General features: G+C 55.0%; 10 protein-coding genes, 3 pseudogenes and 1 riboswitch. Of the genes and pseudogenes, 11 read left to right on the forward strand and 2 right to left on the reverse strand.

The window, feature by feature from the left end:
* A pseudogene (locus ABD76_RS10640) lies at positions 1–329 on the forward strand (transposase); the annotation flags it as partial.
* Between the two features lie 374 nt (positions 330–703).
* Here ABD76_RS10640 and ABD76_RS29475 read toward each other — a convergent pair.
* Together ABD76_RS29475 and ABD76_RS29480 are read right to left on the reverse strand one after the other, a co-directional pair.
* Positions 704–3,004, reverse strand: coding sequence for an immunoglobulin-like domain-containing protein (locus ABD76_RS29475; protein WP_338125100.1), 2,301 nt, complete (start codon positions 3,002–3,004; stop codon positions 704–706).
* A pseudogene (locus tag ABD76_RS29480) lies at positions 3,002–4,339 on the reverse strand (glycoside hydrolase family 18 protein); the annotation flags it as partial. The pseudogene ABD76_RS29480 and the gene ABD76_RS29475, both read right to left, overlap by 3 nt.
* A gap of 108 nt (positions 4,340–4,447) precedes the next feature.
* Positions 4,448–4,532, reverse strand: a riboswitch (cyclic di-GMP riboswitch).
* 550 nt (positions 4,533–5,082) lie between these two features.
* Between ABD76_RS29480 and ABD76_RS10650 the strand changes: the two are divergent.
* The 10 genes and pseudogenes from ABD76_RS10650 to ABD76_RS10690 form a co-directional block, all read left to right on the forward strand.
* Entirely contained in the window at positions 5,083–5,688 is a 606-nt protein-coding gene (locus ABD76_RS10650) for an SDR family oxidoreductase (RefSeq protein ID WP_197256720.1), read from the forward strand.
* Between the two features lie 413 nt (positions 5,689–6,101).
* Positions 6,102–6,443: pseudogene (locus ABD76_RS30955) on the forward strand (AMP-binding protein); the annotation flags it as partial.
* Positions 6,444–7,091: 648 nt separating this feature from the next.
* Positions 7,092–12,626 (forward strand): thioester reductase domain-containing protein, encoded by a 5,535-nt coding sequence (locus ABD76_RS10655; RefSeq protein WP_242069509.1) that lies wholly within the window; start codon positions 7,092–7,094, stop codon positions 12,624–12,626.
* Complete coding sequence (locus ABD76_RS10660) at positions 12,616–15,237, forward strand: non-ribosomal peptide synthetase (protein WP_197256724.1); 2,622 nt, start codon at positions 12,616–12,618, stop codon at positions 15,235–15,237. The genes ABD76_RS10655 and ABD76_RS10660 overlap by 11 nt, the downstream gene beginning before the upstream one ends.
* Complete coding sequence (locus ABD76_RS10665) at positions 15,237–20,750, forward strand: type I polyketide synthase (RefSeq protein WP_197256726.1); 5,514 nt, start codon at positions 15,237–15,239, stop codon at positions 20,748–20,750. The genes ABD76_RS10660 and ABD76_RS10665 overlap by 1 nt, the downstream gene beginning before the upstream one ends.
* 2 nt (positions 20,751–20,752) lie before the next feature.
* The gene (locus tag ABD76_RS10670; protein WP_197256728.1) at positions 20,753–26,620 is read left to right on the forward strand and encodes an SDR family NAD(P)-dependent oxidoreductase; all 5,868 of its coding nucleotides are present in this window, start codon (positions 20,753–20,755) and stop codon (positions 26,618–26,620) included.
* Between the two features lie 31 nt (positions 26,621–26,651).
* On the forward strand, positions 26,652–30,536 hold the full coding sequence (locus ABD76_RS10675; RefSeq protein ID WP_197256730.1) for a condensation domain-containing protein: 3,885 nt from the start codon (positions 26,652–26,654) through the stop codon (positions 30,534–30,536).
* A 33-nt stretch (positions 30,537–30,569) separates the two neighbouring features.
* The gene (ccrA, locus tag ABD76_RS10680) at positions 30,570–31,823 is read left to right on the forward strand and encodes a crotonyl-CoA carboxylase/reductase (RefSeq protein WP_197256732.1); all 1,254 of its coding nucleotides are present in this window, start codon (positions 30,570–30,572) and stop codon (positions 31,821–31,823) included.
* On the forward strand, positions 31,820–32,593 hold the full coding sequence (locus ABD76_RS10685; RefSeq protein WP_197256734.1) for a thioesterase II family protein: 774 nt from the start codon (positions 31,820–31,822) through the stop codon (positions 32,591–32,593). The genes ccrA and ABD76_RS10685 overlap by 4 nt, the downstream gene beginning before the upstream one ends.
* A 61-nt stretch (positions 32,594–32,654) precedes the next feature.
* A partial coding sequence (locus tag ABD76_RS10690; protein ID WP_197256736.1) for a non-ribosomal peptide synthetase occupies positions 32,655–42,249 on the forward strand: 9,595 nt, incomplete at its 3' end.

The following is a 42,249-nucleotide window of genomic DNA, read 5'->3' on the forward strand; positions in this document are numbered from 1 at the left end:
TACTGGAAGATGTGCCTACTTGGAAACGTCAAACGAACGATCCGGAACGACAACGCAAGCGGTTGGCGAAAATCCAGGAAGTACACAGCCGAAACAGAGCTAAACGGATTCAGCTAACGGGTTCTTACCGTCATCTGCAAAAGTTACGAACCCGCTGTGAGCATGTGTTTGCTGAAAGCAAAGTTGCGCATGGCATGGATCGTGCACGGAGCCGCGGACTCGACTGCATGCAAGAACAGGCGCTACTGACGGCGATCGTTCAAAATCTGAAAAGACTATGCCGGTTTGGGAAAAAGCGATCTCGAACTGGTATGTCGGCATGCCAAAAAACGAAATCCGTGATGACAGAGGCGTTGTCACGCCTACTCATTTCGCGCTGGCTGAGTTGTTTTACTCGTTTTGCATGTCCATCAGACGGCTACAACTGCACTAATTCACCGGACTTTTAGTGGAGCAGGTGATTAACGCAGCTTCTGCCTCTTAGGTGAAGCAGATGAAAAAGCCAGCGGCCAACTATTTGGCGTTCAATCCATCCAGCGTGCTGAGGATTATCAATCAGTGTGCGCAGCGCAGCAAATCGGCTTGATGCAGCGGATGATGATATTCTCGAGGCGGGTCAGCCACGTTTAATTTTCGGTTCGTGGCAAGCGGAAGGGACCGACCCATGCAGGTCAGTCCCGATACATACAGCTTCGACTTGCTATTATTCTACAAGCTTCCAGGAATCATCGCTTCCCGGAATGCTCCGTGTCCACCACTTGGCTTGGTAGAGCTTGCCTTCATAGCGAACCAAGTCGCCTTCTACATACACATTGCCCGGCACGTAGTCCACACTGCCGTCTTCATTTGGAATCACTTCTTTTTTCCATGCTAGGGAGGTATCCGGAGCTTCGCCTTGTACCCACCATTTCGCTGTATATTTCTCTCCTTTGTAGATGACCGAATCGCCTTCATAGTAGATCTTCGTCGGATCATACGTATCCGCAAGTCCATCGATCACGGTAATCTGGCGCTCTGCAGAGGCTTGCAGGCCTTCACTGTCTTCTACGGTGTATACCAACTCATATGTTCCCGGAGCAGAGGAATCAACCGTTCCTTCGATCGCGATGCGATCGGTCAGGTCGCCATCTTCTTCATCCGCAGCGGTAACCCCTTCTCTCGGATCGAAGTGCTCGCCAACGAAAATCGTTTTATCCGTTGCGCCATGAATCACGGGTTTTGAAGTTACCGGCGGAATGCTTCCATTTCCGAATGCTTTGAAAATATCGGTAAACTGATATTGAGCCGTTACGCCACTTTTATTTTCCAACATCGCATCCCGGTTCATCGACCAGAAGGAGGTCATCGCCAGCCCTTTCTCGATCGCATGATCGACAATCCACTGAGACCACTCCGTCGTAAAGATCGGATGAGCCGCGCCTTCGAAACCGATGGATGGCGTCGTTCCAATGATTCCATAAGCCTCTTCATCGGTTAGATCCTTGTTGGCATACTGCTTGTAGTATTGCTTCACTTGATTCTTCGTCGAATCAACGGCTCTAAGCGAAGCGGAACCGTAGTTCTCGCCAGGCAGGAGCGTTCCGCTGCCATAACACATCGTCATGATGTTCACGACTTTGACATCCACGCCGGCAGACAGGTAAGCCTCCAATACATCCAATTGAACGGAAGTCAGACCGCTTGGCAGTACTGGGAGCGTTAATACGATATCGACTCCGGTTGCGTCTTGCAGCTTTTTAATCGCCTTCGCATTGGCGATATTCAGGGCTTTGTTCTGCGCGCCGCCCTCAATGTCGAGGTCTAATCGGGTCAGTCCATAGCCTTGAACAAGCTCCATATACGTATTGAACAACGTATCTGTGTCTTCAGTTACTTCCCAGAATGTAACGCCGTTCAAACCGCCAAGGGAGATCGCGACATCTCCTCCCATTTCGCGCAGCTCCCGGATAGACTGCTTGATTCCTTGATATTGGGCATTGTCTGCATTCTTTTCATTCAGTACGGAGTATCCTCCCCAGCCCCATTGCACTTTACCGTCAACGATTTGCTTCGAAGTGGATTGAATAAAGCCAAGATTGAAGAATTTCACGCCCGTATCCTCGGAAATTCGGGCAAGGTTAGGGGCGCCGTTGTTGGAATAGCCCGGCTTGGTAACCCATGCAACCATATCGACGAATGGAGAATTGACTTGCTTCGGCCACTCGATTCCTTGGCCAACCCCAAAGTCTTGCTCCGGAGCTGCCGCTTCGACCACTGTAATGGTACGTTGTTTCTCAGCCGTTAATCCTTGCGAATCCGTAACGGAATACGTCAGTTGGTACTTTTCTGCCACATTCGTGTTAACTTCTCCCGTCACGGTAATACGCGACGTTACATCTCCGTCTTCCGCGTCCGTAGCGGTCACGCCGGCCAGCTTATCGAAGACGTCGCCGACTTGAATCGTCAGGTCCGTTACGCCATGCAATACAGGCGGTTGATTCTTGCTTGGAGCTTCATTGCCCAGAATGAGTTGTCTGTTCATTTCCGGGCTGTTATTCGACACCCGCTGAACAAGCTCCATGCTTGTCATCTCGGCATCTCCCTTAAGTTTGAACGTATAGGAAGCGCCCGGCTCTATTGTTTTTGCATCATAGACCGATTTCAGGTCGACGACCGTGTAACCATTTTCATAGGTTACGGAGCCAGCCAGATAATCGCCGGAAGTCAACGGTCCATCTGTCTTGATATACAGCTTCGGCAGCTTAATCGTTTTTGCGCCTCGTTCCACGGCTCTCAACACTTGATTCGATTCCGTCAAGGCTTCGTTATTGACAATCGTGATTTCATACCCCTTGTTATTGCCCCAAGGCTCTGTATACGGTTTCACATCCGCCTTAACGTCCAGCTCGGCATAGTGGATTTCATGTGTTTTCAACGGCTGGCTTCCGAAGAGACCTTCTTTCGTCGCCTTTGTTAATTTGTCACGCTTGGCAGGGTCCGCAGTAGGGGCATCATTGGAAGCCATCCATGCAATGACGCCGCCTAGGCCGCGCTCAAGGACATATTTCGTCTTCTCTTGAATGGATCTTTCATTGTCATAGGTGTAGAATACGCCGCTTGTCTCATCATATAGATAAGGAGCTTTTGCGGCATCATCCCAATATTCTTTGAGATTCGGGTAAGTGGCCTTCAATTTGTCGAGATTGCGATAAGACCAAATCCCTGTTCGGCGGCCGCCGTCCCCAAGGACGAGTGGGGATTCGCCAACCGCGCCGCGGGATGGAGTGTTATCCGCATCCTTGGCAGATAGTGCGGCTTCACCGAATAGTCCCGGATAATTCGGATCGGATCCTTGCGACACTTTATCCCAGCCGCGAGTATAGTAAGCCGCTCAGATGACAATCTTGCTCGGCTCGGCACCTTGCTGAATCAAATAGTTCACGCTCTCGTCAATGGACAGATTGTTGCCGGTAAGCGGGTCATTGGGGTTCGGATACAAACCGGTGTGATGGCCGCTTACCTCATCCCATGCGCCGCGCATGTCATAAGTCATGATGTTGGCAAAATCTACAATGTTAAATAACTTAGGCACATCAATGCCGATATCAATTTTTGCTTTGGGAGCGGGCAGGGCAACAGACAGCTCGTACGTTTTGCCAAGCTCGGCTCCTTGTTGGTTCAAGGCGTTTTTGAAGTCTTGAAGGAGCAAAATATAATTATTTTTATCCTCCGGGGTGGCGTATTTCGTGCCTTCATCGTTTTTATTATCGACAAGATCAGGTTGTCGCACTTCAGCCGGGAACTCCCAGTCCACATCGACGAAGTCCATGTTCGTGTACTTAATGAATTTCATCACATTCTGAACCAATTTCGCGCGTTTCGAAGCATCGGCCGCCACAACGGAGAAGTCGCCTGATTTCGACCATCCGCCAAGAGAGATGCCGATTTTCAGATTCGGGTTTTCGGCGCGCAATTGCTGCAGGGCGATGAGGACGCCTGCATTGGCTGCGTCCCATTGTACGCCATCCTGACCGACAGGCGCGCCTACAGCCGCATCCTTGTCCGTAAAGACGAGGTTGTCTTGGGCATCAAAATCTAGGAAGGCATAGTTCAAGTGGGTTAGTTGATCGGCGGGTATATCCTTGGGATAAAAGTTCCCTTGTCCTCCCCAGATCGACCAATCGCCATAGTACATGACATTCCGGATTTCCTGTGCTGAGCCCTGTTTGACATCAGGTTCCTTTGCTGCGGGAACAGTCGTTCCTGCATAAGCCGGCGCCAGGGAAGAGACGAACATCATGATGGTCATTACCGTCATGGCGAACAATCTTCGGGCACTCTGCTTTCTCCTAGTCTTCATCCGTTATTCACTTCCTATCAATAGATTATATTAATAGGCAGCTAGGGAGGACTTGCGATGGAATCATGCAAAATAACGCATACGACGAATAGAGTGTGGTTTCTATTGGTCGGCAACTGGCTGGCATAGAATTTCTTCCTTAGCCCCTTTAGCTTTGCGTCACTAGATTTCCCTAGCTTTGCCTAGTAATACCTGGACAAAATGCATACGCTTTTATTTTTAATTGCGCTATTTATCCTGTATCTTGTATAACGATGCATGTTTGCACCGTTTAATATACAGTAATTTTACGTTTATTTAATGGGTCACGAGGCTTATTTGTGAAAATATATACATAGTTCGATTTTATTATTCATTTGAAACATATCATGTTAAAAGTCCGGTTCGATTAGGGGGTGTTATTTAATTCCATATCGTTTAATGCGGTGCAACATCCCAGTCGCTGTGCCATTCCTTTGACGATCCTTGCTATTCAATTTTACATATTTAAACATATTCAAGATATCCGGAAAGGTTGTGGGAATAGGTCTTAGGGAGGGGGTGGATATAGAGCTCGATTTGGATTAACTAGCCATAGTTCGCATAATTATAACCAAATATAACTATCCTTATATTCAGTCCGGACCAACAACTGTGGCGGAAATCATGCGTTGCCTCCACATCCGAATTTGTAGTACGATGACATCGAACCCATGTATTGGAAATGATGCAGCTTATATTTACAGACGATAGGAGTGTTCTGCATGCTGACGCCACTAAAGGATAAGACGGTCGTCGTGACCGGAGCCAGCAAAGGAATCGGCAAAGGAATTGCGAGAACCTTCGCCGCACAAGGGGCGAAAGTCGCGGTCGTCGCACGCAGCTTGACGAAAGCGGAGGAAACCGCGGCGGAAATCCGGGATAACGGAGGCATTGCTCATGCCTTCCAAGGAAATGTCGCCGCCTGCCTGCCCTTTCTGAAGAAAGCGGAATACGGCCGGATCATTGTAACCTCTTCGATTACGGGGCCGGCCACCGGCTATGCCGGATGGTCGCACTACGGCGCAAGTAAAGCCGCTCAGCTGGGATTCATGCGCAGCGCGGCGCTCGAGCTCGCGCGTTACCACATTACAATTAACGCCGTCATGCCCGGCAACATCATGACGGAAGGCTTGGAAGGCCTTGGTGACCATTATCTGCAGGCGATGACGGCGTCCATTCCGCTCAAGCGGCTCGGAAGCGTCGAAGATATCGCTTACGCCGCTCTCTTTTTGGCTTCGAAGGAAGCAGGTTATATTACGGGCCAAACCATCATCGTGGATGGCGGCCAGATTATTCCAGAGAGTCTGGAAGCGATGGGGCAAACCTGATTCGATTACTATAGGAAACATTTCATCATGAACCTCTGCTGGCCGAGCTCAATGTACTCATCATATTATATGTATAAATGGACATCCGTTTTAGAAGAACGGTTATGTCCACTTTTTTGTGAAGGTGAAGATGATATGGGAATATCTAGTACCTCATCATTAACATGACATATTTTTTGTACCGAAGCAAAACTTTGTCTTTACCACAAAAATAAACTTGTATATAATCGAGGATAGACAAGTTTACTTCTTCTGGAATTTTATTTGCCCAAGGTAAACATTTTGTATTTATACGAAAAGTGTTGTTGTCTATCATATGGAGATTATCAACATCGTTATTCAAATAAAGTAAGGGGGCCAAAATGAATCGCACATCAAATCATTCCCTAACGATTAGCCACGGCTTCCTTGACATGCAGCAAGCGTTTGTTGTGCATGGCAGCCGGATGATTACGTATCAAGAGGCGTGGAATCGCATACGAACGCTAGGGAAGACCTTACGGGAGCATGGCTGCATGGACGGAGATATCGTTGTCGTCCAAGAACGCGATCCCGTTCATTATATGTTGGCATGTCTAGCAGTTATGTCCATCAACTGCACAGTACTTGCGCTTCATCCACAAGATAGCTTCATAAGACATCGCTACATTTTGCAACGCAAGCAAATTCGGCATCTCCTGACAGATAATAGCTTGTTTTTCATATCGGATTCGGGAGAACGCTTTCCGGTTCTGCACCACTTACAAGCAGCGCCCAGCGTTGGTGAAGGGATACGAGCTGATATAACGGTTGCGGTCGATTCTATCTTATTCAGCCAATCCATTGAGAACAGCTATCCTGTGGAAAAAAGAGTGGATGGAGCATTTTTCTCGGAATGGATGCACTTTTTGGACAATCGCCTGCAAGTTTCATTGAAGCGCGTATTGTTGCTGGATACGGACTATACAGGCATATGCACCTTCCTTTGGCTGCCTGTGTTTGCAAGTGGAGGAACTCTCGTTCTATACGACGGACATGAACCATTGAATCGGGAACCAGTCACCCTTAGATCCTGCTTGCACACCTGGCAAATCGAAACGCTCCTATCTCCGCTTTCTCTGATGTTTCAATACCATTCAATCCTATTTTCAGCTTTGTCGAACGATGATGCCCCGCCGCTGCGTACAGTCGTAACATATGGCGAAACAGCGCGCGATACAACTGCTTTTAAAGGTGGGCTTACCGCACATGAGATACGATGGCATAACTTTTATGGCTTCCCTTATCTGCCCCTGATCACGACGATATCTCCAATAGAATCCGAACAGGGCAGGCTGATGCACGAGGGGAAATCGCTTCCAAACGCCCGTGTGTATTGCTTGAATGACATGCTGCAGCCTCAGCCAATCGGAGTGCCAGGAAGAATGTTCATCAGCCAAGCTGCGTCTGATGACCGGGCTCAGGATGACAGGGAAGAACGGTATCCGGATTTGCTCTCTCCTGAGAAGACGATGCGGGGTACTCGCATACAGTCAAAGGTTCTTCCGAATGGAAGAATCGCCGTTGCAAGAGAGAGCGAAGCGGGCTTCTATCGGGAGGGCACTTATTACTCCTTGCTCGAACTGGAACGAGAGCTCCTGGAACATGAGCATATTGCCGACGCAGTCGTAGCAAGGGACGGGGAAGGATGTATTATTTATTGGGTCCCCAATCAAGAAGATGCCGGCACAGACGAACTGTCACGATATATCGAGGAGAGGCTGCCCCTATGGAGTATGCATGTATCGCTTGAATATATCGAAGTTCGCCGCATTCCGCGAAATGTTCAGGGAGAGACGGACTATATCCGTCTTGAGGAAATGATGCTGCTCAGTCAGGCTGAATTGCAGCGGATGACGGCGGCATTGCGGGCGCTTCCGATCGAGGATTGCGCAATTGTTCGCTCTTATGAAGAAGGAAGTCAAGCTGACATTGCGGTCAGAACCATTCAAGCGGCCGGACGGCTTCCCGCGTATGAGGCCGCGCAGGCCGGCGAACCCAAGAAGGCGATTACGAAGGGAATGCCGCTCGCAAGCACAGGTGATCATCCCAACAGTCTGCATGAAGTCCTGTGCCGCGCAGCTGCATCCGCTAATTCCTTGCTCTACATTGACCGTCAAGGCAAAGAGCATCGCCAGAGCTATGCCGAGCTGCTTGCAGAAGCCAAGCGCGTGGCGAAGGGGCTGCAGGATATGGGCTGTCCGGCAGGAGAGCCGATCTTGCTGCAATTTGACGATAACCGGCAAATGCTGGAGACCTTCTGGGCATGCGTGCTAGGAGGCTATGTTCCGGTTCCGGTCGCCGTTTGCCCGGTATACAAAAGCAAAAACAGCCACACCGATCGTCTCATACAAATCTGGGATTTTCTCGGAAAACCTGTCATTGCGACATGCTCACAGCTGTACGAGGAAGTTGGCCGGCTCCGGCAAATCTATGCTTCTGATTCCATGCGAGTCCTGTCATCCGAGGATATCAAACGCGATGCGGCCGCGCTGCAGATCGTGCCCGGACAATCCGGCGACATCGCCCTTATGATGTTCACGTCCGGAAGTACCGGCACACCCAAAGGCGTGCAGCTGACGCATCATAATCTGCTCGCACGCTCGCTCGCCGTGAAGCAGCATCTCGGGCTGACTGCGGAAGAAGTGTCGTTAAACTGGATGCCGCTCAGCCATGTCGGCGGGCTCGTGATGTTTCACCTTCTGGATACCTTGCTTGCGAGTTCGCAAATACATATTCAAACGGACGCCGTCCTAGCCGAGCCGCTGCGTTGGCTCGACTGGATCGAACAGTACCGGGTCTCTGTCACCTGGGCGCCTAACTTTGCCTACAGTCTGCTCAATGAACAGCTGCTATCCGTTCGCGCACCCCGGTGGGATCTCCGGCACGTAAAATATTTTATTAATGGAGGAGAGCCGATTGTTCGCCTGAAAGCGGCCAAATTCATGGAGCTGCTTGAACCGTGCGGCCTGGCTCAGGGAGCGATGATTCCGGCGTTCGGCATGACGGAATTGTCGTCAGGCATTACCTTTTCCCGGCATTTCAGCGACTATCCGGACAGCTATAGCTTCGTATCGGTAGGAGAGCCTGTACCTGGAGTAGAGGTTCGCATCGCGGATGAAGCCAATCATGTACTGCTGGAAGACGAGATTGGAGAAGTCCAAATTAAGGGAGCGACCGTCACTCCGGGCTATTTTGCTGTCGACAATCAGCGGGCTTTGGGCTTCACTTCGGACGGATGGTTTCAAACCGGCGATTTGGGATTTATCTCGGATGGACAGTTAACGATTACTGGCCGGCAAAAGGATGTCATTTTTATTCATGGCATGAACTATTATGCGCAGGACATCGAAGCCGCAATGGAAAGCGTCCCCGGGGTAAATGTTTCCTTTAGCGCTGCTTGCGCCGTGCGGACATCGGATCATGATTCGGATCAGCTCGCTCTGTTTTTCAATCCGAGAGGCATTGACGTCGCTTCTGAGCAGGAAGCAGCGGACCAAGCGGTTCGTACAGCGCTTAAGGAGCTGATTGCCGCCATTCGCGGCGCCGTCGTGGAACACTGCGGGATCAATCCGAGCTATATCGTGCCGCTGCTTGAAGAGGATTTCCCCAAAACGGAAATCGGAAAAATCAAGCGTGCCCAAATGAAGGAAGCGTTCGAAGCAGGCCGTTATGCAAATGTGCTGGAAACATGGAACGTGCCGGGAGCCTGGATGCATCACCACAGCGTCAAGGGATGGTTCTACCAAAAGAAATGGCAGCGCGCGAAGCTTGGCAACAGCCAGCTCCTGCTCGATGCCAAAGCGGTAATCCTGATGGCGGACCATTCCCATTCGCTGGAAGGCTTCACAGAACGGATATGCGCGCTGGGAGCGAGGGTGATCCAAGTAACCGACGGCTCCGCTTATATGTACTCGGGAGAGAATCATTTTACGCTGTCGTTCGACAACCCGCATCATTTTGATCGGCTCTGGAACGCATTACAGGCGCAGCAGTTGGATATTCACGCCATCGTTCATTTTCTGCATGGGGGAGCGCTCGGGCAGAACGAGCCTCCTGCTGAAACGGTGGGGCGAATGACCAAGCGGTGGCTGGCCGCGGCTCAAGGCTTGCTTCGGAACTTGCAGCAGACAGTACGTTATATGTCGGTTACTCAAGGTTCCTATATCGTCGGCGAGACCGATTTTTTCCGGGCGGAGCAAGCCATTGTACCGGGGCTGATGAAAAGCTTGGCCTTGGAAGCGCCGCAATTGAAATGCCGGCAGTTGGACTTGCAAGCGGTCGATGCTGAAGAAGCTTATGCTGTGCTTGCGCGGGAGCTGCTGTCCCCGAATGCGCAGCAAGAGGTGGCCTACCGGGACGGAGAACGATATATCCCGCTGCTTCATCCTGTAGCGAAGCCAAGTGAGGGCAGCACGCCAGATGCCTTCGTCAGGGGAGGACTATATGTCGTAACCGGCGGGCTTGGCGCGATCGGCTCAACCGTTTGCCGCTGGCTGGCGGAGCATGTGGATGCCAAGCTGCTGATTCTGGGCCAGCAGGAATTGCATGATTACGATCGCCATTCTGCACGCGTAAAGGCATGGGAAGAATTATGCCAGCTCAGCCCGCACGTCAAATATCGAGCCGGCAGCCTAACCGACCGACATTTTGTGCTTTCGGCAATCCGCGAGGCGCAAGCGGAATTTCAAGCTCCGCTGCATGCGATATATCATCTGTCCGGCGCGCTGTCGCTGCCTCGCCAGTCAGGAAGCTCCCATTGGGACGAACTGAGCGAACATACGGTAGCGAACGAACGCTTCGAATCCTATGAATATGTATTCGCAAGCAAAGTGTTCGGAACGATGGTGCTGGATGAGGTTCGGGATACGATTGAACCGGACGCCCAGATCGTCGTATTTTCATCCGTTAACGGTCATTTCGGCGGCGGTTCGTTAAGCGCGTACGCAGCAGCCCACAGCTTCCTCGAGGCTTACTGTCTGCAAGCATGGAGGCGCAATCCTCGCACGTACTGCTTGGCTTGGAGCATGTGGGACGAACTGGGCCTGAGCGCCCGCATTCCGCAGGTAATCCGGCAGCTGTCACGAGGGAACGGCTTTGAAGCCTTATCTGCCGAAGAGGGCCTATTATCGCTTCAGCATGCGCTGCAGCAGGGACTCCATCACTGCATGATCGGCATCCGTCCAACCGTACGGAACAGCGTTCAATTTGCCGATTCCGGCCAATCCATGCTGGATTGCTGGATCGCAGCTCCCGATCGGAACGGGCATTCAGTTGGGCACATACGTGAAGCGATCGAACGCTTTTTCAAAGACCTTGGCAGATTCTCGCTCGCAAACCGGGTCAGGTTGTTCCTGATTGATTCGATTCCTCGGGATCAAGAGCACCAGGTTCTCGTCCAAGATTTGAAAGGAAACAGTAATGCACGCCTAATCGCCCAAGAGACGGCATCCCGGAAGATCACGGAAACGGAGCGAATACTCCTTGACTTGTGGCAGAGTGAATTGAACCGGAGCGATTTAACGATTCATGATAATTTCTTCGAGTTCGGAGGCAACTCCATCCGCATGACCAAGCTCATGTTCGCGATTCGGGAGCGTTTGAAGCTGGAACTGCCTTTCCATGCCCTGCTGGAGGCACCGACGGTCACAGGATTGGCCGCCAAGATCAAGCTGATGGAGGAAGCGGATGAGATAGCCGCCAAGCAAGTGAATTGGAACAATGAGCTGCGATTGCCGGAAGAACTCCGGCAGCGCATTAGGCAAGCCCAATCCCCGGACGGGCAGACCCGTTTCCGGCATATATTCTTGACAGGCGCTACCGGATTTTTGGGCGCGTACCTGCTGGGGACGCTTCTTCGCGAATCAACGGCCTGCATTTATTGCCTGGTACGCGCACAGTCGCAGCAGGAAGCAGCAACCCGGCTCGTCGACAGTTTACGGCAGTATGGAATGGAAGATCTGATGGATGAACAGCGCGTCATTCCGGTCGCAGGCGATTTGACGCTGCCGTCTTTCGGACTCAAGGATGAAGTGTACGACGAATTATCCGGGAACATCGACGTTGTCTATCATAACGGAGCGCTCGTCAATTTTTCATACCCGTACGAGATGCTCAAGGGGCCCAATGTCACGGGCACGCTTGAGATTGTGCGCTTCGCGACGGCGCATCATCTGAAGCCGGTTCATTATATTTCAACGCTTTCCGTGTTCCTGGACTATACGGGAGAGGTCGTTCATGAGAAGACCGTCCTGCGGCCGGACACACTGCCGCAAATCGGCTATAACCAGAGCAAATGGGTCGCCGATCATCTCATGCAGTCGGCGCAACGCGAGGGTCTGCCGGGAGGCATATACCGGATTGGCACCGCTGCGGGAGATTCCGCGACGGGGGCGTGCCAGGAGCTCGATTTTGTATGGCTGCTCATTCGGCTCTGCATCGAGCTCGGAGCAAGACCGGACATCGATGAGCCGCTCAACTTCATTCCCGTCGATCAGATGGCGCGGTATATCTTGGCACTCTCGCTTCATGACGACCCATATTCGCAACAGGTGTACCATTTGCATCCGAAGCAGCCGATGCTGCTGTCGGAGCTGTTCGACTGGTTGAACCGGTATGGCTACGAAGCAGCGGCAATCCCTTATGAGGAGTGGTATCAGAGAATGGAAAGTTATGTGCTGGATGCAGGCGGAGCGCTGCGCGGATTATATTCCATCTTCCCTGAAACGTTGGACGAACAGAGATCCCTTCTCCAATTCTGCATTTATCGCTCGGAATACACATTGGACAGATTAGCCCAACTGAATCATCCCGTGACGCCGTTAGCGGAAGAGATGTTCCGGGCTACGATCGACTATTTATGTGAAGTACAATTTTTGCCAACCGTTCGGGAAAGGATTGTGAGAAATCATGAGCAGTGAACTGCGTCTCTTCGACCGTGCAGCCTATGAAGCCAGAGCATTCTGGAAGCAGCACCTCCATGAATTGCCGAAGCAGCACGGATTTCCGGCAGACAGGTCTCGGAGGGAGCATGATCACAGCCGGTCGTCATATGCCGCCGGAATAGAGGAAGAGCTGCTGGCTTCCCTGAACAGCAAGACCAATCAGTCGGACTTGTTAATATACTGCTTCGTCTTGACTGCTTTGCATTTTTGTCTCAGGGCCTATTCGGAGACGAATAAGACCGTTATTTACAGCCCGGCCATTTCCGTTCCCGGCACACTCATGCCAACATGCTGCGAATGGATTGGAGAGGCTTCCGTGAAGGAGATACTGCTGTCCATGCGGGAGCAGGCGGGCCGCATGTACGAATTCCAGGATGAGTTCGAAGCGCAAGCGGAATCAGGAACGCCTGATGCCGGACAGCCGCCCGGGGTCGCGCTTCGCATGGACACTCTGCATCAACCGCTAGCCGGGAAGCAGAATCATGTGGTCGTTACGCTAGCGCATGAAGGCGCGACGCTGTCCTTTCAGTGGGACTATCCCGCTTCCGGCTATACGGAGCAAGCGATAGCCCGCTATCATCTACAGCTTCAATTCGTGCTGCGCCAAATGCTGCAGGATGTCCATGCTCCCGTACGATCGATGCAGCTTATTCATCCGGATGAGCTTGCCGCCATCCTGCGCATGAGCTGCGGGGAACCGGCTCACATACCGAAGCCGTCGTTAATCGAATTATTCGAGCAGCAGGCTGCCGCACATCCCGGCAAATGGGCCATTATCTCCCGGGAGGAACGGATCAGCTATGGACAATTGCTCGACAAAGTGAATCAGATGACCCGGTTGCTGCTTCATCGGGGAGTACAGCCGGGTCAGCGGGTCGTCATTATGGCTAGCCGGAACATTCCGACGATGATAAGCATTCTGGCTGCCTATAAAGCACGCGCGACCTATGTCCCGGTCGAGCCCCGTTATCCGCCGGAACGGCAGAACTACATGATCCAAGACAGCTGCGCTTCGCATATTATCGTTACGGATCCGGAACAGGCGGCAGAATTAAGTTGCGGCGGCGCCTCCATCATCCGCTGTCGCGAAGAGGAATGGATGATGTTCGATTCCGGCTCCTTCCGGACGGAAAGAGCGGCGTCCGCGCCCGTATACATGATTTACACGTCGGGAACGACGGGCACACCGAAGGGAGTCGCCATAACCGATGAAGATCTGAGCAACCTGTGTCACTGGTACCGGCACGCCTTCGACATCGATCATACGTCGAACATACAGTTGATCAACCCGTTAGGATTCGATGCTTCCGTGAAGAACATCTTTGTGCCCCTCATGTGCGGCGCTTCTATCATATTAGGCCCGGATAACTTATTCGACACGGACAGTATATTGGAGCAAATTGCTGAGGAAAGCATCACGCACGTGAACTGCGTTCCCCAGCTCTTTTATGCGGTGCTGCAAACCGATGAAGCGAAGGGCTACCGGCGCTTGCAGGGGGTACGGCACGTCGTTCTCGGCGGAGAGCGGATTCATGCGGCGCCGCTTCAGCCTTGGCTTCAATCCGGAGCATGCTTCAGCAGCATTACGAATGTCTATGGGCCGACAGAGTGCACGATCATTTCCACCGCCTATACAATCAGGCCGGAAGACATCGCGGAGCGCAACGACATCCCGATCGGCAGGCCGATTTTCAATAAGTACGTTTATGTGCTGGATTCAAGCATGAAGGTATGCCCGGCCGGAGTCCCGGGGGAATTGTATTTATCGGGGTTAGGAACAGCCGACGGCTATTTCCGCAAGGAAGCGGAGTCATCGCGAAGCTTTATAGACCATCCATTCGGACAGGGGAGAAAGCTGTATCGCACAGGGGATATCGCGAAATGGACGCATGACGGACAGTTAATGTACTTGGGACGCAAGGATGAACAGGTGAAGATTCAAGGCTTCCGGGTCGAATTGAGCGAGATCGAGGCGGTCCTGAACACGCATCCGGCCATCCAGTTGGCCATTGCGCACATCTATACGGATAAGCATCAGCACAGCCGTCTCGCCTGCTACTACCAGGCTGCAGATAACATGGAGGTTTCGGGCTCCGAATTGCGGGCGTTGGCGCAGCGCTTGCTGCCGGAATATATGGTTCCTGCAGTTTACATCCATTGTGAAGCTTTCCCGTTGAATGTGAACGGCAAGGTGGATCGCGCACAGCTGCCTCCGCCGGAGCCGGCCCGATTTGCAGAAGAGTCAATATCCTTATCGGAAAAGCCGCAGACCTCCGTTCAGGAGACGATCGCGAGCATATGGAGGAACCTTCTGGAAATCAAGGACATCGGCATACGGGAAAACTTTTTTGACCGGGGCGGATACTCGCTCCTCCTATACAAAGTCAGTCAGGCTCTGGAAAGGGAGCTGAACATCGCGATCCCGGTTGTCGATCTGTTATCTTATCCAACGATTCAATCGCTCTCGCAATATATCCAAGACAAGCAGACACCGCAGACCGTGACGGAAGAAATCCATACGGACGCCGAACGCGCAAGCAAGCGGGAGAGGATGCTCCAGCAGCGAAAACAGAGAAGGAAGGAATAATGACTATGGGCCAATCGTCCTCACTACGTGAATTCGACATTGCCATTATTGGCATGGCAGGCAGATTTCCCCGGGCGGATAACGCGGATAAGCTGTGGGATGCGCTCAAAGGCGGGAAAGATTGCATTACGAGAGGCGCCCAGATCGTGCAAAGCGATACCTATGTCAACGCTTTCGGCGTCATCAAGGACATCGATCGGTTCGATGCGGACTTCTTCGGCATTCCTGCCACAGAAGCGATCAACATGGCCCCGCAGCAGCGAATTTTAATGGAGACCTTTCATGAGGCGATGGAGAATTCCGGCTATGTGCCCGAGACGTATGACGGGTTAATCGGCTTGTTCTGCGGCACGGACGACTTCACCTATCTTTGGCAGCATTACGACAGAATCAAGTCGGCGCCCGAAGAATACGCAAAGTTAAAGATGTTCAATGAAGGCTCGTTAACCGGGAGGCTGTCCTATAAATTCAATCTGCGCGGCCCAAGTGTCGTGTCGCGGACAGCCTGCTCCACTTCATTGACCACAGTGCATCTTGCCTGTCAAAGTCTGCTCCATTACGAGTCGGACATCGCCGTGGCCGGCGGCGTCTCCATTACGCAATTTCAGGACGGATACTATCCACTGGAAGGCGCGCTGTCCGATGACGGCTTCACGAGAGCTTATGACGAGAACAGTTCTGGCTTTGTAAAAGGCAACGGGGCAGGACTCGTCGTGCTGAAACGGCTGGAAGAAGCGGTTCAAGACCGCGATCACATCTACGCCGTAATTAAAGGTTCGGCGATCAATAATGACGGCAGCCGGAAGGCAGGCTTCACGGCGCCCAGCGTGCAGGCTCAAGTCAGCCTTATACGGCGGGCAATCGAGATGGCCGGCGTTCATCCGGAGGATATTCAATATATTGAAGGGCATGGCACCGCCACTACGCTTGGCGACGCCGTTGAGTTGAAGGCCTTGAAGCAGGTGTTCCAAGGCAATGCGGCAGGGCAGCCCTATTGCGCGATTGGCTCGATAAAGTCCAATGTAGGCCACCTGAATATCGCGGCGGGAATCGCCGGATTGATCAAAACAACGCTCATGATCAAGCACGGCATGCTCGTGCCGTCACTCTATTGCAGCACGCCGAATGCCGAATTGAAAGACTCGCCTTTCTATGTCAATGGCAAGCTGCAAAAATGGGAGAGCGGCAAGCCGAGATTGGCTGGCGTCAGTTCCTTCGGAATCGGCGGGGCGAACGCCCATATCATCTTGGAAGAGGAGCCGGCCGGCCGAAGAGAAGCGAGCGGGGAAAAGCCCCAGATTCTCATCATAAGCGCCCGCACGGAGCAGGCGCTGCTTCACATGTCAGAACGTCTTGCGGAGCATATGGATAGACAGCCGGATCTTCAACTGCAGGATGCGGCCTACACACTGCAGATCGGACGCAAGCAGCTTGCATACCGGCGCTTTCTCGTCGGCGGATCGTGGAAGGAGATGCAGGCCGTCGGGGATAAGACCATCCGGAACCAAACCCATACGGTTACCGAACAGAATGCGCCGGATGTCATATTTATGTTTCCAGGCGGTGGAAGCCAGTACATACAGGCCGGCCAAGAGCTGTATCAGCACTGTTTCGTCTTCAGGGAAGAGTTGAACCTCTGCGCCGCACTGCTGGAACCGATGCTAGATGCCAATCTCATGGATCGGCTGTACGGAGGGAGCCGCGATGAGGAACCGATGCGGTTGGATATGGAAATGGCCGCTATTTTCAGCATCAGCTATGCGATGGCCCGGACATGGATCGCGCACGGCGTAACTCCCTCCGCTCTTATCGGGCACAGTCTGGGGGAATACGCGGCGGCTTGTATCTCCGGCATATTCAGTCTGAAGGATGCGCTGTTCCTCGTCGTGCAGCGGGCCCGCTTATTCGAGCGGCTGGACGAAGGAGCCATGCTCAGCGTCTCGCTGTCAGAGGAAAAGCTTCGTCCACTGCTTGCGCCTGGCGTATCGATTGCGGCTATCAACGCGCCGGAGCGCCTATTGGTGACCGGTTCCGTTCCCTGTATCGAGGAGTTCGCCGAGCGGCTGCAGGCCAGAGACATCGCGTATTCCCCCCTTGCAGCCAAGCGGGCCGGTCATTCCGAAGCCGTCGCTTCCATCATTGAACCTTTTCGGCGGGCGCTTGAGCAGGTTCATTTCGGCAGGATGGAGATTCCAATCATATCGACGCTCTATGGGCGGCGCATCACGGATAAGAGCATGCAACGAGCCGACTATTGGCTCCGGCAAATGAGAGAATGCGTTCGGTTCGGCGACGGGGTTCGCGAAGCGGCGGCACAGGAGCACGTCCTACTGCTGGAAGTCGGTCCCGGGAACCAACTGGCGCTGCTGGCGAACCGGCAGCTAAAACGGCGGCGCAGTGCATTCGCCCTCTCGTCGCTAGTCGAAAACCGTTCGTCCTATAGCCATTTTCTGCATGCGCTCGGTCAGCTGTGGCTTCGAGGCGCAGAAATCAAGTGGGAGGAATTGCACCGGGATTCAGAGCCTTATCGCGTTCCGCTGCCCACGTATCCGTTCGAGCGGCAAAGATATTGGAAGGAAGCAAAGCCGATGCCGAGCTCTTCCTTACACGGCGCTTCCGCGTATGAAGCAGTTCAAGCAGGAGCGCAGGCAAGCACCGAGCTATGGAAGCAGGCGTTGCCGCCGGAGGAAGCGCCGGCTCCGGATGCGGAGCTTACATGGCTCGTGATCATGCCGAAGGATGTCTCAGGCATGCCGCTCGCCAAGTCACTTGCAGGCCGGCTGGCAGAAGACGGTCAATTCGTCATTGAAGTTCGCGCTCATTCGCATTTCAGGCGAATAAGCTCAAGACAATACGAAGTCGATTTCACGGATGAGAAGGGATATCTTCCGCTATTGGAGGAACTGCATCAAGCCAATAACATGCCTGCCCGGATCGTCTATTTGGGCGCATATTTCCCGGAAGTCTCCCGCGATCCGTCGCCGGAGGATGCGGAGGAGCTGGTGCAGGGCCTGCTGCATTTGTGCAGCGGCATGGCGGCTTATACTGTAGATTCGAGCATGCCGTTATTTGTCGTCACGCACGAATTGCAGCCGATTATCGGCGTCGAGGAGGCTCAGGCGATTCCTGCCGCCGTGATCGGAGCATGCAGCGGCCTAGCCGAAGCCTACTCATGGCTCCGCTGCCTGTCGATTGATGTCTCGGAGCGCGGCGGGACAGAGCAATTAGCGGGCCAGATTGCGGCGGAATGGTATAACGGCCCGGAGGAAGGCATGATAGGTTGGCGCGGCAATAAGCGCTGGATCGCGTTCTCTGAACCGATAAGGGGAAGAGGGAAACCTTCGCAGGGACAGGAGTATCAGCTCTTGAAGCCATTCTCGGTAAGCAGATTGAGCAGGTTCGCGGAGGACGCCCTTCCGTCGGCCGAGCGAATCATTCGCGCCAAGGAAGCGGCTCATCCCGCGGCCTTGCTGCGAGATCAGACCGAGATCGTTCATCTATTCGATCACATTGGCGTATGCTGCGCCGCAGCTTATTTCAAAGATCATCTGCTTACGGACGGTAAGCTGACCTACGCCATGGAAGAGATCTTCGCGAAGCTGGGCGTGATCGACCGCTTTAGAAGCTTTGTCTCCTTCTTGATCAACTGTGTGGCCGAGGCGGGGCTGGCTGCCGTGGAGAAGGACGAGATGATCGTGTTCGCGGCTTCCATCCATGACGTTCCGCGGCTCGAATCGGTGATGGAGCAGCTTCCTGCCCATCTTGGCGAACTAAAGCCTTATATGGAGCTGCTGCTTGCATGCGCGAGCCAATATGATGCGGTATTTCGCGGAGACAGGATGGCGACCGAGGTGCTGTATCCGGAAGGCCAATTCGATCTGCTGTATGAGCTGAACCGCAGGCTGCCCGAGTACTCCAAGCGCAATCTCTATGTAGCGGCCGTGCCCGGTATTGTAGCCGATCTGGCTCGCGGAGCCGCCCGGAAGCTGCGCATTCTGGAAATTGGCGGAGGAACGGGACTGCTTACATGGCCGCTATTATCCGCCTTGAAGCAGCAAGGGATCGATGTCGAGTACCATTTTACGGATATCGGACAATCCTTTGTGGCCCGTGCAGAAGCGCAGGCGCAGCGGCTTGGATATTCGTTCGTGACCTGTTCCAAATTCGATATTTCCAAAGACCCTGAAGCGCAAGGCATCGAGCCGAACGGCTACGATATGGTCATCAGCCTCAATGTGGTACAAGCGACTGCCGATATGGAGGCTTCCCTGCGGCACCTGAATGAGACGCTTGCTCCGGGCGGCTTGTTATTCCTTGTTCAGACGATGTACTTTCATCCGCTGCAAAACTTCATCTTCGGCCTGTCGCCAGGATGGTGGAACTACCAGCAAGATCCTCTGCGCGAAGACAAGATGCTTCTTGCGCCGGCCGAGTGGGCGCAAGTGCTGGAACGAAGCGCGTATGATCGCATTGCGATGTTCCCGCCTGCAGGAAGAGAGCAAGAATCCGACGTTCATATCATTATGGCGCATCGGAGATACAGGGCTGACAGCAAGCCGAATGTTATGGCAATCCATTCGTTGGAAGAGGACTGGATCGCATGGACTCGTGAACGGACCGCGGAACCAAGCGACGAGCAGGCGGATGTGAACTCGTTGAAGGAAGCATGCTTCCAACGGCTTGAAGAGGCGATCACAGGCTTTGCAGGTGCGCAAGACACGACGTTTTCTGTGTTTATCCCGGTTCCTCCCATGCTGCTGGATGAGACGAGCAGCATGTGCGAGTCCATTGGCGGAGCAATGGGGCTGGTGGAGGGGGTCATCCAAGCATCCAAAAATTGGCCTAACGCCACATTTTTTCTTGGAATTTCGACATCGTTCGGCATCAGAAGCCGAATCATCACCTGCGTAATCCAGCGGGCCATAGACAACCATAGCGGAACAGGATGGGCACTGCTCGAGCTGCCAAATCCGTCCGGGCCATGTCTGACCGAAGAGACATGGCGCATCGCGCATCAGAACCTGGGGAGAGCCATCCGAATCACGGCGGCTGGCGATGCGCGTTCTGAAGGCGACAGCCCGCTGCCTGCGGAGAACGCGATCAAGCCGCCCGCCGCCGGGGCACGCAGCAAAGCAAAATCCGCCTGTATATCAAGCCTTGCGGCCGTTCCGTTCAGGAACGATACGGAGCGGTTGCTGTATTCCATATTTGAGGATGTGCTGGGAGAGATCGAGCTTGGCACGGAGGATTCTTATTTCGATATCGGCTTCGATTCCTTGTCCGGGTTGATGCTGAGCTCGAAGATCAGATCCCGGTTCCATGTCGGGCTTACCATCAAAGAAATGTACCGGCATTCCACGATCCGCGAGCTGGCGGATTACATAGACGGGCTGTCTCCCGCTCCGTCAGATCCGTCAAGTGCGGATCAATCGTCTGCAAACGCGGGGACACAGAGAGGAAGCAAGAATCTCAACGATTTATTGCTTGAAATAAACCTACATGCAGGAGGCTGACGATGCTGCCGATTCATAAGCTGGACACGTTATCATCCGATCAACGAACCATGCTCTTGAACGCGATCTCGGAGAGAGGACGCGAGTATAATATATTCCCGCTGTCATCGGAACAAAAGCGAATGTGGTTTCTGTACCGGACGGATACGGATAACCCTTGGTACAACGCGGGGATCGAGCTTGTCTTTCAGGGCCGGCCCGACGTGAGCCTCGCAGAGAGGACGCTAAATCTATTGCTTGAACGGCATGAGATTTTGCGCACCCTGTATTTCTCGCTTGAAGGCATTCCGTTTCAAGCCGTTCAGCAAGACCGGGCATTCCCACTGCCTGTCCGAACCATCGGCGCGGACGCAACGGAACAAGAACGCACAGAAACCATCGGCAAATGGAGACAAGAACAGCGAATGACGCCGTTTCGCTTGGACCAGGACATTCCGATGCGCGCCTTATGGGTTCACACGGCGGCGGAAGAAGCCATCCTGATGCTGACCTTCCATCATATTGCGATGGACGGCTGGTCATTCGGGCTTTTGTTCGAGGAATTCGTTGCCATTTATCGCGCGCTCATGAACCGGGTTCAGCCCGAGCTGCCTCATGTAACGGCGCAGTATGCGGATTATGCCTGCTGGCAGGAAGAAATGATAAAGCGCGATTCGTTCCAACGCCAGCTTGAATACTGGAAGCGAACGCTGCAGTTGGACCCGGAACGCACGGAGCTGAACTTGCCCCAGGATGAAGCCGCTGCGGAAGGCCGCGCCCGTGCCAACATGGTCAAGCTGCAAGTTGACGGCGCTGCGCTGCAGAGGCTCAAGCATGTCGCCCGGGAGTCGAGAACGTCTACCTTCGCCGCATTATTGTCCGTCTACTGCATCCTCATCCATCGGTATACGGATCAGCGGCATATCCGGGTCGGCACGCCTATTGTCAATCGCCAGCAGGAGAAATTTGAGCGCACATTCGGTTTTTTCGCCAATACGCTTGTGCTGTCCGCCTCGGTCGACGGACATGATACGTTCCGTTCGGTTCTGGAGACGGTCACGCGCAACATGATGGAAGCCTTCGCGCATCAGGACGTTCCCTTTGATCATGTGGTGGAGGCGGCAGGCGCTCATCGACATCTATCTGCCAATCCGCTGTTCGAGGTTATGTTCACGATGCACCATGAAGGACTGCTCAAGCATGCGATGGGACGGATCCATGAATTGCCGGAAGCAACGGTGCAGCTTCGCCCCTTGAGCCACGATCAGGTCGAGGATGTGCAATTCCATATTGTCTTTACGGCGGTTGAGACCCCGGATGCGCTGGAGATCGTGTGCACCTATCAAGCCGATCTGTATGCGAAGGAGCGAATTGAAGCCTTGCTGCATTGCTTTCATCTGCTGCTGCAGCAGGCGATGACATGCCCGGATGAGCCGCTGCGCCAGTTCAAGCTTGTAAATAGGGAAGAGGAGGCTCGCTATGAGGCGGCATGGGGGCACGGCGTGCTTCCGTATCGTCCGTCGCAACTACGTGAGCTGTGGATGCCGCTTCCGCTGAGGAATATGACGCTGAGGCGCCGCTGCGCGGACGGCTGCCTTGTCTCGATAGCAGACGGGAACGGGATCGTCTGCCCGCCTTATTTTGAAGGCAACGTGTACGTGTGCAGCAACGGACAAGAACCGGTGCAGTGGTACAAGACAGGGGATCGGGGATATTGGAACGCCAGCGGCGAGCTGCAGCTCACAAGCACAGCCTTTCCCAGCGTCTCGATTGGCACTTCATCCGCAAGCACTGCCGTGATCGCTAGGGAACTGCTGCAGCACACCTCTGCCACAGACTGCTATATATCCATCGTGCGCGCCGAGAGTCCGTATCTGTTGATCTTCTATGTCGCGGAGCAGGATATCCCGAGACACACAATCCTGTCCTATATTCCATCCGAGCTGTCGTTCACGGCCATCCGCCTCCACCATATTCCGCGTACTTCGGATGGAAGCATCGACGGCAGGCAGCTGGCGAGGGACTACGTCCAGGACGCGGCCGATGCGCTTCAGTTGAAGCAGCAGGTGCTGCTTCATGCCGACGTTGACCAGGCCGAGCTGCTGCCCGAGGTTATTCGGCCCATGCAAGGCAAGTATGCGCTTGACAGTCTGCGAACACAGGAGACGGACGCCCGCAACGATGCAAGCGCGGGCGAACAGCCGCATGCCGAAGTGCCGGAACATCCGTTACATCCGGAACAGACAGCGGCCAAGACCAAGGCCATTGCTTCGGGGGGCAGGCTGGGGGCAAGCAGCTACCGTCATATCGGGCAGCTGCTGCAAGCGGCAGCGCGGCAGCATCCACGCCACGGCGTCGGTATCGTTAACAACGAGGACACTTTTGTCAGTTATGCGGAGATCGAAGATTATGCCGCGCGCATCCATTCCCGGTTAGCTGAGGAGGGACTCGTTCCCGGGAATTTTGTCATTTTCCAGATAAAGCGGCTCGATTTGTTTATTTATGCATTTTGGGGCTGCATGATGGGCGGGTATATTCCGGTTCCGCTTGATGTGCCTGCTCAGGCAGGAGACGAAGAAGCGGCTGCCGTCAAGCTGTCCCGCGTATCGGAGCTGCTGGACTTCCCGATCGTAATCGCGGATGCGGCCGGCACGGCGGTTGTGCAAGACGTGCTTGGTCCATCGGCGAGCATCCGGGCCGCGGAACAATTGATTCTGCATCCCCATGACGGCATTCATTATTACCAGCCGCGGGAAACCGATGTTGCGCTCCTGATGTGCACATCCGGCAGCACGGGGATTCCGAAAGGGGTGCAGCTCTCCCATCGCAACATCATCAAGCAATCCCAGGCAGCCGCACAGGTGAACGGGTTGACGAGCGATGATATTAGCGTGAACTGGATGCCGCTCGTTCATGTCGGCGGCATCGTCATGTTCCACATACGCGATGTGTACTGCGGGATGAAGCAATACCATGCCTATACGGATTATATTTTGCAGCAGCCGCTGCGCTGGATCGATCTGCTGGATGCGACTAGGGCTACCGTGACCTGGGCGCCCAACTTCGCCTATGGGCTTGTGCTGGAGCATCGCGAGCAAGCGGGCAAGCAGCGGCGGGATCTGAGCCGCATGCGCGTCATGATGAACGGCGGAGAAGGCATTAATGCAAGAACTTGCGCTGCATTTATCGAGCTCTTTCAAGACCAAGGCTTATCGCCGCAGGCCATGCGACCGACTTGGGGGATGACGGAAACCTCCTCTGCCGTTACTTATTCCAGACGCTTTCAAGAAATCGTCCGTCATGGGATGACGAGTCCCGTCGAAGCAGGAGAGCCGGTGCCCGGCATAGAGCTGCGCATTACCGATGATCAAGGCCGCGTGGTCGCCGAAGGGGCAATCGGTCATCTGGAGGTGCGCGGCGAGACGGTCACGGCCGGATACTATCGTAATCCGGAGCAGAACCGGATCAGCTTCGATGCGGAGGGCTGGTTCCGCACCGGCGATCTGGCGGTGATTGCCGGCGGCCGGCTCTCGATTGCCGGCAGAAGCAAGGATGTCATTATCATTAACGGCATGAACTATAATTGCGTCGACATCGAGCAAGCGGTGGAAGCAACCGGCGGCGCGGCGGCAGGCTGTACAGCCATGTGCGCCTATACCGATTCCGACGATTCCGGGCGACAGAACGAGCGGATTGCTCTTTTCTATGTACCGAACGAATCTGCGGATAATCAGGACGGCCTTCTTCTCATTAAAACTGCGCTCCATCGCCAATGCGGCCAGCAAGCCGACGTGTACATTGCTTTAACGCGGGAAGAGATTCCGCGAACGGCGATCGGAAAAATTCAGAAAAACGTGCTGCTGGAAAGGTGGAAGCGAGGCGATTATGCGGAGCAGGGCGACAGCGCCGGCCAGATGCTCCCGGCGTGGTTCTATGCGCCCGAATGGAGACAGGCCGATGTGCATCTTACGCTTGCGGCCCATCAGCCAGAGAACTGCCTCCTGCTCATGCATGCCGCAGGGCTCGGACCGGCTCTCGCCGGGATGCTGGAGCAAGCGGGCCATCAATGCTATGCCGTAACGCTGGCGGCCGCCAACAAGAAGGATGGACGCCGCTATACGGTGGACGCCTGGTCCAGAGAGAATGTGGACTGGGTCATGGCGGATCTGGCAGCGCAATCTATACACCTTCACCGTCTCATTCATGTGCTCGGATATGACGCCGGAATCGGCGCCGCCAGCGACAGACGGGCAAGTACGGAGACCTGTCTGGAGTCGGCGGCCAGCCTGCTGCATTTTGTCCAGTCCTATCTGAATCATATGGAACGGCCAGCGTCCGCCAGATGTATTGTCGTTACCCGATCCGCGTTCAAGGTGGAACCGGAGGACTCCGCAGCGTGGAGCAGCGGGGCAGCGGCCGGGCTGCTTCAGTCCCTTGGGCTGGAGGAGTCGCAGTTCACCGTAACTCAGCTCGATCTCGATGGGCCGGACTCCATGTCCATGCTCGAACAGGGGGCTGTCGTCATACGGGAAATGGAAGCGCCATCCCCTGAACCGCAGGTCGCTTATCGCAACGGAAACAGATATTTGCCCGTCCTCATCCCCTTCGATATGAAGGAAACGATTGCGTCCTCACCGGCGGCGTTGAAGCGGGGCGCCGCCTATGTGATCACCGGCGGCTTGGGAGGCATTGGCCGGCTTGTATGCCGGCATTTGCTGGCCGCATACGGAGCCGAAGTGATTGTCATCGGCAGGACGGATCTAAGCGAAGCTACGGCAAAAGCGGTTGAACGGCGGCAAGCGCTGCAGCGTTTGCAGCGGCTCGGCCGCATCCGGTATATCTTGCTGGATATCGGACAACCGGGTGAATTGCAAAACATATTAGCCCAGATACACCGGGAGGGATCAATCAGCGGCATCTTCCACTTGGCGGCCGAAGGCAGCCTTCTCGACTATTGGCAGAATGCGTCGAATCGGCTTGTACAGAGCGAGACCCTGGATTATTTCCGTACGATGTTCGCGGCGAGAGTGCAAGGAGCTGAACAGATTTTTAGCTTCGCCCGGCAGCATCCCGGCATCAAGGTCATCTTATTCAACAGCGTCAACGGACTATTCGGCGGCAGCGCATTTGCGGCCTATTCCGCGGCCAATAGCTGTGCAAGAGCCCTGGCTGACAGCTATGCAGGGACCGTAGACGTTATCAGCCTGTATTGGAGCATGTGGGATGACATCGGCATGAGCAGCAGCAATCTGAGCGGAGCGAAAGAAGCCAGTAATCAGATGGGCTATATGCCTATTCTGCCGCGTGAGGGTATGCAAAGTCTTGAGCTTGCGCTAAGGCTGAACGCTCCTCACGTGGTCATCGGTATTGACGGCTGCAATGCCAATCTGAATGTCAGGCATCGATCTATCCAGGCCAATCCGCTGATCAAGTGGCATGTGCTGTACTCCGCCCGCAGCGGCAGGGAAATTCCGCCGGACGAGTTGCTATCGATGCAGAGGAAGGGAGCATCGCTCCTCTTCATGGAGAGTTGGCCTGCGGATTGGAAGAACGCGCAGAACATAACGGATATTTTGCCGCAAGCGACCATATCAAGAAGTCCTCAAGACAGCTTGCCCAAGAATGAGACGGAACGGGAATTATGCGCAATATGGACAGAACTGCTTGGACATCAGAACTTCGATGTGGAGCGCAAATTTTTCGAGGCCGGCGGCAACTCCATCCGGAGCTTGCAGTTATTGAGCCGGATCAATGAGACATTCGGGCTGGAGGTCTCGATTGCGGACATTTTCCAATACAGCTCCATTCGGGAAATGAGCGCTTATATCCGCTCCTTGAAGCAAGGGGAAATGCCGGATGATGAGGATTCGATAATCGGGATGACCTTTTGAAAGTGCATTGTGAAAAAGGAGGGGCAGGAGTATGGCCTACACGGACATCGCCATTATCGGTCTAAGCTTGAAGCTGCCATTGGCGGAATCCTTGGAGGAATTGGATACGCTCCTCGGCAGCGGGACGGACGCGGTGCGAAATTTGCCGGATAGCAGACGCCGGCTGAGCGGCTTAGAGTCCTCGAAGGTGTATATGCAGCTCGGATATTTGGATGAAATCGAATATTTCGATCATGCTTTTTTCAACATCTCGCTGCATGAAGCGATACATATGGACCCGCAGCAGCGAATTGCGCTTCAGCTAGCTTGCGAGTGTATTGAGAATGCGGGATATTCGCTGTCCCAACTGCGGGGCAGCCGTACCTCGGTCATAATGAGCCTCGCAGACAACAAGTACCGTTCCTTGCTGCCGGGCAGCTCCGGGGTTGCCTTCGTCGGCACGCTCGGGGCAGCGGCGGCAGGCAAAATTTCATACTACCTCGATTTGCGGGGTCCCGCGGTCGTCGTCGATACGAGTTGTTCGTCCTCGTTGACCGCCATCCACCAAGCCTGCGTCAATCTCGGCGCCCATGAAGCCGATATGGCGCTAGCCGGGGGCGTCAGCATTATGCTTGATGTCCCGGCAGTCGAAGAGATGGCTGCCGATCCGCTCGGCATTGCCTCGCCACGCGGAAGAAGCCGGGCCTTCGACGCGGAGGCGGATGGAGCAGGGGCCGGAGAAGGGGGCGGATTCGTCCTGCTCAAGCGGCTCGAAGATGCGGTGCGCGATCATGATCCGATCTATGCCGTCATTAAAGGAAGCGCTCTGAATCACGATGGAGGACGTTCCAACTCGTTGGCGGCTCCCAGCCCGCAAGCCCAGACCGAGGTGATTACGGATGCGTGGCAAAAAAGCGGCATTCCGCCGGAAACCATTACTTATATCGAAGCGCACGGAACGGGAACGAAGATCGGGGATCCGATCGAGGCGCAAGGGCTCGATCATGCCTTCAAGGCTTATACGAATCGAGCCCGCTTCTGCGCGCTGGGCACGATCAAAACCAACATGGGGCATCTTGGCAGCAGCGCCGGAATCGCCGGACTCCTCAAAGCCGTGCTGAGCATCCGGCAGCGAAAGCTGTATCCGTTACTGCACTATCGCAAGGCGAATCCGCTCATTTCCTTCGAGAACAGCGCCGTCTATCCGAATCGCGAATTGCAGCAATGGAATGAGTCACCGAGACGGGCAGGAGTCAGCTCTTTTGGACTTAGCGGGACGAACGTCCATGTCGTCATCGAAGAGCCGGGGGAGTTGGCCGAGCCAACCGGTCCCGATCCGGTGGAAGAGACGGAATATATTATCAAGCTCAGTGCCATGACGGAGTCTTCCTTCAGACATACCGCCGCCAAAATATTGGAGGCCGTAAGAAGCCGGCCTTCCCTGGCCATTCGGGACGTCGCCTGCACCTTAAATGCCGGCCGCGATAACTACTTGTACCGGACTGCGTTCGTCGCGGCATCTGTGGACCAACTCAAGTCACAGCTGGAGGCAAGCTTACACTGGAAGCTGACACCGGGCCGCTCCCATCAGGTTGTCCTGCTGTGTTCTGGCGACATCGATATTCCCGATGCGGCCGTAGAACGGCTGCGCGACCGCTATCCCGCGTTCGACGCACAATGGAACGACTGCTGCAAGGCGAGCCCGCTTGATCACGCGGCTTCCCGGACGGTCGCGTTCCAATACAGCTTGTTCCGCTGTTGGACAGCGCTGGGCGTACAGCCCAAGCAAGTCGTGGGAACGGGATGGGGGAATTGGGCGGTAGAGATCATTACCGGCAAGACAAGTCTGGCCGAAGGACTGGAGCAAGCGAAGCTCGCGGCGATGCAGCCCCCGTTCAACGAACAGGGCTTCGCCAAGGCCATCCGCACGATGATCGGGAACGATAACGTCGTCTTTGTGGAGTTGGGGGTGAACGGGAAGCTGTCCCGCATAATCGCGGAGCAGTATCCCTACTGCAAGGTGCTCGGATCGTGGGACGAGCGGATCTCGATGTTAGGCGTACTGCGCGCCTTGTACGAGCATCATGTTGACATGGATTGGGCCGCGCACGCCCGTTGTTATCCGGGTCGAAGAATCCATCTCCCGGGATACGGCTTCGATCGCATCAAGTGCTGGCCTGAGATCAGCAGGCCGGACCCGGAGAGGAACCCGAATAAGCCGCTGAATCCGATAGAACGCCATCAGGAGCAGACAACCAAGCATTGGTTCAACGGCACGGCTGCCGAGTCCTTGCTCGCCTCCGTCTGGAGCGAAGTGTTAGAGAGCAGGTCATTTGGACGCGACGACGACTTTTTCGATCTGGGCGGCAACTCGTTGATGGGGATGCAAATCATTCTGCGAGTCAAGGACAAGGCGGGGGTCGAGCTGGACTTCGATCATTTGTATGAATACCCGACCTTGCGGCAATTGGCGGCGTTCATCGACCGTCTTGGACGCGAGTCGGATGCTTCTGCGGCAGAAGAGACAACCGAGCCGCGGCATGTTCCCGATCTTGGACCGGTGCAGCGGGACGAGCTTATGCCTTTATCCCATGAACAAATGAGAATGATGACGATCTACCAGCATGATCCGGATTCCGCTTCCTATAATATGCCGGCAGCGATTGAATTGAAGGGGGAACTGGATGCAAGGGCGCTGGAAGAGGCGCTCTGCCGCATCGTCATGAGACATGAAATCTTGCGAACGATCTACTGTAATCACGAAGGCGGCGTGTATCAACAGGTGATGCCCGCCGATCGATTCACATTCGAGATACAAGAGGTTGGCGGGCTGCGCCCGGATCTGCTGGAACGGGAAATCGGCCAGTATGCAAGCGAACCGTTCAAGTTATTCGAAGACCTGTCGTTTCGGGCGAAGCTGCTGCGATGCGAACCGGACGTAAGCATTCTGCTCCTCAATATTCATCATATCGCCGCTGACGGCTGGTCGATCCACATTTTGATCAAGGAGCTGATAATCATTTACTGTGCGCTGCTTCTTGGCGAGGAGCCGGCCTTGGAGGACTTGCCCTGCAGCTACGCCGACTACGCCTATTGGCAAGCACAAACGGCGGCTCTGGAGCCGGTGCATGAGCGGCTGGATTTTTGGATTCGCCACTTACAGGATGCTCCGCAGCGATTATTGTTCCCTACGGATTATCCAAGACCTGACGTGTTGACGAATCGCGGAGACATCTATCTATTCACCGTCGGCAAGGAGCTGACTTCGCGAGCCAAAGCATGGTGCCGGGAGCAGGATGCCACTCTGTTCATGTTTCTGTTCTCGATCTATAACCTGCTCGTCTTCCGCTATACGAACCAGAACGATATTTGCATCGGCGTGCCTGTGGCCAACCGCATTCATCGGCATACAGAGCCGTTGATCGGCTTTTTTGCCAATACGCTCGCTTTGCGCACACAGCTCCATGGACAGGATACTTTTCTTGACCTGCTGAAGCGGGTGAAGCACACGGTGACGGATGCGTTCAAGCATCAGGACGTGCCGTTCCATCACGTCGTCGAGGCTGTGGCTCCGGAGCGGAATGCCGCCTGTACGCCGTTGTTCCAGCATGCATTTGCGTTGCAGAATGCCGGGCGCAATGCTCTGATGCTGCCGAACTTGTCTGTCCGCTTTCTCGAGACCGCCAGCAAAGCAGCCAAGTTCGACATGACCTTGTCCTTCTATGAAGATGCCGGCGAGTTGATTGGCATGATCGAATACAACCGCGATCTGTTCCGGAAAGAGACGATCGAACGATATGCGGAGCATTATTGCCGCTTGATGTCCAGCGCCTGCGAAGCGCCTCACGCCAAGCTGATGACTTTATCGATGCTGTCCGAAGAAGAGCAGCGCATCGTGCTCGGCGCCGCTCTGTCCGATGAAGAGTACGAATTCTAGAACGCATCCCATCGTATCGAAAGGAGCACTGCCATGCGCGTAATAAACGATGAACGAACCGATACGCTATACCCCGTCGGGGACCTGCCGCCGATAGGAACGGTGCCTAAATATATGCATGCGTGGACGGTGCGGGAAGATCGCTTTGGCGAACCGCTCACCGCTTTCCGGGAAGAAATCGTGGAAGTCCCCAAGCCGCGCAGAGGGGAACTGATCGTCCTGAATATGGCTGCCGGGATCAATTACAACGGAATTTGGGTAGGTCTTGGGCAGCCGAAGAACGTCATTGAAGATCATGGCAAATGGGGAGAGCGCAAAGAGGATTTCTTTATTTGCGGCTCGGAAGCTGCCGGCATCGTCTATGAGGTGGGCGAAGGCGTGAAGGATTTCAAGGTGGGAGACGAGGTATATATCCTATGCGCGCAAGCGGACTATGAGAGCTGCCCGATCGTGCAAGCCGGCAAAGATCCGATGACCAGCCCCTCGTTCCGGGTATGGGGGTACGAGTCCAATTGGGGAAGCTTCGCCCAATTCAGCAGAGTGCAGCAGCAGCAGTGCTTCATCAAGCCGAAGGCGCTGAGCTGGGAAGAGGCGGCCTGCTCGCTTGGCACCGGCCTGACCGTGCTGCGCATGCTGACCAACTATCAGGAGCATGCCGTCAAGCCCGGAGACATCGTGCTTATCTGGGGAGGCTACGGCGGCCTGGGGAGCATGGCGATCCAAATCGTGAAGCATTACGGCGGGATCCCGATCGCGGTCATATCCGATGACGCCAGGGCGGAGCTGTGCATGCAGCTTGGCGCGAAGGGCTGTATCAACCGGCAAAAGTATAAGCATTTCGGCGCGCTCGAACAAGATTACAAAGACCCGCATGTGTACAAGGCATGGCTGAAGGACGCGCTTCGCATGCGCAGGGAGATATACAACATCGTTGGGAAAAAGGCCAATCCCGATATTGTCATCGAGCATCCGGGAGAATCGACCTTGCCGACGTCCATGTTTCTGTGCGCACGCGGCGGCATGGTCGTGACTTGCGGCGCAACGACCGGATATATCGGCAGCCTCGATCTTCGCTTCTTATGGCTTCATCAGAAACGGCTGCAAGGCAGTCATATCGGCAGACGGGAAGAAGTGCCCGTGCTGATGGATCTGATCGGGCAGGGAGCGCTGCGCCCCGTCATTTCCAAGATACTGGATTGGAAGCAGCTTGCGGAAGGGCATCAGCTTCTCTACGACAATAAGCATCCCGGCGGAAATATGGCTCTATTAATAGGTGCCCGAAGATGAGCGCGAAGACATCTCAATGGCTGCAGTATTGGACGCCTCTGCCGAATGCTTCGTTCCGTCTCTTTTGCTTGCATCATGCCGGAGGGAGCGCCTCGAGCTACGTTCCTTGGCGCCAGCATCTCCCCAAGACGATCGAGCTCTGCCCGATACAATTGCCGGGACGGGAGAACCGTTATGAGGAACAATTCGAGCTGTCCATTCCGCAGCTTGTCCGGCGGATAGCGGCTGGACTATCACCTTATTTGGATAGACCGTATGCCATATTCGGACACAGCATGGGGGGATTGCTCGGGTACGAGCTCGCGCATGAACTCCGCAGCACCTATTCATGCCCCCCAAGATGGTTATTCGTATCCGGCGTGCTGCCGCCGGAACGGTTCGGGAACCGGACGCGATTGTCCGAATTGCCCCAGGAAAAGCTGCTTCAGGCGCTGGAACGGAACTACGGGACTGACATTTCCTTATTCGAGAACAAGGAATACGCGAATTTTTATGTGCCGATCTTGCGCGCCGACTTCGGGCTAGTGGAAGCATACCGGCATGGTCCAAAGCAGCCGCTTCCTTGCCCGATCAAAGCTTATAGCGGCAGGCAGGATCCGCTCATATCGCTGCGCGACTTGGTCATGTGGGAGCGGCATACAAGCCATTTCTTTTCGTATCGCATCTATGAGGGCGGGCATTTCTTCCTTAACGATTGCATCGAATCGATGTGCGCAGACATCGATCAGTGCTTGCGATTGCAGCTGCAGCCAGCTGACTGGAAGCATTGAACCCGCTTCTTTCAGCATCCTTTACAGCATCACTAACAGCGTCACTTAAGGAGGGAACGACTTGTCGCATCTACCGGATCGATTGCTCGATCTTGAGAAAAAAATGAGAGAAGAGAAATCATGCAAACGGCTTGCCATCTTCGTCGAGAAAAGGAATGCTCCGCTTGCGCCCTTGCATTTGGCCGATGTGCTGCCTGAACGTCATGCGGCCTATCGCTCTCAGGGCGCATCGAAGGGCGCAGATTCCGCCACGGCACGCGAAAGTTCCGCGGCCGCTTCCGCGCATGAAGCGGAGCGGCACCCGCTTGCTTATGTATACGGGGGCGATATTGACGTTCGCCCGGGAGATCCCGCCGCGATAGCGGATGTGCTCTTGCGGGCATGTCAAATATCCGGTCACAAGGAACTTGTCTTTGTGTCAAATCAAGGCCAGGAGGAATCCGTTACCTACAACGGACTTCTTGCGGACGCGAAGCGGGTCCTGCATGGATTGCAGCAGACAGGCTTACGGCCGCAGCAGCATATCCTGTTCCAATTCCGTAATCATCGGAGCTTCATTACGGCCTTCTGGGCTTGCGCGCTGGGCGGGTATATCCCTGTTCCGGTCGCGCCTGCTCCCGTCTATCATGAGCGGAATTCCGCCGTGATGAGATTGCGAAATGCATGGGAGATGCTGAACGAGCCGCCCATACTGACCGATGACGAACTGTCGGGCCCGTTGCAGGAACTAACCGCACTATGGCAGACAACCGGCCTCGTGATTCGAAATATAGAGGACCTGAAGCAAGGGGATGCTGCGGCTGAAATTTATGCCGCCGGACCCGACGATATCGTCTTATGCCTGCTTACTTCCGGAAGCACCGGGGTTCCGAAGATCGTTCAGCATGCCAGCGGCTCGGTATTGCATTTCGCGAAGGCGACCTGCGTCTTCAATCAGCTTGACGAAGAAGATGTCTATTTGAATTGGATGCCTCTCGATCATGTGGGCGGATTGGTGCTGTTTCACTTGTTAAGCACGTATGCGGCATGCCGGCAGGTCATCGCTTCGATCGATGAATTTATCGCGAATCCGGTTGTATGGCTGGATTGGATGGATCATTACCGGACGACAATCTGTTTTGCGCCCAACTTCGCCTATGGTCTCCTTCCTGCCTGCAAAGAAGCCATTTCCTCGCGTCAGTGGGACTTGTCCTCGATGCGATGGTTCATTAACGGGGGAGAAGCCGTCGTAGCGAGCACCGCACAGCAATTTCTGCAGCTGCTTGAGCCTCACGGGCTGCGCGGCGATACGATGCTCCCGGCCTACGGGATGTCGGAGACTTCGTCAGGAATCGTCTATTCCCATCTGTTCACCGCCGATTCACAGTCCGGCATACACCGTATCGACAAGACCACGCTGGGCTCCACGGTGCAGTACGCGGAGGAGCATGATCAGAGCGCATCCACGTTCACGGAGCTGGGATATCCGATACCGGGCATGGCCTTCCGCATCGTCGATATGGTGGATCGGATCCTGCCCGAGAGGCAAATCGGACGCTTGCAGGTGAAGGGGCCGACCATTATGAAAGGGTATTTCCGGAACGAGCCGGCGAACGAAGCCGCCTTTACCTCCGACGGATGGTTTAATACCGGGGATACCGGATTTCTGGATCAGGGACGTTTGACGCTGGTCGGACGAGAGAAAGACGTCATCATTATGAACGGCAACAACTATTACAACTATGAACTGGAAGCCTTTATCGAGGAGATCCCCGGGGTTGAACGCAGCTATGCGGCCGCTTGCGCCGTGTGGGACGAGGAGGCGGGAACGGATGCGCTCGCCGTATTCATCGTGCCGCAAAGCCGGGAGGAAGCCTTTTGCCGGCAGCTTATAGCCGATATCAAGCAGCACTTAAATCGGCAATTCGGGATCCAGCCGAAAACCATTCTTCTCGTGGAAAAACAGGATATAGCGAAAACCAACTCCGGCAAGATTCAGCGGGAGCGCTTGACCAAGCAGCTTGTCGGCGGCCAATTCGATGCCGTAATGAAAAAATGGGATCTTATTCTCGCGAATGAACATACCTTGCCTGACTGGTTTGTTGAACCCGTATGGATGGAGAGCAGTCTGAGCGAAATCGAAATAGCTCGGTCCGAGGCGCCCGGAAATGAGAGAACGATTCGGAAGCTGATTATTGGGGCTCCATCCCGGCTTACGGATGCACTTAAGGGAGGAGGAATGGGGGAGCAGGCGATCTGGGCCAGTCCCGGCCATACCTTCGAGCGTCAGGACGCCAATACCTACTGCTTCAGGCCGGATGAGTTCCATGATTACTTATCTCTGCTGCAATCCGTACTTGCAGACGGAGAAGACGCTTGGCACATCATTCATGGTTTGAATTATGCCGAAGAACAGATGTGCATCGCCAGCGTTCAGGATCTGCGGGCTTCGCAAACGCGCGGAAGCCACTCTCTGCTCATGCTGGTAAAAGCTGTGCACCAGTCGAATGTTCCGGTGTCGCAGATCAGCTTGATCACTTCAGATGCGTTTATGCTTCATCGCGAGGAGCTGCCGGCCATTGGGCATTCGACGCTGCCGGGTATCGTCCATACGGTCAACAAGGAATATCCGCATATCCGGTGCAGGTTGATTGATATAAGCAGCCAGGAGCATTTTGATACCGCTGCGCTAATAGCTGAGTTGAATGCGCCGGATTTTCCGGAATTGACCGCGCTTCGTCAAGGGAAGCGTTATGTGCAGCGGTTGCAGAAGCTTGACCCGTGCGGCTCTGGCACCGAGCTGCAGGAGCTTCCTTTCCAAGACGGCGCTTTTTATATCGTGACCGGAGGACTCGGGGGGATCGGGCGGGAGATCGTCAAGGATTTGCTTGCGCATTATCGAATCCGCCTTCTTATCGTCGGACGAACGCCGCAATCAGCGGTTCGATATCAGGATGCAAGCCTGGAGGATCGGCATGAAAAGGCCAGAGTCTACCGGGAAATGGAGCAGCTATGCGAGCAGGGAGACCGCGGCATCGCTTACGAAACTGCGGATCTGTGCAATTACGCGGAACTGTGCCGGCTCGTCAAGCAGTATGAAGAGCGGTTCAATCAGCCGCTCGCGGGTATATTGCATTTTGCCGGCACAATCGAGGAACAGATGCTCGCCGATATGCCGCTGCCGCAATTGGAAGCGCAATATGAAGCGAAAGTGTACGGCACCTTCAACCTTCATCGCTTAGTCGCCGATATTCCGGATGCGCTCTTCGTACTGACCTCATCCGCGCGGACGATTGAATCCGGCATGACGATAGGCTCGTACTGCGCGGCGAACGGATTCGCAGAACAGTTCTCCTTGTACCAGCGCAGAACATCACGGGTGAGAAGCTTCTGCCTGTCATGGAGCTTATGGGATGAAGTGGGGATGAGCCGGAATACGGCCGTCAAGCATGCCTTGTCGACCCAAGGCTATAGGCTCATCGATCCGGTGAAGGGGGTTCTCTCCTTTCTTGCGGCACTAAAAATGAATCGTCCGACGCTCTTTATTGGAATAGATGCTGCCAACCCTCATATTCAGCAATTTATCGGACGGATATCGCTTGATAAAGCGTGGCAGGTCACTGTCTACTATGAACTCGGCGAGAAGCTGGACGCTGCCCGGATCGAGTCATTTCAGAAGCAATGGGAACGCGAAATCACCGCAGTCGCGCAAGGGGAGCAGGTGCAAGTAAATTGGGCGCTTTTCCCGGAGCTGCCGCTGCTCCAGGAACATGACCGAGCAAGCCATCCGTCCGAGCGCGAGCAACTGCTGGCGATTCATAAGGAGCGGCAAGCGCGTGCGATGCAGGTTGCTCCCCGTACGCCAACAGAAGCTACATTGACATCTTTATGGAAGCGTATTTTGCAAGTGGCGGACATTGGCATTCATGATAATTTTTTTGCCATAGGCGGGCATTCCATGAAAGCGATGAAGCTTCTGCCCCGTATCAGAGAGGCGTTCACGGCCCAGATAACGATACAGGATCTGTTCCAATGTCCGACGATCGAGGGGTTAGCAAGCTGCATCGATCAGCGAATGAGTCAGCAGCGTGAGCAGCCTGTCAGCTCCAATCCTTATCTGCTTGGGGCATCTGCCGCCGACACGATGCCGCCGCTTCATCATGATGAAGCAGGCTGTCATGAACCATTTGCGCTTACCGATATCCAGCTGGCTTATGTACTGGGGCGGGAAGGCAGCTACGAGATTGGCGGGTTCTCCACGCACGGATATATGGAGCTGGAAACCTCTTGCGATCCGGAGCGATTAGAGCGGAGCTTGCGCAAGGTGATAGCCCGTCATCCGATGCTGCGCGCCGTTATCCTTCCGTCCTGGGAACAGAAGATCCTGGGGCAGGTGCCGGACTACTACCTTGCGGTGGCGGATGTCAGCCGTCTCACAGAAGCGGAGAAGACGAGCCGCTTGCTGGCAGAACGGGAACGAATGGCCCATCAGGTCTTTGAGCTGGGCAAGTGGCCGATGTACGAGTTCAAAGCCTTCAAGCTGTCGGAGAATCTTTACCGGTTATGCTTCAGTTGGGACGTGACTCTGATCGACGGAGAGAGCATGCGCCAGATCGGCAAAGAGCTGGCCCATTATTATCAGCATCCGCACCGGGAGTTGCCTGCGCTTGAAGTTACGTTCCGGGACTACGTGTCTGCCTATCAACGCTACCGGGGAACGAAGGCTTATGAGAGAGACCAGGCATACTGGCTGGAGCGGCTGAAGGACCTTCCTTCCGCGCCGCCGTTGCCCCTTCAAGCTACTCCGTCTTCCATCGTCCTGCCGCGGTTCAAGCGCATCAGCAAAACCTTCAGGCCTGATGAGTGGCAGACGTTGCGAAGAATCGCCAGCGAGCGCAATATAACGCTGTCGGCGCTTATATGCTCCGCGTACGCTCAGGTGCTCGCCTGCTGGGGCAATCAAAGCCGCCTGGCACTGAACCTGACAGTCAACAATCGCTTGCCCGTGCACCAGCGGATCGGAGACATGATCGGCGACTTCACGTCGACGATCATACTGGATGTGGAAGTGCGGCCACAGGTGGCTCTGCTGGAGCAGGCGCAGTCCGTGCAGGAACGGATTGCAGCGGCGCTGGCGCATCGAAGTTATGACGGCGTGCAGCTCATGCGGAAGCTGGCGCAGCTTCATCAACTGGATCCCGGCCAGGCCGTACTTCCTTATGTGTTTACCAGCATGCTGAACGCGGAGCCGCATGACGGCTGGGACGAGCTGGGACGCATCACTTGGGAGCTGTACGAGACGCCGCAGGTGTACATTGATTGTCTGGCCATGTGGCGAGACAGCGAGCTGCTGCTGACGTTCGAGTACGTGGAACAGCTGTTCGACGACGCCTTCATTCATACGATGTTCCGCCAATATACGGGGCTGCTCGAGCGGCTGCTTCTGTCGGGAGTTCATGCCAGCGACAACATCCGCTTAGCGCTTCCGGACAACCAGAAAGCTTGGATTGAACGGTATAACGATACGGATGAAGCCTGCGGCACGACGACTCTTGTGGCGTTATTTACCGAACAGGCGCTGCGAACGCCGGACCATGCCGCCGTTATATTCGGTATCGAGTCCATCTCTTACCGCAGCCTCCACGAACGTTCGAATCAATGGGCTCATTATTTGCAGGAGCAGGGGATTCAGCGCGGCGATCGCGTAGCGCTGCTTGCCAAGCGCTCCATCGAGACGATGGTGCAAGTGCTTGGCATTTTAAAGACTGGCGGCGCCTATGTGCCGATTGATCCGGATTATCCTGAAGAGCGTCGCGCCTATATTGCAGAGCATTCCAGCAGCAAGCTGCTGCTCTTGCCGGGCATGTGCGAGCAGGCAAGCATAGAGCGGTATTCCCGTGCAGATTTGGCGTGCGGCAGTCATGCGAATGATTTGGCGTATATCATCTATACTTCGGGCAGCACAGGCCGGCCGAAGGGCGTCATGACCTCACATGGCGCGGTCTGCAATACGATCGCGGATATGAACCGCAAGTTGGGCATTACCGCGAGCGACCGCTTCATCGGGTTGTCTTCCATGAGCTTCGACTTGTCCGTATACGATCTGTTCGGGGCATGGAGCGCAGGGGCGGCGCTCGTGCTTGTGCACGATCAGCGCGACATGCAGCATGTGCTGAAGACGGTGAAGGAGAAGGGGATTACCGTCTGGAACTCGGTGCCTGCGCTAATGGAATTGGCTGTGGAGTGCATGGATGCGAGTGAATCGATTTCCGGCATTCGGGCCGTGCTGCTTAGCGGCGACTGGATTCCGCTGACCTTGCCGGAGCGCATCAGACAACGATTCGAGCAGGCGAAGATCATCTCGCTTGGAGGAGCCACCGAAGCTTCCATCTGGTCGATCCATTATCCGATCGAAGAAGTACGGCAGAAGTGGAAGAGCATTCCTTACGGCCGCCCGTTGGCGAATCAGAAATTTTATGTGCTTAACTATGAGCTGGAACCGTGTCCGATCGGAGTCGAAGGAGATCTTTATATCGGCGGCGCGGGGCTGGCGGAGGGCTATTGGAACGATGAGGAGAAGACGAGGCAAGCGTTTCTCGTCCATCCGCGGCTTGGCCGGCTGTATGCAACGGGGGATCGGGGAAGGTGGAAGATGGACGGCGAAGGCGGAGTTAACCCCGAGGAGACGGCGGATGCTTCGGAAGAGCCTGGGTCCAAGTTATATATCGAATTCCTGGGACGCCGGGATCACCAAGTGAAAATTCGCGGCTACCGCGTTGAATTGGGGGAGATCAGCAGCTGCCTGATGGAGCATGCATCAATCAGGCACGCCGCCGTGGTTGAGCGGAAGCAAGCGAACGGCAGCGCGTATTTATGCGCCTATTACGTGGCGCAAGAGCCGCAGAATGCGAAAGAGCTGCGAACGCTGGCCGCGAGCAAGCTGCCGGAGTATATGATCCCTTCTCATTTCGTCCATCTCGCAAGCCTTCCGCTGACACCGAACGGGAAGGTCGATGTGCAGGCGCTGCCTGAACCGGCCGGGAGCGCCGCCGCATTGGAGGACAAGCCGGTCCTTCCTCGAACGGACATCGAGATGACATTGGCTTGTCTCTGGGAAGAGGCGCTGAATGTACGGCCGATTGGCATACACGATCGCTTCCTGGATCTGGGCGGAAGCTCCATCGCCATGGCGCATGTCATTCACCGCATTCGCCAGACACTCCCATGGGATGATGCAGGCCAGAGTCCGCTGACGCTGCAATTATTCAAGCAGACGAACATCGCCGGCATGGCATCCTTGCTTGAGGAACAGCGCGAGGCATCATCTATCGTGTCTGCGTATGAGGGCGGTCCGGTTTCAGATTCGATCGATGCTCTGTTCATACAAGATGGGTGGCCTCCCGTTACGCCGGATCCGCAGAACCTGCATGAACCGTTCCCGCTGACGGATATTCAGCTGGCCTATGTGCTCGGAAGAGAAAGCCGCTACGAGCTGAGCGGATTCTCCACCCGGGGGTATATCGAACTGGACACATCCCGTGACCTGAAGCGATTGAATACTTGTGTGCAGCGGGTCATTTCCCGCCATCCGATGCTGCGCGCCGTCGTGCTGCCCAGCTATGAGCAGCGGATTCTGGAGGCCTTGCCGGACTACGAGATCACGGTCGAGGATGTAAGCGGTCTGGCGGAGACCGAACAGACACTAAGACTGCAGGCGGAGCGGGAACGTATGGCGCATCAAGTGTTCGCACTCGGGCAATGGCCGATGTTCGAGTTCAAAGCCTTTAAGCTGTCGGAACATGTTCATCGGATAAGCTTCAGCTGGGACGTAACGCTCATAGACGGGGAGAGCATGCGCCGCATCGGGAAGGAACTGGTTCATTACTACGAGAACCCGGACCATACGCTGCCGGATCAAGCGGTAACGTTCCGCGACTATGTTATGGCGCTCGGACAGCACCGCGAGACCGAGGCGTATGAAGCGGACAAACAGTACTGGCTGGAACGCCTGAAAGATCTGCCTCCGGCTCCGCAGCTCCCGCTGGCGGCGGCGCCGTCTGCCATTGCCCGTCCGCGCTTCAAGCGAGTCAGCAGGACGTTCAAGCCCGAGCAATGGATGCGGCTGCGGCAGGCGGCGAGCGAGCTCAATGTGACCCTGTCCGCGCTCCTGTGCACGGCCTACGCTCAGGTGCTTGCTTACTGGAGCAATCAGAGCCGCATGACGCTGAACCTGACGGTCAATAACCGTCTGCCCGTACATGAGCATATTGATTCCATGCTCGGCGACTTCACCTCAATGCTGCTGCTGGATGTAAATTTGCAGCCGCAGGCGCCATTGCTTGAACAAGCGCAACATGTGCAAGACCAAGTATATGAGGGGCTGTCGCACCGAAGCTATGATGGCGTGCGGCTTGTGCGAACACTGGCGCAGCAGCATCAATTGGACGAGAATCGCTCCGTACTGCCTTACGTTTTTACAAGCGTCTTGAACGGCGAGCCGGAAGCGGGCACGGAATGGGAGAGGCTTGGACGAATTACGTGGGATCTTTACGAAACGCCGCAGGTTTATATCGACTGCCTGGCCATGTGGCGAAGCGGAGAACTGCTGCTTACCTTCGAATATGTGGAAGGATTGTTTGAAGACAGCTTCATCGCGACGATGTTTCGCCAGTATACCGATGTTCTGGAGCGGCTGCTGCACGACGAGTCCCCGGCAACGATGAAAGCGCAGCTGGAGCTGGATGATTCCGAACAAGCCGCGTTGGAGCGATATAACCGGACGGATGAAGCTATTGCCGCGGCGACATTGGATACCTTATTCACGGAGCAGGCCAAGCGAACGCCGGATCATGCCGCGGTTATATTCGGGGAAGAGTCCGTGACGTACCGTGTCTTGCACGAGCGTTCGAATCAAGTGGCCCGCTACTTGCGGGAGCAAGGCGTTATGCGCGGCGACCGTGTCGGACTGATCGGCAAGCGTTCCATCGAGACGATGGCGCAAGTACTCGGGATTTTAAAAGCGGGAGGAGCCTATGTGCCCATCGATCCGGACTACCCCGAAGAACGCCGCTCGTATATTGCAGAGCATTCGAGCAGCAAGCTGGTGCTCTCGCCGGGAATGTGGGAGCGGGAAGGAATGGAGAGGTATTGCGCTGCGGACGTGACATGCGGCAGCCAAGCAGGTGATGCGGCATACATCATCTATACCTCGGGCAGCACTGGCCGGCCGAAGGGCGTCATGACGGGCCACAGGGCGGTCTGCAATACGATTCAGGATATGAACCGCAAGCTGGGGATTACCGGGAGCGACCGCTTTATCGGACTATCCTCGATGAGCTTCGACTTGTCCGTATATGACCTGTTCGGAGCCTGGAGCGCGGGGGCAGCGCTCGTGCTCGTGGCCGATCAGCGCGATATGGAGAACGTGCTTCATACGGTCAAGGAGAAGGGGATTACCGTCTGGAACTCGGTGCCTGCCCTCATGGATCTGGCCGTCGCGTGCATGCAGGAGGACGAAGCGGTCCTTCCTCTCCGTTCCGTGCTGCTTAGCGGCGACTGGATTCCGTTGAACCTGCCGGAGCGAATCAAGCAGCGGTTCCCGAAGGCCGACGTCATCTCGCTCGGGGGTGCGACGGAAGCTTCCATCTGGTCGATCTACTATCCAATCGGACAAGTCC

Origin of the sequence: Paenibacillus dendritiformis, from assembly GCF_015845845.1 — a bacterium.
Lineage (GTDB): Bacteria > Bacillota > Bacilli > Paenibacillales > Paenibacillaceae > Paenibacillus_B > Paenibacillus_B dendritiformis_C.

Bases quoted from the DNA above. Each gene is read 5' to 3' on its own strand.
- ABD76_RS29475 (WP_338125100.1), bottom strand. From the start codon at position 3,004: ATGGCTTCCAATGATGCCCCTACTGCGGACCCTGCCAAGCGTGACAAA.
- ABD76_RS10650 (WP_197256720.1), top strand. From the start codon at position 5,083: ATGCTGACGCCACTAAAGGATAAGACGGTCGTCGTGACCGGAGCCAGC.
- ABD76_RS10655 (WP_242069509.1), top strand. From the start codon at position 7,092: ATGTTCATCAGCCAAGCTGCGTCTGATGACCGGGCTCAGGATGACAGG.
- ABD76_RS10660 (WP_197256724.1), top strand. From the start codon at position 12,616: ATGAGCAGTGAACTGCGTCTCTTCGACCGTGCAGCCTATGAAGCCAGA.
- ABD76_RS10665 (WP_197256726.1), top strand. From the start codon at position 15,237: ATGACTATGGGCCAATCGTCCTCACTACGTGAATTCGACATTGCCATT.
- ABD76_RS10670 (WP_197256728.1), top strand. From the start codon at position 20,753: ATGCTGCCGATTCATAAGCTGGACACGTTATCATCCGATCAACGAACC.
- ABD76_RS10675 (WP_197256730.1), top strand. From the start codon at position 26,652: ATGGCCTACACGGACATCGCCATTATCGGTCTAAGCTTGAAGCTGCCA.
- ccrA (WP_197256732.1), top strand. From the start codon at position 30,570: ATGCGCGTAATAAACGATGAACGAACCGATACGCTATACCCCGTCGGG.
- ABD76_RS10685 (WP_197256734.1), top strand. From the start codon at position 31,820: ATGAGCGCGAAGACATCTCAATGGCTGCAGTATTGGACGCCTCTGCCG.